This window comes from Streptomyces sp. NPDC006368 (assembly GCF_040612535.1).
Taxonomy (GTDB): Bacteria; Actinomycetota; Actinomycetes; order Streptomycetales; family Streptomycetaceae; genus Streptomyces.
The window spans coordinates 1-56,677 of sequence record NZ_JBEXQK010000010.1 but is presented as its reverse complement, the minus strand read 5'-3'; the positions used below and the strand labels follow the sequence as shown (position 1 = coordinate 56,677).

Genomic DNA, 56,677 nt, shown 5'->3' with positions numbered 1-56,677 from the left:
CACAAGCCTCAGCAGTCGCGCAGTTCCGGCGACTGGTTCAGCAGCTGGGCCCGTACGGAAGTGAAGCGGGCGAGCCGCTCGTCCACCGAGGAATCCAGCGGGAACACCGCGACGCGGTGGCAGTTCTGGAACGCCAGACGGACCCCGAAGTGCCGCTGGAGCGCACCCCGGATCGCGTCACTCGCGAGCGCACGCAGCAGCTGACCGCGTGCCTGCTCGTCCGGCGGCGGCGTCTGATTGTCGGCAAACGCACCCCCGTCCACCTTCAACTGAGCCACCAGAGAACTGATCATCTCCCATGCGTAGGGCAGGGAGGTCCGGACGCAGTCGACGAAGTCGGCTTCGTCGACCTCGCCTCGCTCGGCCTGTTCCAACAGCGCCGGTGAGACGTCGAGCGACATGGGTTCTCCTCTCGCGACCCCGGGGTACCGGAGTCTTACGGGCAGGGAAGGGGGACGCCCCCCGTACGCCACGCAGAGTGCACGGGCGACAACCTCCCGCTTCCACGGTAAGCGCGCTGTCCGGACCGCACCAGGAGATTGGGACCACAACCGGCCATGCCTGTACGGGGGTTTAGGCCCGAATCGCGCGGAAGAGCGTGTGTCTTGTAGCGTTGCCGACCATGCGTCTCGTCATCGCCCGCTGCTCCGTGGACTACGCGGGCCGGCTCACCGCCCACCTGCCCTCCGCCCCCCGTCTGATCCTGGTCAAGGCAGACGGCAGCGTCTCCATCCACGCGGACGACCGGGCGTACAAGCCGCTCAATTGGATGTCCCCACCGTGCACGATCAAGGAAGGCGCCGAAGGGGAAGCCGGCGTCTGGACGGTCGTGAACAAAGCGGGCGAGAAACTGATCATCACGATGGAGGAAATCCTCCACGACTCGTCGCACGAGCTCGGTGTCGACCCCGGTCTCATCAAGGACGGCGTGGAAGCGCACCTCCAGGAGCTGCTCGCCGACCGGATCGAGACATTGGGCGACGGTTATTCGCTGATCCGCCGCGAGTACCCGACCGCCATCGGACCGGTGGACATCCTGTGCCGGGACGCGGACGGCGTGACCGTCGCGGTGGAGATCAAGCGGCGCGGCGAGATCGACGGTGTCGAGCAGCTCACCCGCTACCTGGAGCTGCTGAACCGCGACCCGCACCTGGCGCCGGTGAAGGGCGTCTTCGCCGCGCAGGAGATCAAGCCACAGGCGCGCGTGCTGGCGACGGACCGCGGTATCGGCTGCGTGGTGCTGGACTACAACGCGCTGCGCGGCATCGAGGACGACAAGCTGCGGCTGTTCTGAGGTACGCGTACGGCCCCGGACAGGTCACCCTGTCCGGGGCCGTACGCGTGTCCGTGCGACGGCGCGAGCCGTCGTCGCGTCAGGAGTCCGGGGACGTGTCGCCCGACGAGTCCGCGCCGCCGCTGGTGGTTCCGCCGCCCGCGCCGCCCGACGGGTCGGTGCCGCCGTCACCGCTGCCGGTCGTGGTCGTACCGGAGGTGGTGCCCGTGGTGGTACCGGTCGTGGTGGAGCCCGTGGTCTCGGACCCGGTGGTGGTGGAGCCGCTGGTGGTCGGGGAGCTGCTGCCGCCGCTCGTCGGCGAACCGCTCGTCGTCGGCGAGCTGCTGCCCCCGTTCGTCGGCGAACCGCTCGTCGTCGGCGAGCTGCTGCCCCCGTTCGTCGGCGAACCGCTCGTCGTCGGCGAGGCGGTGGTGCTCCCGCCCGTCGACGGGCCGCCGGTGGTGGTACCGCCCGTCGTCGTGGAGCCGCGCGTCGCCGACGGCGAACCGCTGTCCGACGCCGTGGGCTCGGCGGACCGGCTCTCGCCGGGCCGGGCGGAGGAGCCCGGGCCGCCCGTGGTGCCACCCGAGCCGCCGGAGCCGCCCGTGGCCGCGCCACCCGGCCGGTGCGTGGAGTCCTGGCCCGGCTCGTCGCCGTTCGAACCGCTGTCACCGCCGCCCACGTCGGTCGTCCGGTCCGTCGTGACCCGGTCCGCACCGCCGCCCTCGCTCTCACCGCCGCCCGATGTGGCGCCGAGCGTCACGACGGTGCCGAGGACGGCGGCGAGCAGGGCGCCCGCACCGGCCGCCACGACGTTGCGCCGGGCGCCGGCGAGGACCGCGAACCGTGCCACGGGGCGGGGCGCCGGGCGGGGCGTGGGCCCCGCCTTGGCCGCGGCCGGCCGCGGCGCGTCCTGGCGCGCGACGGGCGTGGACGGCTCGCGGGACAGGCCCGGCAGGTACGGCAGGCCGGGCGTCGTGGGCGGTACGCCGCCGGGCGGGGACGCCGACTCCTCGTACCGCGCCGAGGGCACCTCCTCCCCCGCCGCGGTCCGCGCGCCGAACAGCGGTCCGCGCTCGCGGTCGACGACCAGTGCGAGGGCGCGCCGTCCGGCGACCGTGCCGCGCTTGTCGGCGAGGGCGCCGCGCATGCCGATCGACGCCTCCAGCTCGGCGCGGGCCCGCTCCAGGTTCCCGGCACACAGCGCGAGGACACCCAATTCGTGGTGGAAATAGGCCTCTTCGGCCACTTCGCCGGAAATGCGGGCGGCCTCCTGGCCGGTGCGCAGCGCCCGCTCCCAGGCGCCCCAGTGCAGCGCGGCGGCGAAGGCCGGCGCCGCGCTGCGCGCCAGCAGCACCGCGGCGCTCGCGTGCCCGGCCTCCCCGGTGGGCACCAGCGCGGCCATCGCCGCGAGCACGGCGTCCGACTCGGCGGCCGCCCGCTCGGAGGTCACCGACGGATGGGCGGCCCACCAGGCGTAGTGCTGGGCGGCGGTGTGGGCGCGGCCGACCGCGCCCTCGTCGTACCCGGCCTCCACGAGCTGGGCCCGCACGCCGGACGCCAGCCGGTGGCGGGAGCCGACGGGGGTGAGCAGCCCGCAGCCGAGCAGTTCGGTGAGCGCGGCGTCCGCGTGGGTGTCGCCGACCAGCGCCGGCAGGTGGGCCTGGTGCGGCACCTCACCGCCGAGCGCGACGGCGAACCGCAGGGTCTCGCGGGCCGATTCGGAGAGCCGGGCGGCGAGCACCGCGGCGGGCGCGGCGCCTTCACCGAGGGTCGGCAGCGGTACGTCACGGCCGCCCGCGAACACCTCGGCGTCGCCGGAGACCTCGTCGTCGGGGGCGTCGTCCTCCGCCGGCCCGGCGCGCAGCTCGTCGCGCTGGCGCAGCAGGGCGCCGGCCTGGACGAAGCGCAGGGGCAGGCCCTCGGACTCGAACCAGAGGTCGCCCGCCCAGTTCGCCTCGTCGTCGGTGAGCGGCCGGTCGACGGCGCGCTCCAGCAGCTCCAGCGCGGAGCCGCGGCCCAGCCCGGCGAGGAAGACCTCTTCGAGCTGCGCATCGGGGGAGGGCGCGGCGACGTCGGGGGTGGCGGCGAGCAGGAAGGCGCACTCGGGGGTGGCGTCGAGCAGTTCGTCCAGCGCGGAGCCGCCGAACTCCAGGTCGTCGACGACGACGACCGCGCCGATGTCGTGCACGGCGGCCAGCAGTCCGGCGCGGTCGGGGCGGTGGCCGGGCGCGCGGTGGACGGTGGCGAAGAGCTCGTACAGCAGCTCGGTGGGCGTGCGGTGGTGGCCGGAGAGCCGTACGACGCCGTCGGGGGCGAGGTCGGCGCAGTCGGTGGCGACGGCGTCGAGCAGCGCCGTACGGCCGGAGCCGGACGGCCCGGTGAGCCGGACGGAACGGCCGCGCGCGAGGAGCCGTACCAGCCGCTCGCGTTCCTCCTTGCGCTCCAGGAGCGTCAGGTGGCGGGCGGCGGGGCCCGAAGGGACGGGCGGGCCGGCCGCGCGGGCGAGATCGGCCCGCTCCTCGGCGGTATGGCGGCCCGGTGGCGCCGGTTGCCGTCCGGGCTGACAGGGCTCGATCTCGCTGCCGTCTATGGGGTTGATGGTGAGCAGGAAGTCGCCGGAGACGAGCTGCGCGGTGCGGGCGGGCCCGGGTGGCGCGCTCCGGTCACCGGTGCGTTCCCCGGTACGGTCGCGCGCGGCGTCGTGGTGTGCGGCACCGCCCGCGGGGGTCGCGCCGCTCTCGCCGCCTCGGTTGTCATCGTTGTCATGGCCGTGCTCTTCCGGCCGTCGGTTCATCGGGTCCATGGTTGTGCCCCCCAAAAGCGGTGCGCGCCGAAGCCCCTCCGGCCGTTCCGCACGCCGCTGTCGCTTCTGGTCCGGTGCCCGCCGGGTGGGTCCGTCAATCAGCGGGCGACCGAACCCTAGACGTTCGCCCGGTGTCCGGGAACAGTCGGGGTGCCGGGCCGCCCAAGACGTCACGGTCTCGTGAGGATTGTGCACCTGCGGCGGGCTCGGGAAGCCTGCGACACCCTGGGCGTTTTCAGACGCGGGGCAACGTTTCGGCGGCGATGCCGCCCTCGATGGCGAGGATGCGGTGCAGCCGCGTGGCCACCAACAGGCGCTGCATCTGGGGCGGTACGCCCCGCAGCACCAGCCGGCGGCCACAGCGCCCCGCTCGCCGGTGAGCGCCCATGATGACCCCGAGCCCGGTGGCGTCCCAGGAGTCGAGGCCGGTCAGGTCGAGCACCAGGTCGCCGGCTCCGTCGTCGACGGCCGAGTGCAGGACCGTACGGGCGTCCGCCGCGCTGCGGACGTCGAGGCGGCCCCCGACGACCAGCTCGGCGTGGTCGCCCCTGATGTGCATATGCGCTCCCCGAGAGTGCGGTGGTCGTCAGTCTTCTCTATGCAACAACTGACTGCCGTACCGGCTGACCAGTTGCGCCCTGTAAGCGAACCGAGACCGAATTCACCCCGCAGGGTGATGGCGAAACGGTCGATTCGGCTCAGTGCTTGTAAAAGCCCTGCCCGCTCTTGCGGCCGATGTCACCGGCGTCCACCATCCGGCGCATCAGCTCCGGCGGCGCGAACTTCTCGTCCTGGGACTCGGTGTAGATGTTGCTGGTGGCGTGGAGCAGGATGTCGACGCCCGTCAGGTCGGCGGTGGCGAGCGGCCCCATCGCGTGACCGAAGCCCAGCTTGCAGGCGATGTCGATGTCCTCGGCGGAGGCGACGCCCGACTCGTACAGCTTCGCCGCCTCGACGACGAGTGCGGAGATGAGCCGGGTGGTGACGAACCCGGCGACGTCGCGGTTGACGACGATGCAGGTCTTGCCGACGGACTCGGCGAACTCCCGCGCGGTGGCGAGGGTTTCGTCGCTCGTCTTGTAGCCGCGCACCAGCTCGCAGAGCTGCATCATCGGGACGGGCGAGAAGAAGTGGGTGCCGACGACCCGCTCCGGGCGCTCCGTCACGGCCGCGATCTTGGTGATCGGGATGGCGGAGGTGTTGGAGGCGAGGACGGCGTCGTCGCGAACCAGCTTGTCGAGCGTACGGAAGATCTCGTGCTTGACGTCCAGCTTCTCGAAGACCGCCTCGACGACGATGTCGGCGTCGGCGGCGGCGTCGAGGTCGGTGGTCGTGGTGATGCGGGCGAGGGCGGCCTCGGCGTCGGCGGCGTCCAGCTTGCCCTTGGAGACGAACTTGTCGTACGAGGCCTTGATGCCGTCCGTGCCGCGGGTCAGGGCCGCGTCGGTGACGTCACGCAGCACGACCTCCCAGCCCGCCTGGGCCGAGACCTGCGCGATGCCGGACCCCATGAGTCCGGCCCCGATGACGGCGAGCTTCCTGGCCACGATCTACCCCTTAACACCTGTTTACTTTTGGGCTCTCGCCCGGAGATTAGCGCCCGTGAGGGGTCGCCGGGCCGGGAAGAGATGCGCGTCACGTCTCACCTGGCGGACATCACACTTTTCGGTGGTGCGTCAGGTCACCGAGCCGGTTTCCGGTCATCGGTTTCCGGCCGTGGGTCGGCGCGCCGGGACGGTGCGCCGCCCTCACCGACGGCTGTGCGGACGTGCCGGTCGCCGCGGGGTGCGCGGCGGCCGGCGTGACGGCCGGCACACGTGTCTTCCGCGAAGCCGGAGCCTAGGCTGGCCGCATGGTCAATCTGACGCGCATCTACACCCGCACCGGGGACAAGGGCACCACGGCCCTCGGCGACATGAGCCGGACCGCCAAGACCGATCTGCGGATCGCGGCGTACGCCGACGCCAACGAGGCCAACGCCGTCATCGGCACGGCCATCGCACTGGGCGGCCTCGACGCGGAGGTCGTCAAGGTCCTCGTCCGCGTCCAGAACGACCTGTTCGACGTGGGCGCGGACCTATCGACGCCGGTGGTGCCGGACCCGGCGTACCCGCCGCTGCGCGTGGAGCAGTCGTACATCGACAAGCTGGAGGCGGACTGCGACCGCTTCCTCGCGGACCTGGAGAAGCTCCGCTCGTTCATCCTCCCCGGCGGCACGCCGGGCGCCGCGCTGCTGCACCAGGCGTGCACGGTGGTCCGCCGCGCCGAGCGCTCGACGTGGGCGGCGCTGGAGGTGCACGGCGAGACGATGAACGCCCTGACGGCGACGTACCTCAACCGGCTGTCCGACCTGCTGTTCATTCTGGCTCGGGCGGCGAACAAGGAGGTCGGCGACGTGCTGTGGGTGCCGGGCGGAGAGCGTTAGCGGGAGGGTCGGCGGGGGGCGGCGCCGGCCGGGGCCGGGGTCTCCTCCGGCCCCTCCTCCAGTTCCTTCCCCGGCTCCGGCTTCGGTGGCTTCTTCGGCCGGATCGCGTACGTGAGGGCGATCAGGCCGTGGACGCCGGCCGCCCGCCACGCCACGGTCATCCACTGCTCCAGCGAACCGGTGCGGCTCGGGTCGTCGACGTACAGGACGGCGAGCCAGAGCAGGGCGGTGGCGACCGCCGCACCCAGAAGCGTGCCGAGCCAGATCCGGCCCTCGTGGCGGGCGCGGGCCATGCCGTGGCGCGGGGGGCCGGGCGGGCGCGGGGCGCCGGCGAGACGGTGGGCGGCGTGGCCGTCCAGCCACTTCACCGTGCGGTGGCCGTGGCCGACGGTGTAGCCGATGTACAGCGCGGCCAGGCCGTGCTTCGCACTCGGGTCGGCGCCGTTCTTCAGGTCGATCGCGGTGACGACCAGCAGGACGACCTCCAGCAGCGGCTCGCACAGGAGCAGCGCCGCGCCCGTCCGGGGCCGCTTCAGCAGGTAGCGGGCGGCGAGGCCGGCGGCCAGCAGCACCCAGAAACCGACCTCACAGATGACGATCAGCGCGACGATCACGGCGACTCTCCCTTCGGCACCCCTCCAGCCTCCCGGCCGCCGCGCGCGGTTTCGTCGTCGCCGGTGACGAATCGCACTGCATCCTTCGATGTAGTCGACGCTCCGCCCGCACGGCGAGGTCCGGGCGGCCCGCGGCGTGTTGGATGGATCCGTGACACTCCCCCGTACACATCGCGACGACGCGCTGATCGCCGCCGCCGGCCTGGTCTGCGGGCTGGTGCTGTGGTCGTTCGGGCTGCACACGCAGGGGCCGGGCACCGGGCTGCCCGACGGACCGGTGGTGCTGGTGCCGCTCCTCACCATGACCGCGCTGGCCCTGGTGCGCCGGACCATGCCGCGGACGGCGCTGCTCGCCGGTACGGTCGCGGTCGTCGGCGACCAGTTCACCCGCGGCAATCTGCTGACCGTCGTGATGTTCGCCGACATCGTCTACGCCGCCGTGGTGTACGGCCCTCCGGCCTCGGCCCGGCGTATTCCGGTCACCACCGGTCTGATCACCATCGTGGTCACCATCGGCTTCCTGGCCTGGTTCCGCCGGCCGGAGGCCCTGCTGATCGGCGTGGTCACGTCGCTGATCTCGTTCTTCCCGGCGATCACCGGAGCGGTTGTCCGCAACCACCGCCAGGCCGCCGACGCGGCCCGGCTGCGGGCGGAGCAGACCGCGCTGCTGGCCGAGATGGACCGGCGGGAGGCGGTGATCGCGGAGCGGGCCCGGATGGCGCGCGAGCTGCACGACATGGTGGCCAACCACCTGTCCGCGATCGCCATCCACTCCACCGCCGCGCTGTCGCTGGACGACCCGAAGACCTCGCGTGACGCGCTCGGTGTCATCCGCGAGAACAGCGTCGAGGGGCTGGCCGAAATGCGCCGGTTGATCGGTCTGCTGCGGGACAGCGGCGGCCATGACGAGCCGGCCGCCGCCCCGACCCTCGACGGTCTGGACGCCCTGGTGCGCCAGGCACGAACGAGCGGTGCGGCGAGCGGCCTGACGTTCCGGCTGGCCGACGACCGCACGCCGGACGCACGGCTCCCGGCGCCCGTCGAGCTCGCGGCGTACCGCATCGTGCAGGAGTCGCTGACCAACACGCTCAAGCACGCCGACCCGGGTGAGGTGGCGGTCACGCTCCGCTCGGCCGACCACGGGCTGACGGTCGAGGTGACGAGCCCGTTCGGCGGCGCCCGGCCGGGGCCGCGGGCACCGGGTTCGGGGGCCGGGCTGGTGGGGATGCGGGAGCGGATCGCCCTGCTGGGCGGTGCCTTCGAGGCGGGTCCGGTCGAGGAGTGGGGCGAGAAGATCTGGCGGGTACGGGCGGTGCTGCCCGTACGGGAGGACGACAAGGAGCCATCGGCATGACGAACACCCCGGGCGCGCGGACGCGCGTGCTCGTCGCGGAGGACCAGGGCGCGGTGCGCGCCGGACTGGTCCTCATCCTGGGCAGCGCCCCGGACATCGAGGTCGTCGGGGAGGCCGGGGACGGCGAGGAGGCGGTGCGCCTGGCGCGCGAGCTGCGGCCCGACCTCGTCCTGATGGACATTCAGATGCCGCTGCTGGACGGGGTCTCGGCGACGCGGCAGGTGGTGGGCGAGGGTCTGGCCGACGTCCTCGTCCTGACGACGTTCGACCTGGACGAGTACGTCTTCGGGGCGCTGCGGGCCGGGGCGGCCGGGTTCCTGCTGAAGAACACGGAGGCGAAGGATCTGATCGAGGCGGTACGGACGGTCTCGCGCGGTGAGGGGCTGATCGCCCCGGCGGTGACGCGGCGCCTGATCGCGGAGTTCGCGGCGGTGGCGCGGCCCGCGTCGCGGGGCGGGAACGCGCCGGACCCGTCCGTGCTGGACGTGCTCACGCGGCGGGAGCGGGAGGTGCTGTCGTGCCTGGGTGAGGGGTTGTCGAACGCGCAGATCGCGGTGCGGCTGGACATGGCCGAGGCGACGGTGAAGACGCACGTCAGCCGCCTGCTGGGGAAGCTGGAACTGCGCAGCCGGGTGCAAGCGGCGGTGCTGGCTCAGGAGTTGGGGGTCTGACGCCGGCGCCCCCGCTCAACGGCTCCTGTGGTCTGGACCTATTGACGATTGGTCCAGACCTTCCTACTCTCGCGGCACGCACTGTTCACGGGACGACCCACCCAGCCCGTCCGCGAATCGAGGAGCACCGTTGAGCAGGTTCAGTTTCAGACCTGGGTTCCGATCCAGAGCCGCAGCCGGCGTCACCGCGCTGCTGCTCCCGTTGGCCGCCATGGTCGGCCTCGCCTCCCCCGCACAGGCCGCGACCTCCGCGACCGCCACGTACACCAAGGCCTCGGACTGGGGATCCGGCTTCGAGGGCAGGTGGACGGTGAAGAACACCGGCACCACCACCCTCTCCTCCTGGACCGTCGAGTGGGACTTCCCCTCCGGCACGTCCGTCACCTCCGCCTGGGACGCCACCGTCACCAACAGCGGCACCCACTGGACCGCCAAGAACGTCGGCTGGAACGGCACCCTCGCCCCCGGCGCCTCCGTCTCCTTCGGCTTCAACGGCACCGGCACCGGCTCCCCCACCGGATGCAAGATCAACGGCGGCTCGTGCGACGGCGGCCCCGGTGTCCCCGGTGACACCCCGCCCTCCGCGCCCGGCACCCCCACCGCGTCGGACATCACCGACACCTCGGTGAAGCTCAGCTGGACCGCGGCCACCGACGACAAGGGCGTCAAGAACTACGACGTGCTGCGCGGCGGCGCCAAGGTCGCCACGGTGACGGGCCTGACGTACACCGACACCGGCCTGACCGCGGGTACCGACTACTCGTACTCCGTCCAGGCCCGCGACACCGCCGACCAGACCGGTCCCGTCAGCGGCGCCCGCGCGGTGCGCACCACCGGCGGCTCCACCGACCCGGGCCCCGGCCCGGCCCCCGGATCCAAGATCAACCTTGGGTACTTCACCAACTGGGGCGTCTACGGACGCAACTACCACGTGAAGAACCTGGTGACGTCCGGCTCCGCGGCCAGGATCACGCACATCAACTACGCCTTCGGCAACGTCCAGGGCGGCAAGTGCACCATCGGTGACGCCTTCGCCGACTACGAGAAGGCCTACACCGCCGACCAGTCCGTCGACGGCAAGGCCGACACCTGGGACCAGCCGCTGCGCGGCAACTTCAACCAGCTGCGCAAGCTGAAGGCCCAGTACCCGCACATCAAGGTGTTGTGGTCCTTCGGCGGCTGGACCTGGTCCGGCGGCTTCGGCCAGGCCGTGCAGAACCCGACCGCCTTCGCCCAGTCCTGCTACGACCTGGTGGAGGACCCGCGCTGGGCCGACGTCTTCGACGGCATCGACCTGGACTGGGAGTACCCGAACGCCTGCGGTCTGTCGTGCGACACCAGCGGCCCGGCCGCCTTCACGAACATGATGAAGGCCATGCGCGCCAAGTTCGGTACGAAGAACCTGGTCACCGCGGCCGTCACGGCCGACGCCTCGTCCGGCGGCAAGATCGACGCGGCCGACTACGGCGGCGCGGCGCAGTACATCGACTGGTACAACGTGATGACGTACGACTTCTTCGGCGCCTGGGCGGCGAAGGGCCCGACGGCCCCGCACTCCCCGCTGACCTCGTACCCGGGCATCCCGCAGGCCGGTTACAACTCCGCCGAGGCGATCGCCAAGTTCAAGGCCAAGGGCGTCCCGTCCGCCAAGCTGCTCCTCGGCATCGGCTTCTACGGCCGCGGCTGGACCGGCGTGACGCAGAAGGAGCCCGGCGGCACCGCGACGGGCCCGGCGGCCGGTACGTACGAGCAGGGCATCGAGGACTACAAGGTCCTCAAGACGTCCTGCCCGGCCAATGGCACCATCGCCGGCACCGCCTACGCGCACTGCGGCACCAACTGGTGGAGCTACGACACCCCGGCCACCGTCACCTCCAAGATGACGTGGGCGAAGAGCCAGGGCCTGGGCGGCGCGTTCTTCTGGGAGTTCAGCGGTGACACCAGCAACGGCGAGCTGGTCGGCGCGATCAGCAACGGCCTGAAGTAACCCCGCAACGACGAGGAGCCGCACCCCGACGGGTGCGGCTCCTTACTCGTGCGCGGACTTCACGCCACATTGACTCGCTGGCCGGGCGGTGCCGCCTCCAGCCAGGCCAGGAACCCGGTGAGGGCGTCCTCGCTCATCGCCAGCTCCAGACGCGTGCCGTGGTGCAGGCAGCCGAGGACCACCGAGTCGGAGAGGAGCGCCAGCTCCTCCTCCCCCTCCGGCATCCGGCGTGCCAGCACCTCGATACCCGAGCGCTCCAGGACACGGCGCGGGCGGGGGGCGTACGAGAAGACGCGGAACCAGGCGATGCGATCACCGCTGTAGCGGGCGACGCCGTACACCCAGCCCTTGCCGGAGAGGTCGCCGCCCTCCGGGACGTTCCAGCGCAGGCTGCAGTCGAAGGTGCCACCGGACCGCTGGATCAGCCGCCGGCGCAGCCCGAAGACGAAGAGCCCGATCACCACCAGTGCGACGACCAGGGCGCTCACAAGCAGAGCGAGGAACATCTCCACCGACCTCCTCGCATCGTCCCGTATCGGAATCCGTATCGGATCACAACCTGCACCCGCATCGCCTCAGCCGCGGCCCGGTCTGGATGATTCCAGCCGAGGCCGCGGCTGAGGGCACAACTGTCGGCGCGGCGCGTCAGCGTACCGCTGTCGCGACCGCACGCAGCCGGACGTCGGCGCGCCGCTCGGCGGCGGCGTCCGACTCGGCCTTCGCGCGCTCCAGCGCACGCTCGGCGCGCTGGGGGTCGATCTCGTCCGCCAGCTCGGCGATCTCCGCGAGCAGCGACAGCTTGTTGTCGGCGAACGTGATGAAACCGCCGTGGACGGCGGCGACGACGGTCCCGCCCTCGCTCGTACGGATGGTCACCGGGCCCGACTCCAGCACACCGAGCAGCGGCTGGTGGCCGGGCATGACGCCGATGTCGCCGGACGTGGTGCGCGCGATGACCAGGGTGGCCTCGCCGGACCAGACACTCCGGTCCGCGGCGACCAGCTCGACGTGCAGCTCAGCAGCCAAGGGTGGCTCCTCGGGTCACCACCCGGCCGTTGCGCCGGGTGTTGGGTCAATTCTACGGGGCGTACAGAAGGGGGCGGGACGGACCCGCCCCCTTCATGAGCACGATGCTCAGGAGACGCCCAGCTCCTTGGCGTTCTTCTTCAGGTCCTCAAGACCACCGCACATGAAGAAGGCCTGCTCGGGGAAGTGGTCGTACTCACCGTCGCAGATCGCGTTGAACGCGGCGATCGACTCGTCGAGCGGCACGTCCGAACCGTCGACGCCGGTGAACTGCTTCGCCGCGTGGGTGTTCTGCGACAGGAAGCGCTCGACGCGACGGGCACGGTGGACAACGAGCTTGTCCTCCTCGCCCAGCTCGTCGATACCGAGGATCGCGATGATGTCCTGGAGGTCCTTGTACTTCTGCAGGATGCCCTTGACACGCATCGCGGCCTCGTAGTGGTCCTGCGCGATGTAGCGCGGGTCCAGGATGCGGGACGTGGAGTCCAGCGGGTCCACGGCCGGGTAGATGCCCTTCTCCGAGATCGGACGGGACAGAACCGTCGTCGCGTCGAGGTGGGCGAACGTGGTGGCCGGGGCCGGGTCGGTCAGGTCGTCCGCGGGGACGTAGATCGCCTGCATCGAGGTGATCGAGTGACCACGCGTCGAGGTGATGCGCTCCTGCAGCAGACCCATCTCGTCGGCCAGGTTCGGCTGGTAACCCACCGCGGACGGCATACGGCCGAGCAGGGTGGACACCTCGGAACCGGCCTGGGTGAACCGGAAGATGTTGTCGATGAAGAAGAGCACGTCCTGCTTCTGCACATCGCGGAAGTACTCCGCCATGGTCAGACCGGCCAGGGCGACGCGCAGACGGGTGCCCGGGGGCTCGTCCATCTGGCCGAAGACCAGGGCGGTCTTGTCCAGAACGCCGGACTCCTCCATCTCCGCGATGAGGTCGTTGCCCTCACGGGTGCGCTCACCGACGCCCGCGAAGACGGAGACGCCCTCGTGGAGGTTGGCGACACGCATGATCATTTCCTGGATCAGCACGGTCTTGCCGACACCGGCGCCACCGAACAGACCGATCTTTCCACCCTTGACGTACGGGGTGAGAAGGTCGACGACCTTCAGACCGGTCTCGAACATCTCGGTCTTGGACTCGAGCTGGTCGAAGGCGGGGGCCTTGCGGTGGATCGGCCAGCGCTCACCGACGTTGGCGTTCTCCTCGGGGTGGTTCAGCACCTCACCGAGGGTGTTGAACACCTTGCCCTTGGTGAAGTCACCGACGGGGACGGAGATGCCCACGCCCGTGTTGGTCACCGGGGCCTGGCGGACCAGACCGTCGGTGGGCTGCATGGAGATGGCGCGGACGATGCCGTCACCGAGGTGCTGGGCGACCTCGAGCGTCAGCGTCTTGCGCTTGCCGGCCTCGGCCGGGTCGTCGACCTGGACCGTCAGCGCGTTGTAGATCTCCGGCATCGCGTCGACGGGGAACTCCACGTCGACGACCGGGCCGATGACCCGGGCGACGCGGCCCGTGGCGGCGGCCGTCTCAACAGTGGTCGTCATTACTTGTCACTCCCCGCGGTCGCGTCGGCCAGAGCGCTGGCGCCACCGACGATCTCGCTGATTTCCTGGGTGATTTCGGCCTGGCGGGCCGCGTTGGCAAGTCGGGAGAGCGTGTTGATCAGCTCACCCGCGTTGTCGGTGGCCGACTTCATCGCCCGGCGGCGGGCCGCGTGCTCGGAGGCGGCGGCCTGCAGCAGGGCGTTGTAGACCCGGCTCTCGACGTACCGCGGCAGCAGGGCGTCGAGGACGTCCTCCGCCGAAGGCTCGAAGTCGAACAGCGGAAGGATCTCGCCCTTGCCACCGTCGCCTTCGGCCGCCTGCTCGAGGCTGAGCGGCAGCATCCGGTTGTCCACCGGCATCTGCGTCATCATCGACACGAACTCCGTGAAGACGATGTGCAGCTCGTCGACGCCACCCTCGGCGGTGTCCTGCTGGACGGCCGCGATGAGCGGAGCGGCGACCTTCTTGGCGTCCGCGTAGCTCGGGCTGTCGGTGAAGCCGGTCCACGACTCCGCGACCTTGCGCTCGCGGAAGCCGAAGTAGGCGACACCCTTGCGGCCGACGATGTACGTGTCGACCTCCTTGCCCTCGCCGCGCAGCCGCTCGATGAGCCGGTCGGCCTGCTTGATGGCGTTGGAGGAGTAGCCGCCGGCCAGACCGCGGTCGCTCGTGATGAGCAGGACCGCGGCACGGGTCGACGTCTCCGCCTCCGTGGTCAGCGGGTGCTTGGTGTTCGACCCGGTCGCCACCGCCGTGACCGCGCGGATGAGCTCGGTCGCGTACGGCGTGGAGGCCGCCACCTTGCGCTGCGCCTTGACGATGCGCGAGGCGGCGATCATCTCCATCGCCTTGGTGATCTTCTTCGTCGCGGTGACGGACCGGATGCGACGCTTGTAGACCCGGAGCTGCGCTCCCATGAGTCAGGTCCCTTCCGTCGTCACTTCGAGACGTTGACGGCGGCCGGGGCGGCCGGGGCGTCCTCGGACAGCAGCTTGCCGTCCGACGTCTCGAACTGCTTCTTGAACGCGGTAATGGCGTCCGCGACGGCCGTGAGGGTGTCGTCGGACATCTTGCCGCCCTCGCGGATCGAGGTCATCAGACCCTTGTGGTCGCGGTGCAGGTAGTCCAGCAGCTCGCGCTCGAAGCGACGGATGTCCACGACCGGGACGTCGTCCATCTTGCCCGTGGTGCCGGCCCACACCGAGACGACCTGGTTCTCGGTCGACATCGGCTGGTACTGCGGCTGCTTCAGCAGCTCGACCATGCGCTTACCGCGCTCCAGGGCGGCCTTCGACGCGGCGTCCAGGTCGGAACCGAAGGCGGCGAACGCCTCCAGCTCGCGGAACTGGGCGAGGTCCACGCGCAGACGGCCGGAGACCTGCTTCATGGCCTTGTGCTGGGCGGAGCCACCGACGCGGGAGACCGAGATACCGACGTTCAGGGCCGGACGCTGACCGGCGTTGAACAGGTCGGACTCCAGGAAGCACTGGCCGTCGGTGATGGAGATGACGTTGGTCGGGATGAACGCCGAGACGTCGTTGGCCTTGGTCTCGACGATCGGCAGACCGGTCATCGAACCGGCACCCATCTCGTCGGAGAGCTTGGCGCAGCGCTCCAGCAGACGCGAGTGCAGGTAGAAGACGTCACCCGGGTAGGCCTCGCGGCCCGGCGGGCGGCGCAGCAGCAGCGACACGGCGCGGTAGGCGTCGGCCTGCTTCGACAGGTCGTCGAAGATGATGAGGACGTGCTTGCCCTCGTACATCCACTGCTGACCGATGGCGGAGCCGGTGTACGGCGCCAGGAACTTGAAGCCGGCCGGGTCGGACGCCGGGGCGGCGACGATGGTCGTGTACTCCAGGGCGCCGGCCTCCTCCAGCGCGCCGCGCACGGACGCGATGGTGGAGCCCTTCTGGCCGATGGCGACGTAGATGCAGCGGACCTGCTTCTTGGGGTCGCCCGAGCGCCAGTTGTCGCGCTGGTTGATGATCGTGTCGACGGCCAGGGCGGTCTTGCCGGTCTGGCGGTCACCGATGATCAGCTGACGCTGACCACGGCCGATCGGGGTCATCGCGTCGACGGCCTTGTAGCCGGTCTCCATCGGCTCGTGCACCGACTTGCGCTGCATGACCGTGGGGGCCTGCAGCTCAAGGGCGCGGCGACCGCTGGTCTCGATCTCGCCGAGGCCGTCGATCGGGTTGCCGAGCGGGTCGACGACCCGGCCCAGGTAGCCCTCGCCGACGGCGACGGACAGGACCTCGCCGGTGCGGGTGACCGACTGGCCCTCCTCGATGCCGCTGAACTCACCGAGGACAATGGCACCGATCTCGCGCTCCTCAAGGTTGAGGGCGAGGCCGAGGGTGCCGTCCTCGAACTTCAGCAGCTCGTTCGCCATGGTCGAGGGCAGCCCCTCGACCTTCGCGATGCCGTCGCCGGCAAGGCTGACCGTACCGACCTCCTCGCGCGAGGCCGCGTCCGGCTTGTACGACTGGACAAAGTTCTCCAGCGCGTCCCGGATCTCCTCCGGCCGGATCGTGAGCTCCGCCATCTGGGTTCCCTGCTCTCCTTGTTGGGCCCGAAGTTTCTTTGGGGGATCTGGGGGCTCCCCCCAGAACTTCTGCATCCTCTGCACGACCCAACTGGGCCGTAGGTAACGCTTGTTGTGTTGGTGGCCTGGTCAGCCGGCCAGCCGCCGTGCCGCCTCTTCGAGGCGGCCTGCGACCGTGCCGTTGATGACCTCGTCGCCGACCCGCACCGAGATCCCGCCGAGGACCGTGGGGTCCACGTCGAGGTTCAGGTGCATCTGGCGGCCGTACAGCTTGGCCAGCGCGGCTCCGAGACGCCGCTTCTGCTGATCGCTCAGCGGCACCGCCGAGGTGACGACCGCGACCATCCGGTCCCGGCGCCCCGCGGCCAGCTTGGACAGGGACTCGAGTCCCGCCTCCAGGCTACGTCCCCGCGGCTGCGTCACAAGACGCACGACCAGCCGCTCCGTGGCCGCGTGGGCCTTGCCGCCGAGCAGGCTGCGCAGCAGCTCGCCCTTGGCGGCCGCGGTGGCGGCCTTGTCGGTCAGCGCGGCCCGCAGTTCGGTGCTGGACGCGACGATCCGGCCGAACCGGAACAGCTCGTCCTCGACGTCGTCGAGCGCGCCGGTGCGCTGCGCCGCGGTGAGGTCGGCGGTGTTCGCCAGTCCCTCGAGCGCGTCGACCAGGTCACGCGAGTACGACCATCGGGAACGGACCATGCCGGAGACCAGGTCGACGGCTTCCCCGCCCACCTGACCGCTCAGCAGTCGCGCGGCGAGCTCGGCCTTGGCCTCGCCGGACTGCGCCGGGTCGGTCAGGACCCGACGCAGCGACACCTCGCGGTCGAGCAGCGCGGTGACGGCGGCCAGCTCACCGGCGAGCTTCGCCGCGTCGACCGACGTGTTGTCGGTCAGCGCGTCGAGTCGCTCGCGTGCGGCAGCCAGTGCCTCGCGGCTCGCTCCGTTCATCGGGCGGCCTCGGCCTTCTCCTCGAGCTCGTCGAGGAAGCGGTCGATGGTGCGGCCCTGGCGGGCGACGTCCTCGAGGGACTCGCCGACCAGCTTGCCGGCCAGGTCGGTGGCGAGCTTGCCGACGTCCTGACGCAGCGCGCTCGCCGCGGCCTTGCGGTCGGCCTCGATCTGGGCGTGGCCGGCCGCGATGATCTCCTCGCGCTGGCGCTGGCCCTCCGCCTTCATCTCCTGGATGATCGCGGCGCCCTGCTCCTGCGCCTCCTGACGCAGCCGCGCGGCCTCGTGGCGGGCCTCGGCGAGCTGAGCCTTGTACTGCTCCAGCACACTCTGGGCTTCGATCTGGGCCGACTCGGCCTTCTCGATGCCGCCCTCGATGGCCTCGCGACGCTCGTCCAGAACCTTGTTGATGTTCGGGAGGAGCTTCTTGGCCAGGAAGCCGAAGACGATGACGAAGGCGATCAGGCCGATGACGAGCTCGTCGAGATGCGGGATCAGAGGAGGCTGGGGCTCCTCCGCTGCCGCAAGGAACAGAGCGTTCACATCAGTGCCTTCCGTGAAAGGGGTTGGGCTGTCGACCGGCCGATTAGGACGGGTAGACGAAGCCCATGACGATGCCGATGAGGGCGAGCGCCTCACAGAAGGCGAAACCCATGATCTGGTTGGTACGGATCAGGCCGGCCGCCTCGGGCTGACGGGCGAGGGCCTGGGTGCCGTTACCGAAGATGATGCCGACGCCGACGCCGGGACCGATGGCCGCGAGGCCGTAACCGATGGAGGCGACGTTTCCGGTCAGCGCGGCGAGGTTGTCGAGAGCGGACATGCCGGTTCTTCCTTCTCTTTCAAGGATCCGGTGGGGGTTGGCCACCGGACGTCTGGTGGTTTGGGGTGGCTGGGCCTTGGCCGATCAGTGGTGCTCGGCGAGCGCGCCCTGCACGTAGTTGCAGGCCAGGAGGACGAAGACGTACGCCTGGACGGCCTGGATGAAGAGCTCGAACGCGGTCATGACGATGACCATCACGAACGACGTGGCCGCGTAGGCGATGCCGATGCCGTTCAGGAGGTACCAGCTCGCGAGCGAGAACATCACGATCAGCAGGTGACCCGCGAACATGTTCGCGAAGAGTCGCACCGCGTGCGTGAACGGCCGGATGATCAGGTTCGAGAAGAACTCGAGGAAGACGATCAGCGGCAGGATCGCACCGAGCGACTTGTCATAGCCGGTGATGTTCTTCCAGCCGCCGACGAAGCCGTGCTTCCGGAAGGTGAGGCTGACCCACATCACGTAGACGATCAGGGCGAGACCGGCCGGGAAGGCGATCAGCGAGGTCACGGGGAACTGGGCGAGCGGAATGATCGACCAGAGGTTCATGACCCAGACGAAGAAGAACAGCGACACCATGAAGGGGACGTACTTCTCGCCGTCCTTCTTGCCGATGATCTCGTAGACGATGCCGCGGCGCACGAAGTCGTACCCGGCCTCGCCGACCATCTGGAGCTTGCCGGGGACCAGCTTCGGCTTCGCGAAGGCGGCCCAGAAGAACCCGACGATCAGGACCGAGCCCAGCAGCGCCAGCAGCATCGGCTTGGTCAGCTCGAAGCCGCCGATGGTGGCGATGGGCTCGTACATGAACGTGTGGAGGCCCGGCGCCGGGAAGCCGCATCCGGTGAAGATGTGACAGCTCGGGTCGAAGGCAAGCGTCTGGTCAGCACTCACCGCGGGCTCCTTCAGCGTGGCGCATAGGTACGGCAACCTCGTTGTGTCGGCGCGGCACGCAGCCGCGGTTCGGCACTGGACTGGTCTTACGGATAAGGGGGCGGCGGTTCGGCGTCGAGCCTCGCGCTGGGACAGGCGTCAGCTCGGATGCCCGCGCCCGCAGTGCCGCAGTTGGCACCGGACGATAGCAGCATCTCGAACGCGCATTTATCCCGGCCCTACCCCTCACGTCGAGGACCCCGTCTTCTCGGGCTTGTCGCCCTTGTAGGACGGGGAATCGACGTAAAGGATCTTGGCCTTCATGTAGGCACGCGCCTGCGCGGCGACCCAGACGACGGTGGTCGCGAGCAGTGTGAGACTGAATGCCTTGAAGTCGAACAGCGTGGTGCCCTTGAGCACCGCGAGGAAGATGAAGAGCACCAGCAGCTGCGCCGTGTAGAGCATCAGGCCCATGGCCTGGAACAGCTGCGGCAGCGATTTCGCCGTCCGCTGGAGCACCACCAGGCCGATCCCCATGAAGAGGACCACCACGAGCGTGCCGACGACGGCGCCGATCGCCCCCTTGCCACCGGCGACCACGCCGCTGACGACGGTCGCGATGGCGCCGGCGGCAACGGCTGGTACGGCGGTGTGCAGGAGGGTGCGGACGTCGTTGGACGGCATGGCGGCATCTCCGCTTGCTGGTGGGGGCAGTGGTGTCGTCATGGACGAGCGTAAGCCCGGTCCGAGGTGGGTCTCGGGGCCGAGGAACCGTCGCACTGCGGCCCTTCGGCGGTGTCGCCGGGTACTCGTGAACGGTATCACAAACTATTTGATGAGGTCTTTACCCTTGGGTGTGCCGACTCTCACACATGAGGGTGACCCCGCCCGTGTGTGCGCGACAACCCGCCGCTTTGTCTGGTAATGGACGCGTCTGGGCGGCCCGTCAACTCGGTGTTCCGGCCTTCCGTCGCTCGGGGAGGTCGGAACGGGCGCTCAGCGCCGTCGCCCCGTTGACACCCGCCGGCACCGGGACGCGCTCCTCCTCGTCCGACGACGGCGCCGCGGACGCCGCCTCGGGCCGCACCGCGCGGCGCCGGTAGCGCGGCGGGACGAAGGACTCCGCCCAGCGCGGGGCGCGCGGGGTGAAGCGCGGCAGCAGCAGGAGCACCAGCCCGATCGCGCTCAGCGCGACGACGGCCAGCACGATCCACATCGACGCCGAGTGCACCGAGTACGCCAGGGTGCCGAAGGCGATCAGCGCCGACCAGAAGTACATGATCAGCACGGCCCGGCTGTGCGAGTGGCCGATCTCCAGCAGCCGGTGGTGCAGGTGGCCGCGGTCCGCCGCGAACGGCGACTGGCCGTTCCAGGTGCGGCGCACGATCGCCAGGACCAGGTCCGCCATGGGGATCGCGATGATCGTCAGCGGCAGGAGCAGCGGGATGAAGACCGGCAGCGCCGCGTGGGTGGCCTGGCGGGTCGAGCCCTCGAAGATCTTCAGCGCGTCCGGGTCGACCTGGCCCGTGATCGAGATGGCGGAGGCCGCGAGGATCAGGCCGATCAGCATCGAGCCCGAGTCGCCCATGAAGATCCGCGCCGGGTGCATGTTGTGCGGCAGGAAGCCCAGGCACATACCCATGAGGATGGCGGCGAACAGCGTCGCGGGGGCGGCGGCCTCGATGCCGTAGCTGAACCAGATCCGGTAGGCGTAGAGGAAGAACGCGGCGGAGGCGAGACACACCATGCCGGACGCCAGACCGTCGAGACCGTCGACGAAGTTCACCGCGTTGATGGTGAGCACGACCAGGGCGACCGTCAGCAGCGTGCCCTGCCACTGGGTGAGCGCCACCGTGCCGATGCCGGGGATGGGCAGCCACAGGATCGTCAGACCCTGCATCACCATCACGCCCGCGGCGATCATCTGTCCGCCGAGCTTGATCAGCGCGTCGATCTCGAACTTGTCGTCCAGGACACCGATCAGCCAGATCAGCGCGGCGCCCGACAGCAGGGCGCGCGGCTCGTTCGACAGCTCGAAGACGCTGTTGAGGTTCTGCAGGTGGTCCGCGACCAGCAGGCCCGCGCACAGCCCGATGAACATGGCGATGCCGCCGAGTCGCGGCGTCGGCTCTCGGTGCACGTCGCGGGCCCGGATCTCCGGCATCGCTCCGGCCGCGATGGCGAACTTCCGCACCGGACCGGTCAGCAGGTAGGTCACCGCGGCCGTGACACAGAGCGTCAGCAGGTAATCACGCACGGGCTGCCCCACAGGAATCGCTGGCCATCTCAGCCCCACACCCTAGTCCCGGTAACCCTGTGGTGGAGGACACCGGGCCACCCGCCACGGTTCCACGGACCCGCTTCTACCCCCGATACGGTGGAAATCGCTCGGCGAGTTCGCGCACCTCGGCCCGGACGGCGGCGGCCTTGTCCGGCCGCGCGCGCAGCGCCGCCGTGAACAGGGCGGCGATCCCCGGCATCTCCCGCACGCCCATCCCCTGGGTCGTCGCCGCGGCCGTGCCGAGCCGGATGCCGCGGCCGTCGCCGTACGGCAGGGCGCAGGTGTCCAGGACGATACCGGCGGCCGCCAGGCGGGCCTTGGCGGCGCGTCCGTCGACGCCCAGCGGCGCGGGGTCGGCGGTGATCAGGTGGGTGTCGGTGCCGCCGGTGGTGACCGCGAAGCCCTCGGCGGCGAGCGCGTTCGCCAGCGCCCGCGCGTTCGCCACCACCCGCTGGGCGTACCCGCGGAACTCCTCCGTCGCCGCCTCGCCGAACGCCACCGCCTTCGCGGCGATCGTGTGCATCTGCGCGCCGCCCTGCGTGAACGGGAACACCGCCCGGTCGACGCGCTCCGCGAGCTCCGCGCCGCACAGGATCATCCCGCCGCGCGGGCCGCGCAGCACCTTGTGCGTCGTCGCGCAGACGACGTCCGCGTACGGGACCGGGTTGGGCGCCGCACCGCCGGCGACCAGACCGATGGGGTGGGCGGCGTCGGCGATGAGGCACGCGCCGACCTCGTCGGCGATCTCGCGGAACTCGGCGTAGTCGATATGCCGGGGGTAGGAGATCGAGCCGCACACGATGGCCTTGGGCCGGTGCTCGTGCGCGAGGACCCGCACCTGCTCGTAGTCGATGAGCCCCGACTCGGCGTCGACGCCGTAGGGGATGAAGTCGAACCAGCGGCCGGAGAAGTTGACCGGCGACCCGTGCGTCAGATGGCCGCCGTACTGCAGGCCCATGGCCAGCACGGTGTCCCCGGGCCGCAGCAGCGCCGCGTACGCCGCGAGGACGGCGGACGAGCCGGAGTGCGCCTGCACGTTCGCGTGGTCGGCGCCGAAGAGGGCGGTGGCCCGCTCGATCGCGATCCGCTCGGCGGCGTCCACGAACTCGCATCCGCCGTGGTACCGGGCGCCCGGATAGCCCTCGGCGTACTTGTTGGCGAGCGGCGACCCGAGGGCGGCGAGCACGGCGGGCGAGACGAAGTTCTCGGCGGCGATCAGCTGCAGGCCGTCGCCCTGCCGCCGCGCCTCCCCGTCGAGCACGTCGGCGATCCGGGGGTCCTGCCGGCGCAGGGCGGCGGCGTCCGGACCGTACGCGGTGGTCGTCCCCGCGTCGGCTGCGGCAGCGGTGACCGGCATCTTGGCTCCAGCATGCGCGTGGGCGGCCCCCCGTCACGCTCCAATGTAGGCCCGTACGCGCCCGACCGCCCGCCCGATGCGCTCAACGGCGCACAACCGGTGCGCGATCGGCCCCATGGGCTCTCAGCGGCGCGTGGGTACGCCCGTCAGCGCCGTCACGACCGGGTCCAGGGCCTGCTGGATCTCGTCGCCGATCGAGCGGAAGAACGTGATCGGCGCGCCGTACGGGTCGTTCACCTCGTCCGCCTCCGCGGTCGGGGCGAGGAGCCACCCGCGCAGAGCGGCGGCGGCGCGGACCAGGGCGCGGGCGCGGTCGACGACGCCGTCGCTCATCGGGTCCGGCAGCGTGGCCGGATCTATCGCCCGGACGAGCCGGGTGAACTCCTTCAGGGTGAACGTGCGCAGACCGGCGCTGTGGCCCATCGAGATGACCTGCGCGCGGTGGTCGCGGGTCGCCGTCAGGACCAGGTCGGCGCGGATCACGTGCTCGTCGAGCAGTTCGCGGCCCACGAAGCCGCTCGCGTCCGCGCCGAAGTCGGCGAGGACGAGCTCGGCGTTGGCCTCCATGGGGGCGCCCTCGTGGCCCCAGGTGCCCGCGCTCTCCACGATCACGCCGCCGATGGGGGTCCCCCCGGCGTAACCGGGGGGAGGGTCGCCCAGGCGGTCGCTGAGGGCATGGCGGGTCAGCCGCTCGGTGATCGGCGAGCGGCAGACGTTGCCGGTGCTGACGTGGAGGATGCGGAAGGTGTTGTCCGTGCCGCCTATGCCACGCCCCTCAGGGGCGGTCAATTGGCCACCTCGAGGTCGGGTACCACCTTGCGCAGCTCGTCCGCGGAGAGGGCGCCCGCTCGCAGCAGGACGGGGGCCTTGCCGGTGACGTCGACGATCGAGGACGGCACGATGCCGGGCGTCGGGCCGCCGTCGAGGTAGACGGAGACGGAGTCGCCGAGCATGCCCTGCGCGGCGTCGCAGTCCTCGGGCGAGGGGTGCCCGGTCAGGTTCGCGGACGAGACGGCCATCGGGCCGACCTCGGTGAGCAGCTCGATGGCGACCGGGTGCAGCGGCATCCGGATCGCGACGGTGCCCCGGGTGTCGCCCAGGTCCCACTGGAGGGACGGCTGGTGCTTGGCGACCAGGGTGAGGGCGCCGGGCCAGAAGGCGTCGACGAGCTCCCAGGCCTGCTCGGAGAAGTCGGTGACCAGGCCGTGCAGGGTGTTGGGCGAGCCGATGAGGACGGGGGTGGGCATGTTCCGGCCGCGCCCCTTGGCCTCCAGCAGGTCGGCGACGGCCTCCGCGCTGAAGGCGTCGGCACCGATGCCGTACACGGTGTCGGTGGGCAGCACGACGAGCTCGCCGCGGCGGACGGCCGACGCGGCCTCACGCAGGCCGGTCGCGCGGTCGGTCGCGTCGTTGCAGTCGTATCGCCGAGCCATTTAACGGGCCTCCCTTGGTGTGGTCACTCGGATTTCCCCCTGCCTGTGGCGGGGGAGCCCCCATGGCGCCGAAGCGTGCGCCGCCGTCATGGGGTCGCCTTGCGGGCAGTCGCGAAGCGCGGGCGGTTGTTCAGGTCCGGGTGGTCGGCGGCGTCCGTCCAGCCGGCCTCTTCGTTGAAGATCCACGGGACCTGGCCGCCCTGCGTGTCGGCGTGCTCGATGACGACGAGGCCGCCGGGGCGCAGCAGGCGGTGGGCGGTGCGTTCGATGCCGCGGATCGTGTCGAGGCCGTCCTCGCCGGAGAAGAGCGCCATCTCCGGGTCGTGGTCACGGGCCTCGGGCGCGACGTACTCCCACTCGGTGAGCGGGATGTACGGCGGGTTGGAGATGACCAGGTCGACCTGGCCGTCGAACTCGGGGAGCGCGGTCAGGGCGTTGCCGTGGTGGACGGTGACCCTGGACCCCTCGGCGTTCTTGCGCGCCCACACCAGGGCGTCCTCGGACAGCTCCACGGCGTGCACGCGCGAGCGCGGCACCTCCTGCGCCATGGCGAGCGCGATGGCGCCGGAGCCGGTGCACAGGTCCACGATGAGCGGCTCGACGACGTCCATGGCCCGTACGGCGTCTATGGCCCAGCCGACGACCGACTCGGTCTCGGGGCGGGGGACGAAGACACCGGGGCCCACCTGGAGCTCCAGGTAGCGGAAGAACGCCCGCCCGGTGATGTGCTGGAGCGGCTCGCGGGCCTCGCGGCGGGCGATCATCTCCCAGTAGCGGGCGTCGAAGTCGACGTCCTTGACGGTGTGCAGCTCTCCCCGCTTGACGCCGTGCACGAACGCGGCGAGCTCCTCCGCGTCGAAGCGCGGTGACGGCACGCCGGCGTCGGCCAGCCGCTGGGTGGCCTGAGCCACCTCGGCAAGCAGCAGAGTGCGGGGGCCTGGGGGGCGTCCCCCAGAATGTCGCTGCACGCTGGTCCTCCGGGCTGGGCGGTGCGGGTCAAAGGGTGGTCAGGCGGCGGCGAGCTTCGCCGCGGAGTCGGCGTCGACGCACGCCTGGATCACTGCGTCCAGGTCACCGTCGAGCACCTGGTCCAAGTTGTACGCCTTGAAGCCGACGCGGTGGTCCGAGATCCGGTTCTCCGGGTAGTTGTACGTACGGATCTTCTCGGACCGGTCGACGGTGCGCACCTGGCTGCGGCGCGCGTCCGCGGCGTTCTTCTCGGCCTCCTCCTGGGCTGCGGCGAGGAGCCTGGAGCGCAGGATACGCATGGCCTGCTCCTTGTTCTGGAGCTGGCTCTTCTCGTTCTGGCAGGAGGCGACGATGCCGGTCGGCAGGTGGGTGATGCGGACGGCGGAGTCGGTGGTGTTGACGGACTGGCCGCCGGGCCCGGAGGACCGGTAGACGTCGATGCGCAGGTCGTTGGCGTGGATCTCGACCTCGATCTCCTCGGCCTCGGGCGTCACCAGGACGCCGGCCGCGGAGGTGTGGATGCGGCCCTGCGACTCGGTGGCGGGCACGCGCTGGACGCGGTGCACCCCGCCCTCGTACTTCAGCCGCGCCCAGACGCCCTGACCGGGCTCGGTCGCCCCGTTGCCGCCCTTGGTCTTCACGGCGACCTGGACGTCCTTGTAGCCGCCGAGCTCGGACTCGGTGGCGTCGATGATCTCGGTCTTCCAGCCGACGCGCTCGGCGTACCGCAGGTACATGCGCAGCAGGTCGCCGGCGAAGAGGGCGGACTCGTCGCCGCCCGCGCCGGCCTTGATCTCCAGGATGACGTCCTTGTCGTCGCTGGGGTCGCGCGGGACGAGCAGCAGGCGGAGCTTGTCGGTGAGCTCCTCGCGCTGCTTCTCCAGCTCCTTGACCTCGGCGACGAAGTCGGGGTCGTCGGCGGCGAACTCGCGCGCGGTCTCCATGTCGTCGCCGGTCTGCTTCCAGGTGCGGTACGTGGCGACGATCGGGGTCAGCTCGGCGTAGCGCTTGTTGAGCTTGCGCGCGTTGGCCTGGTCAGCGTGGACCGACGGATCGGCGAGCTTCTTCTCGAGGTCGGCGTGTTCGCCGATCAGTTCCTCGACCGCCTCGAACATCGGGGGCTCCTGGTTTTCGTACGCGAGCGGGGCTCGGAGGGGTGGCTGCGGGAGACGGCAAACGCCGGTCCCGGCCGCCCCACGTCCGGGGCGGCCGGAGACCGGCGCAGTGGCTCGCTACTTGGCGGAGCCGGCAGCCTTCTTGCCGAAGCGGGCCTCGAAGCGGGCCACACGGCCACCGGTGTCGAGGATCTTCTGCTTGCCCGTGTAGAACGGGTGGCACTCGGAGCAGACCTCGGCACGGATGTTGCCGTCGCCGATCGTGCTACGGGTGGTGAACGACGCGCCACAGGTGCAGCTGACCTGCGTCTCGACGTACTCGGGGTGGATGTCGCGCTTCAAGGTGTCTCCTAGGTTCGGGAGGGCGCCGGGTCGCACGGGCGGGGTGCGCGTGCGTGAACCGGGGCCGACGTACCAGTCTGCCAGGACCGGCCGTATCTCCCAAAACCGGGGTGGGGGCGGATCTATTCCGCCCTACTCGACCACGCCTTCCGCCTGGCCGGTGGCGGTGTCCTCGGTGGCGGACGCCGGGATCGGTCTGTCCTGCCGGAGGGCGGTCCACACCTGCTGGGCCCGCTCCTTCAGCGGTATGACGCGGTTGAGGTCGGCGGGGTCGTAGCGCACCGGCAGGGTGATCATGCGGACGTCGTCGGCGCCGAGGTTCTTGAAGCCGCCGGCGAAACCGGCGAGCTCCTTGACGGAGTCGAGCTCGGAGTCGGGCTTGATCGCCTGGGTGGCGGTGTCGGCGACGTCCCAGAGCCTCTTGGGGCTGGAAAGGGCGCCGGCGCTCTTGACCTGGTTGATGAAGGCCTTCATGAAGGCCTGCTGGAGCTGGATGCGGCCGAGGTCGCTGCCGTCGCCGACGCCCTTGCGGGTGCGTACGAGGCCGAGGGCCTGCTCGCCGGTGAGGGTGTGGGCGCCGGCCTCCAGGTCGAGGTGGCTGCTGTCGTCCTTGATCGCCTTGGTGGTGGTGACCCTGACGCCGCCGAGCTCGTCGATGAGCTTCTTGAAGCCGGTGAAGTCGACCTCGATGTAGTGGTCCATGCGTATGCCGGACATCGCCTCGACGGTCTTGACCGCGCACGCCGGGCCACCGACCTCGTACGCCGTGTTGAACATCGCCTTGCGCTGCGCGGGGACCTTCGCGCCGGCCCTGTCGGTGCAGTCGGGGCGCTCGATGATCGTGTCCCGGGGGACGGAGACGACACTGGCCGTGCGGTGGCCCTCGTAGACGTGGACGATCATCGCCGTGTCCGAGCGGGCGGCGCCCTCGTCCCTGCCGTACGCGCCGTTGGCGCCGGAGCGGGTGTCGGAGCCGAGGACCAGGATGTCCATGGAGCCGTTGTCGACGTTCTCGGGGCGGTCGTCGTCCCGCAGCTGCGCGTTGATGTCGACGGTCTCGATGTTGCCGTTGAGCTTGAAGTACGCGAATGCCGCACCGGACCCGCCGATCACCACCAGCCCCGCCGCGGACCAGGCCGCCACGGTGAGCGCCCCGCGGCCCTTCGCGGGCTGTTTGCGGCGGCGCCCGGTCGCGCGTATTCGGCTGCTGCTGCCCTGCTCGGCCATGGTCTCCTCAGTCCTCTTCTCACCTCTCGCCCCTGCCGCGTCAGACGGGGGAGCGGCCCAAAGGGTTGCACGACGGCTTGGGAAGTCCGTGAGAAAAGCGCGTGCCCACCGCACGGGGTGCGCGGTGGGCACGGCGGCCTTCACACTGGTCACAGGCGTTTCACGGGTTTCGTCCCGCCGACCCGCCGTGTGGCGAGGATCTCGTACGTCCCGTACTTCTCGTACGGCTAGCCGAAGAGGCTGTACGACTTCCAGCCGGTGCCGACCTTGATCCGGGCGGAGGTGACGAACGGGGTCGCCGCCTTGCCGGTCCCCTTGTAGACCCACAGGTCGCCCGCGGAGTCACGGACGAGGAAGTCCGCCCGGCCGTCGCCGGTCAGGTCGCCGGTGGTGACGTACGCGGTGAAGTTCCACCCCGAACCCACCTGGACGCGGCCGGAGATGGGCGTGGTGCGGTTGCCCGTGCCCTTGTACATCCACAGGCGTCCGGAGCTGTCGCGCGACAGCAGGTCGGGCTTGCCGTCACCGCTGAAGTCGCTCTTGCCGAACACGGAGTAGCTGCTCCAGCCGACACCGATCTTGACCTTCGCCGAGAAGGTGCCGTTGCCGCGGCCGGCCCACATCCACAGGGTGCCCGCCGAGTCCTTGGCCACCAGGTCGGTGTGACCGTCCAGGGTCAGGTCGCCGGGGAGGGTGATGTCGCGGAAGCCGCCCCAGCCGGGCCCGATGGGGTGCATCTCGTACTGCTGGGTGCCGCTGTCGTAGCCCCACCAGTACAGGTGGCCGTCGGCGGTCCGCAGGACGTAGTCCTGCGCGTCGTCACGGTTGAGGTCGGACTGCCGGACGAGGTTGATGCCCGTCCAGTCGCCCATCGTCTCCCGGCTGCCGAGGGACGTGCCCCGCGACGCGTAGATGAACGCCTCGCCGGTCGACGAGCGGGCGAACAGGTCCGCCTTGTCGTCGAACGTGGGGTTGGCGTCGTCGACGCGCGGGTTGATCAGCCCGGTGAAGGCGCTGGTCTTGGCGAACACCGCGTACGCCCCGGTGGCGACGCAGTCCCGCACGCCCCACGAGACCACACCGGCGATCCGGCCGTTGACGACCAGCGGCCCGCCGGAGTCGCCGTTGCACGGCGAGACGGTGCCGGTGTCCTCGCCGCTGGCCGGGTTGCCCGCGCACACCATCTTGCCCGGCACGAACTCCGCGCCGAAGTAGGACGAGCACGCGGAGTCCGGGCGCACCGGCACGGTGGCCTTCCGGAGGGTGGGCGCGATGTCCTCGTTCTGGGAGCTGGTGCGCCCCCAGCCGTAGACCGTGCCGGGCTTGCCCGACTGGTACGAGGCGGTGTCGCCCGCCGGGGTGGGCTGGAGCGTCTTGTAGGGCAGGGTGCCGTTGAGCGTGAGGACGGCGACGTCGCCGGCCATGGAGCCGGTGCCACCCGCGTAACCGGGGTTGGTCCACTGGCGCCACACGCCGATCCTCGCGCCCTCGCCCGAGGTGAACAGCTTCTCCGTACCGCCGATGACGGTGCCGTGCTTGTTCCAGTCGAGGCCCTTCACACAGTGGGCCGCCGTCAGGACCTTGCTCGGGCTGACGAGGGTGCCACCGCAGAAGCTGCCGATGTCGTCCGACTCGTCGGCGGTGCCGCGGTCGTCGTAGTAGTAGAGCTGCACCATCCACGGCGCCTCGGTGATCGTCGCGTCGACGCCACCGATGATCTTCGGGTCGGCGATGCCGGAGTCCGGGGACGGCGAGGACCCGGCCGACGGCTCGCCCGTGCCGCTCTCCGCGTCGCCCTTCTCCGTGCTCGAACGACCGTCGGCCGCCCGGCGCTTGAGGACGGCTTCGGCACCGTCGACGCGCGCCTGGAGTTCCGCCTCGGAGGCCGTGGGCCGCTCCAGGGTGGGTGCCTGGGGCCGCGGTTCGCCGGCGGCCTGGGCGGGGGCGGCCGTCAGGACCGCACCGCCCATGGCGAATGCGGCAAGGGCCGCGGGGAGGGCGATACGCACCCTCCGCTGAGCAGATGTCACTCAGGACTCCTCTCGATGTCCGCACAGGGAGGAGAGGAGCCACTGGAAGCCACTGGAGGCACGGGCACCGGCGAGGGGCCGGCCCGTCACAACGGCGTGGAGCCGCCCGACGACTTCGGGGCATGGCTCCGCCAACTCAGTGGGCGCATTCGCAAATACGTTCCCCCCCACCTGTAACCCGCTGATCGTACAATGCCGAACCGCCCCCGTCACGACCGTGACGGGGGCGGTTCAGGGATATCTGATACGACGTCAGTCGTTGCCGTTCCCGGCCGACGGGGTCGTCTTCTGGATCTGGAGCAGGAACTCGGCGTTCGACTTCGTCTGCTTCATCTTGTCGAGCAGCAGCTCGATCGCCTGCTGCTGGTCGAGCGCGTGCAGCACCCGGCGCAGCTTCCAGACGATGCCCAGCTCCTCGTTGCCGAGGAGGATCTCCTCCTTGCGCGTACCGGACGCGTCGACGTCGACGGCCGGGAAGATGCGCTTGTCGGCGAGCTTGCGGTCCAGCTTGAGCTCCATGTTGCCGGTGCCCTTGAACTCCTCGAAGATCACCTCGTCCATGCGCGAGCCGGTGTCGACCAGCGCGGTGGCCAGGATGGTCAGCGAGCCGCCGTCCTCGATGTTGCGCGCGGCGCCGAAGAAGCGCTTCGGCGGGTAGAGCGCGGTCGAGTCGACACCACCGGACAGGATGCGGCCGGAGGCGGGCGCCGCGAGGTTGTACGCGCGGCCCAGACGGGTGATGGAGTCGAGCAGGACGACCACGTCGTGACCCAGCTCCACGAGGCGCTTGGCGCGCTCGATGGCCAGCTCGGCGACGGTGGTGTGGTCCTCGGCCGGGCGGTCGAAGGTCGAGGAGATGACCTCGCCCTTGACCGACCGCTGCATGTCGGTGACCTCTTCCGGACGCTCGTCGACGAGGACGACCATCAGGTGGCACTCGGGGTTGTTCGTGGTGATCGCGTTGGCGACCGCCTGCATGATCATGGTCTTACCGGTCTTCGGCGGGGCCACGATCAGACCGCGCTGGCCCTTGCCGATCGGCGACACGAGGTCGATGATCCGCGTGGTCAGCACACCCGGGTCGGTCTCCAGACGGAGGCGGTCCTGCGGGTAGAGCGGCGTCAGCTTGTTGAACTCGGGACGGCCGCGGCCGGAGTCCGCGGCCATGCCGTTGGCCGAGTCCAGACGGACCAGCGCGTTGAACTTCTCGCGGCGCTCGCCCTCCTTCGGCTGGCGCACGGCACCGGTGATGTGGTCACCCTTGCGCAGGCCGTTCTTGCGGACCTGGGCGAGGGAGACGTACACGTCGTTCGGACCGGGCAGGTAGCCGGAGGTCCGGATGAACGCGTAGTTGTCGAGGATGTCGAGGATGCCCGCGACGGGGATCAGGACGTCGTCCTCGGAGACCTGCGGCTCGCCGGCCTGGAACTCGTCACGGCCACGACGGCCACGGCGGTCGCGGTAGCGGCCACGGCGACCGCGACGGCCGCCCTCGTCGTCGAAGTCGTCCTGCGGGCCGGCCTGGGGCTGCTGGCCGCCCTGGCGCTGCTGGCGCTGGCCACCGGCCTGCTGCTGGTCGTCGCCGCCCTTGCCGCCGCGCTCACGGCGGTCGCGCTGACGGTCCCGGCGCTCGCCGCGCTCGCCCCGGTCACCACGCTCGCCGCGGTCACGCTGACGGTCCCGGCGGCTGCCCTCGGCGGTGTCGACGGCCTCGGCGGTCCTGGCCTCGGACTGCGCGTCGGTCCTGGCCTCGGTGCGGGTGTCGGTCCTGGCCTCGGTGCGGGTGTCGGTCCTGGCCTCGGTGCGGGTGTCGGTCCTGGCCTCGGTGCGGACGTCCGTCCGGACGTCGGTGCGGACCTCGCCCTCGGGGCTGCCGGCCGGCGCGGTGGCGCGGCGACGGCGGCGCTCGCCGGCGGGCTGGTCGTCGCCTGCGCCCTGCTCGGAAGCCGAGAGCTTGGGGGACGGCTGACCGGGAATCTCGATCTGCTGCGCCACGGGCTGGCCGGCCCTGACGGTCTTGGGGGCCGCGTCGGCGCCCTCCGCCTTCTCCTGCGCCTTGTCGGCGGCCTTGGCGGGGGCGTCGTCACCCGTACGCGCCTTGGAGGTGGCGCGGCGCTTGGGCTTGGTCTCGGCGGCGGGCGCGGCGGCGCCTCCCCCGGCCTGCGCTTCCTTGATGACCTCGATCAGCTGGCTCTTGCGCATCCGCGCGGTGCCCCTGATGCCGAGGCCGGACGCGACCTGCTGCAGCTCGGCCAGGACCATGCCCTCGAGGCCGGTGCCGGAGCGGCGGCGCCGTGAGGTGGTGCCAGTGGCAGCACCTGCGGCGGGCGCGGCGGTGTCGACACTGTTGTCGGCAGTCACGCCCATCAGATCGGTGGTGTCGCTCACGAAGGGTCCTTCCCTGGAGCGGACGTCGGCCTTCTGGCTCGGCGACCGGTTGTGCTGTCCGACAGCGATCCCTGATGTGTGGACCGTGCCGGGGCGGTGGTCCCGCCGGGTACGGCGGAGAAGAAAACGTGCTGGGTCCGGCTCGAGGCCCCCTGCTCGCCCGCTCGCGGGAGAAGCGAGGGGTGTCGCGCGCCGGTTCCGGAGCGTGCTCGAAACTGCTCAGGCAGGCTGCTCAGGCAGTTGGGGAGGCTCCCGGAAGAATGGTGGTCCCGGATGGGGACACTCAGCACCGCGCCACAAAGACGTCGGGTGCAGACTTGAGGTTAACACTACCGGCTCCAACAAACATTCCCCCTCTCCCACACCGGCAATCCGTGTACCGCGGAGATCTACGGCGTGAGCGGCAGGACGCTCGTACCGGAGACGTCGAGGGCGAGCCGGTTGGCCGCCCAGCCCTCGCCCGCGAGCAGCGCGACCTTGTCCGCCGCTCCGTCCTCGACCAGCGCGAGGACCGTGGGTCCCGCGCCGGAGATGACCGCGGGGACGCCGTCCGCGCGCAGTCGGTTCACCAGCGCGATGCTCTCCGGCATGGCGGGAGCCCGGTACTCCTGGTGGATCCGGTCCTCGGTGGCGGCGAGCAGCAGCTCGGGGCGCCTGGTCAGGGCCTCCACGAGGAGCGCGGCGCGGCCCGCGTTGGCCGCGGCGTCCACATGGGGGACGGTACGCGGCAGCAGGCCACGGGCCGTTTCGGTGAGGACCGGCTTCCCGGGGACGAAAACCACCGGAACGATGGAACGGGCCGGGTCCATCCTGATGGCCCGGGCGGCGCCGCCCTCGGACCAGGCGAGCGTGAAGCCGCCGAGGAGACACGCGGCGACGTTGTCGGGGTGGCCCTCGATCTCCGTGGCGAGCTCCAGCAGCGCGGCGTCGTCCAGCCTGGCGTCACCACCTATGGTCACCGCGCGGGCGGCGACGATGCCTGCGCAGATGGCGGCCGAGGAGGAGCCGAGACCCCGCCCGTGCGGGATGCGGTTGGCGCAGACGACCTCCAGGCCGCGCGGCTGTCCGCCGAGGAGGTCGAAGGCCGTGCGCAGGGAGCGTACGAGCAGATGGCTCTCGTCGCGCGGGAGCGTGTCGGCGCCCTCGCCGGCGATGTCGACGTGCAGCCCGGAGTCGGCGACCCGGACGACGACGTCGTCGTACAGCCCCAACGACAGGCCGAGGGCGTCGAAGCCCGGGCCGAGGTTGGCGCTGGTGGCGGGGGTGCGCACCCGGACGGCGGCGGCGCGGAACGCTGGACCGGCCATCGCTCGATGACTCTCCTTGACTCTGACGACGGGGGTGTGGGGGTTCGGTGTCCTGCGAGGAGTACGAAGACCCAGGGGCCGCATCGGTCTCCACGGCGACATCACCGCGGCATATGCGCGGGCATGTGCGGCGGGGTGGGTTCGGTACAGCCTATCGAAGGAAGGTTCTGCGGCGACATAGGGCGCACAGGAGGCGCACGATGCGTGTCGCGGGCCTGCCTGTGCTCCTGTGTACGGTGCCGTGCCGGTTGCGGCCGTCCTGCCCGTTTTCCGGGCGGGAGCGCCGCTCCGCGGGTGCCCCGGGGGGCACCCGCGGGATGTCAGCGGACGTGCGGGGTGCCGACGGCACCCGGGGTGCGGGTGCCCGGCGTACCGGCGCCTACGCGAGGCCGAGGCGCTCGGCGGCGGTGGCCGCGTCGACGGGCACGGTGACGGGCTGGGGCGCTCCGGCGACCGCCCAGTCCGGGTCCTTCAGACCGTTGCCGGTGACCGTGCAGACGATCCGCTGGCCCGGGTCGACCAGGCCCTGCTCGGCGGCCTTCAGCAGGCCGGCCACCGACGCGGCGGACGCGGGCTCGACGAAGACACCCTCCTGGGAGGCCAACAGCCGGTAGGCGCGGAGGATCTCACGGTCCGTCACCTCGTCGATGAGGCCGCCCGACTCGTCGCGCGCGGCCAGCGCGTACTGCCACGAGGCCGGGTTGCCGATCCGGATCGCGGTGGCGATGGTCGACGGGTCCTTGACGACCTCGCCGCGCACGATCGGCGCGGAGCCGGACGCCTGGAAGCCCCACATGCGCGGGGTGCGGGTGGCCAGCTTGTCGGCCGCGTACTCCGTGTAACCCTTCCAGTACGCGGTGATGTTGCCGGCGTTGCCGACGGGGAGCACGTGGATGTCGGGGGCGTCGCCCAGCATGTCCACGATCTCGAACGCGGCGGTCTTCTGACCCTCGATACGGACCGGATTGACCGAATTGACCAGCGCCACCGGGTAGTTGTCCGAGAGCGAGCGGGCGAGGGTGAGGCAGTCGTCGAAGTTCCCGTCCACCTGGAGGATCTTCGCGCCGTGCACCAGCGCCTGCCCCATCTTGCCGAGCGCGATCTTGCCCTGCGGCACGAGGACGGCGGACACCATGCCGGCGCGCACGGCGTAGGCGGCGGCCGAGGCCGAGGTGTTGCCGGTCGAGGCGCAGATGACGGCCTTCGCGCCCTCCTCCTTGGCCCGGGTGATGGCCATGGTCATGCCCCGGTCCTTGAAGGAGCCGGTCGGGTTCGCGCCCTCGACCTTGAGGTGCACCTCGCAGCCGGTGCGCTCGGAGAGGACCTGGGCCGGGACGAGCGGCGTACCGCCCTCACGGAGCGTGACGACCGGCGTCGTGTCCGTGACCGGAAGGCGGTCCCGGTACTCCTCGATGATGCCGCGCCACTGGTGAGTCCTGGTCATGGGTCCTTACTCCCCTTCAACACGCATGATGCTGGCGACACCGCGCACGGTGTCGAGCTTGCGCAGCGCCTCGACGGTCCCGGAGAGGGCGGCGTCGGGCGCGCGGTGGGTGACGACGACGAGGTCGGCCTCGCCGTCCTTGCCCTGCTGGCGCACCGTATCGATGGATACGCCGTGCTCGGCGAAGACCGTCGCGACCTGGGCGAGCACGCCCGGCTTGTCGGCCACGTCGAGGCTGATGTGGTACCGCGTCACGACGTCGCCCATGGGGCTCACGGGCAGCTGTGTGTACGCGGACTCGCCGGGCCCCGTCGCGTCGTTGAGGCGGTTGCGGCAGACGGCGACCAGGTCGCCCAGGACGGCGGACGCGGTCGGCGAACCGCCGGCGCCCGGTCCGTAGAACATCAGCCGGCCGGCCGCCTCCGCCTCGACGAAGACGGCGTTGTACGCGCCGCGCACGGAGGCCAGCGGGTGGCTGAGCGGGATCATCGCCGGGTGCACGCGCGCGGTGACGGACCCGCCGTCGGCGGCGCGCTCGCAGATGGCGAGGAGTTTGATGGTGCAGCCCATGCGCTTGGCGGAGGCGAAGTCGGCGGCGGTGACCTCGGTCATGCCCTCGCGGTAGACGTCGTCGAGGCGCACGCGCGTGTGGAAGGCGATTCCGGCGAGGATGGCGGCCTTGGCGGCGGCGTCGAACCCCTCGACGTCCGCGGTCGGGTCGGCTTCCGCGTACCCCAGCGCGGTGGCTTCGTCCAGCGCCTCGGAGTACCCCGCCCCGGAGGTGTCCATCTTGTCGAGGATGAAGTTGGTGGTGCCGTTCACGATGCCAAGCACCCGGTTGACCTTGTCGCCGGCGAGGGACTCGCGCAGCGGCCGGATCAGCGGGATGGCACCGGCGACGGCGGCCTCGTAGTACAGGTCCCGGCCGTGCTCCTCGGCGGCGGCGTACAGGCTCTGGCCGTCCTGGGCGAGCAGCGCCTTGTTGGCGGAGACCACGGACGCGCCGTGCTCGAAGGCGGTGGTGATGAGCGTACGGGCGGGCTCGACGCCCCCGATGACCTCGACGACGACGTCGATGTCGCCCCGTTTGACCAGGGCCATGGCGTCGGTGGTGATCAGCTCGGGGGCGATGCCCTCACGCACTTTGGAAGGCCGGCGGACGGCGACCCCGGCGAGCTCGACCGGGGCGCCGATACGGGCGGCGAGGTCGTCGGCGTGCGTCGTCATGATGCGCGCCACCTCTGAGCCGACCACTCCACAGCCCAGCAGCGCCACCTTCAGCGGACGCGTACGCATCATCCGACCTCGTTTCCTTACTACAGCTTGAGTGCGATCCAGTCTCACTCACCGGACGGAAGTTTCTCCCTTCCGTCCGGATTATGAGATATCTATTTCATCAACCGACATCGAGACGCAGGAGATCTTCCTCCGTCTCACGCCGGACGATCACACGCGCCTCGCCGTCGCGGACGGCGACGACGGGCGGGCGAAGTGCGTGGTTGTAGTTGCTGGCCATGGAGCGGCAGTACGCCCCGGTGGCCGGTACGGCGATCAGGTCCCCCGGTGCGAGGTCGGCCGGCAGGAACGCGTCCCGCACGACGATGTCGCCGCTCTCGCAGTGCTTGCCGACGACGCGGCTGAGCATCGGCTCGGCGTCGCTCGTCCGCGACACGAGCGCGACGCTGTAGTCGGCGTCGTACAGCGCGGTGCGGATGTTGTCCGACATGCCGCCGTCGACGCTCACGTACGTCCGCAGCCCCTCCAACTGCTTGATGGTGCCGACCTCGTACAGCGTGAAGGCGGTGGGGCCGACGATGGCGCGGCCGGGCTCGACGGAGATCCGCGGCGTCCGCAGCCCCGCCGCCTCGCACTCCCTCGTCACGATCTCGCGGAGCGCCTCGGCGATCTCGTGCGGCTCGCGCGGGTCGTCCTCCGAGGTGTACGCGATGCCGAGGCCGCCGCCGAGGTCGATCTCGGGGAGCTCGACACCGTGCTCGTCGCGGACCTGCTTGAGCAGCCCGATCACCCGGTGGGCGGCCACCTCGAAGCCGGAGGTGTCGAAGATCTGCGACCCGATGTGCGAGTGGATGCCGATGAGCTCCAGCCCGTCGAGCTTGAGGGCACGGCGTACGGCTTCGGCGGCCTGCCCGCCGGCGAGCGCGAGGCCGAACTTCTGGTCCTCGTGGGCGGTGGCGATGAACTCGTGGGTGTGCGCCTCGACGCCGACGGTCACCCGGATCTGCACCCGCTGGCGCTTCCCGAGGGACTGGGCGATGTGCGCCACGCGCACGATCTCCTGGAAGGAGTCGAGCACGATGCGTCCGACGCCGGCGCGCACCGCCCTCTCGATCTCGTCCACCGACTTGTTGTTCCCGTGGAAGGCGATGCGCTCGGCGGGCATCCCCGCGTCGAGGGCGGTGATCAGCTCCCCGCCGGAGCACACATCGAGGTTCAGCCCCTCTTCCGTGAGCCACCGGACCACGGCGCGGGAGAGGAACGCCTTCCCGGCGTAGAAGACGTCCGCCTCCTTGCCGAAGGCGTCGGCCCAGGCGCGGCAGCGGGCGCGGAAGTCGGCCTCGTCGAGGAAGTAGGCGGGGGTGCCGAACTCCTCGGCGAGCGTGGTGACGGGGATTCCGCCCACGGTCACGACGCCGTCGGCGTTGCGGCTGACGGTCCGGGCCCAGACCTTCTCCTCCAGCCGGTTGAGGTCGGCGGGCGGCGCGGAGTAGTGGCCCTCGGGGAGGACATCGGCGTGACGGGGCCCGGCGGGGTGTGCGGAACGGCTCATTTCTCTCTCACAAGGTCACAAGTAGTCAGGAGCGCTGATGCCGAGCAGGGCCAGGCCGCCGGCCAGCACCGTCCCGGCGGCTTCGGCGAGGGCGAGCCGGGAGCGGTGGGCGGCCGAGGGTTTCTCGTCGCCGAGGGGCAGCACCGTGTGCTGGAACCCCAGGAACGCGTCGGCGGTCGCCTCCAGATGCCGGGCGACCCGGTCGGGGGCGCGGTGGCGTGCGGCGGCTTCGAGGACGGCGGGGTGGTCGCCGAGGGCGGTGAGGAGGCGGGGGGCGTCGACGTCCTGCTCGTACGCGGGCGTGATCCCGAGCTGTGCGGCGTTACGGAGGAGGGCGCGGGTGCGGGCGTGCGCGTACCGCACGGTGAAGAGGCCGTTGGCCTCGGTCTGGGTGAGGAGGCCGTCCCCGTCGAGGACGCGGTCGCGGCCGGCGGGCCGGAGCAGGGCCCAGCGGGCGGCGTCCCGGCCGAGGGGGTGGACGTCGTAGGTGACGGGGCGGGGCGTGACCGCGGCGCTGTCGGCAGGCGGGGCGCCGTGGGCGTCGACGGTCACCCCGAGGGCGGCCCAGGCGGGGTCGGGCCGGTCGCAGCTGACGCCCCGGGGGTCGGTACCGGGCAGTCGGCCGGGGGCGGGGAGCGGGCCGGGGGCGGGGGGCGGGCCGGGGTCGGCTCCGGCCTCGGGTTCGACGGTGACGCCGAGGGCGGCCCAGGCGGGGTCGGGCCGGTCGCAGCTGACGCGCACGTGGGCGCCCTGTGCGTGCAGCAGTCTGCGGAGGGCGTCGGCCATGACGGCGGCCCGTACCTCGCGGCGGTGGTGGTAGTGGAGGACCTGGCCGGCCAGCGCGCTGCCGTGCCCGTAGCGCCGTCCCTGTTCGAGGACCCTGCCGACGAGCTCGCGGGAGGTGCCGGCGCGGAGGGTGAAGTTGAGGAACCCGGGCCCGGTGATCTCGACGGCCTCGATGCCGGGGGCCCCGGTGAGCCGGTCGCGGAGGATCTCGGCGACCCGGCGGGCGGGCAGCGCGGCGGGCCCGGCGAGCTGGAGCGCGGCGTTGCTCGCGTAGTCCCCGCGCCCGCCGCCCCGGGGGCGCTCGACCTTGACCCGCTCGGGGACGTACGACTCGGCCCGCAACGCGCCTTCACCGACCGCGCGGCGCACGGCGTGCAGCACGGTGAGGGAGAGATCTGCGGGGGTCACGGGACAAGCGTAGGGGAGGAAGGGGGTGAGTACGCGAACCGGTTTCGCGATGCGGTCGGCGAGGGCGGGCGGTCGGGCCGCCGAGGGGCCCCTTGTCGGCGACCGCGCCGGGCCGCACCCACGGCTTCGGATCAGCCCCAGGCGCTCTCGGCCTGACCGGCCCCGTGGCGCCCGTCAAGGCCGTCGAGGCCGTGGACGCCGTGGACGCCGTCGGTCGGGGGTGCGGGGTGGGCCGGGGGTGTCTGGGGTCGGTGGGGTGCGTGCGGTGTCTGGGGTGCGTGGAGTCTCCGGGGTGCGTGGGGTGCCGACTCGCGCTGCATCAGCTGCCGGACGATCCGGACCAGCTCATCGGGCTCGAACGGCTTCGCCAGGAACGCGTCGACGCCGACGGCGAGACCGCTCTCCACGTCGCCCTCTGTGCAGGCGCTGATGATCGCCACCGGCAGATGCCCGGTCCGCGGATCCTCCCGCAGCCGCGCGGCGGTGCGCAGCCCGTCAAGCCGCGGCATGACGACGTCGAGCGTCACGACGTCGGGGCACACGCGATGCACGACATCCAGACACTCGGCACCATCGGCCGCAGTCACGACCTCGAAGCCCTCCAGCTCGAGGTTGACCCTGATCAGCTGCCGGATGACCCTGTTGTCGTCCACGACGAGCACCCGGCCGGACACGCCTGACACAACTCGAGAGTAGGTCGCGATCCAGCCCTGCGTCCCGGTTTTCCCCACTTCCACCCCGCACGGGCGACGCGACGGGCCGACGACGCGACCGGGGCGCTGGAAATACCTGTTCACAGGCACCACTCGGGAGCTGGTAGGGTTCTACCCGTCGCCGCCGAACGCGGCGGACGCCCCCGTAGCTCAGGGGATAGAGCAACGGCCTCCGGAGCCGTGTGCGCAGGTTCGAATCCTGCCGGGGGCACCCAGCATGAGGTGCCCAAAGACCCCGTCACCAGCGGAAACGCTGAGGATGGGGTCTTCGTGTATGTGCAGGCGTATGCCGCCCGGAGCGGCCGTATGACGATGACGGGGTCTGTGGACGAGGCGTGGAAGGGATCTTGAAGCATCACCGCAGGTGAGGTCCACGAAGGGACGAGAGCCAGCATTAGCGCCAGACGGCCACTCCCGGACGATGGCCACGCCGTGGATACTGCCCGCAGTACCCGTGGGAATGGTCGGCGCCTCGCTGAGGGGCACGGGCTCAAGCCCTGCTCCAGGCCTGGCGATGGCGAGCGACGCTGTACACCTGCTCGACCTGCTTGGCAGTCAGCACCCCTGAGAGCGGCGCCAGAGCAGCTACTTGGCGCTCCTGGTACACGCGGACGCTGAGTTGCGTGGCGACCGCCTTGAGATCGGTGACGCCAACGATGACAAGTACTGGCTCGACTGGAACGGGAAAGCCGCAGTAGTGCTCAAGCACCCGGACCACGCGCTTGGCCTCCGCTCGGCTCTTGCGCGCGTAGGGCGCCGGTTTTCCATGATCGACTTTCACAGCATCGCCACTGCCCCATATGGCTTTGTTGTGGTGATGCTTCGTATTGATGCTGAACACCCCGCCAGGCCTGATCAGCAAGTGATCGACGTCCACGTTGTTGGCCAGGGGAATGGAATGCAGGACCCGCCATCCGTGACGCGCCAAGCGGTTCAGCTCGGCTCCCACCCTCTCCTCCCCCGCCAGTCCCTTCCGCCAGGAGTCCCACTCCGTCGGGCGCCGCAGAAGCTGAGAGACGACTCGCTCGATCAGACCTGGGCCGGATTTATTGAGCAGGTCACGCAGGGATTCACCGGGACGGTTGACGGACAGGTCGTCGGCCGGCGTCAAAGGCGGCAGCATCGGGCGCGCTTCGACCTCGGGTCCCCTCTGCGGCGGGACCGACTTGGGGTTGTTCCGTAAGTGTGCGTCAGCACGGTGCTCACGTCGTCGCGGTACTCAGCGACCAAGACCGTGATGTCCCCCGTCCTGACGTCCGCCCAGCCGACCGCGGTGCCATCAGGCAGGTTGGCGTACAGACGATCATGGCCGTACCGCTTCCAGCGCGTGACGTGCAGCTCCACAAGGCCCCCTGTGCTCACGTGTTGACGTTGCAGATATGCCAACAGCAAGCGAGACGAGGCCACAAGACCGCAGGGTACCCAGCTCGACTCAGCTCGCCCTTACTGAACGGGGTATCGGCGCAGGTAGGGCGCGAAACGAGGGAGGCCCCAGGCGGCATGCCTGAGGCCTCCGTGTGGGTGCAGGTTGTCTCACTCGTACTCGCGGAGCAGGTCCTCGATACGCCGGTTGCCAACGTCCTGCCGTCCGTCGAGGCACTTCGCGTAGCGGGTCAGCAGAACCTCAAACGGGCTTTCCGAACGGATCGAGGAAGTCTTGCATGAGGATTACGAACCCGACGACGAGTATGAGCCGAGCGGTAGTCGCTTCCATGACGACGACAGAGGCTCGGACGAGTACATTGCTGACCATTTTGATCGTCTCGGTGCGTGAATCTGACCAGGGATCAGTGATTCGCACTCAAGGACGGAGGGGCCTCATAGGTCGCGGGCGGGTGCACTACGAGCGCGAGGCTGATTGGTGCGTGGAGCCGGCTCCGGCCATGCTCCATGATGTCCCTTCGCAGCTAGCGGTGGCTCGTGTAGAGCCGCGAGTCCACATGCCATACCGCCCGAGCCAGGCATGACGTCTAGAGGTCCCTTCGCCCCGCACCAGACTCAGGAGTCCGGCAAGCCAGGATAGGCTCCTCTCGTGACATCGCAGACCCCACAGACGGCTGGCACCAGCGAGATCCCTGCCGACTCCATCACCCATGGTGAGGTGTACACGCAGCGCTGGGTCGTCGACATGATCCTTGATCTTGTCGGCTACACGCCGGACCGAGACCTTGCTGGTCTCAACATCACGGACCCTGCCTGTGGAAGTGGGGCCTTCCTTGTCGCAATTACAGAAAGATTGAGCCAGTCTTGCCGCAAGTTCGACCGTGAGCTTTCTCCTGCCAGCATCAAGGCTTTCGACATCCTTGAGCGTAACGTGGAAACCAGCCGCCGGAATATCGAAGCGACGCTTCTTGATGAAGGTTGGGACCGAAAAACAGCGCAGGATCTTGCGCGTCAATGGGTTCGGCAGGGTGACTACCTACTACAAGATCAGCACACTCCTGCGGATTTCGTTGTCGGTAATCCTCCCTATATTCGCATCGAGGACGTGCCCACGCCGCGCATGGAGTTGTACAGGCGTAAAAACAGAACAATGACCGGTAGGTCGGATATTTACGTTGGGTTCTACGAGCAAGGCCTAAAAGCGTTGAAGCCTGACGGCAAGTTGGGATTCATTTGCGCTGATCGATGGATGAGGAATCAGTACGGGCGTGAGCTGCGGAAGTTGATCTCCGAGAATTATGCCGTCGATACTCTAATCGTAATGCACGACGTCGATGCGTTCGAGGACAAAGTGGCCGCCTATCCGGCCATTACGGTGCTCCGCAATGCGGCGCAGCAAACGGCTTCTGTTGTAGACACGTCTAAAGCATTGCAGCAACGTCATTCCGACGAGCTAGTGGCTTGGATTAAATCTTCAGAGAGTACCAGCAAAGAGCATGTAGCTTTCCGGGCGGCACGCCTACCTCATTGGTTCGAAGGCACAGAGTCCTGGCCGATGGGTAGCCCTGAACGTCTTGCCCTACTAGAAGAGCTAAGTGACCGATACCCGACACTCGAAGAAAGTGGTGTCAGAGTTGGAATCGGGGTAGCCACCGGCGCGGACTCGATTTTTGTGACTAAGGGCAAGGACATTGTGGAGAATGACCGCCTCCTTCCCCTGTCTATGGTTAGAGATGCAAAAACGGGCAGCTTCATTTGGGCAGGGCATTATCTGATCAACCCGTGGACGGAGAATGGGAATCTCGTTGACCTAGATGACTACCCCCGACTTCGGTCGTACCTCGAAGAGAACCGTACCTCTCTCGAATGTCGGCATGTTGCAAAGAAGTACCCGCAGCGCTGGTATCGCACCATTGACAAGGTCGACGCCAGCTTGACTAGCCGACCAAAGCTGCTCTTCCCGGATATGAAGCTAAATATCCATCCGACACTAGAGGGTGGTGGATACTACCCACACCATAATCTGTACTATATGGTCTCAGATCGTTGGGACCTTGAAGTTCTAGGGGGAATTCTTCTCTCGCGTCTGGCTCAGGCCTTTGTTGAAGCGTACGCGGTTAGGATGCGGGGAGGGACGCTCAGGTTTCAAGCACAGTACCTGAGGCGGATTCGCGTGCCTCATCCAGACCTGCTGACCTCCGACATCAGAGAGGCATTGGCTGAAGCATTCAGGTGTCGCGACGTTGAGGGAGCCACCCAGGCAGCACTGAGCGCTTACGGGATAAGTGACCTTCCGGACTACTAGGAGGCTACTCTTCGGGGTCTTGATCGGATACGGGGATCTCCCTGGACTCTCTCCTCTCACGGACTGCGACATGCATTTCAATAGGAGTCCTCGACAAAACTGCAGCTACCATTTCCTCGAAAAACCTGTTAATGGACACGTCTTCTGGAACAAGTTCGGGACGCACCTTAATGCCTTCCGCAATGCCTGGGGTCCAATCGGCAATGATGAGGGCCGTCGCATCGTAGACGTCCAACTCCGCTTTCAGCTTTCTCATCATGTCGATCGCCCGCTCATACGAACCAGGCGCCTGTGAGTGAATCGATGAGTTCAGCAGAAAAACAAAGCCAATCGCGGCCAGGGGATGTCGCCCGCGCAGGTTTTTCGCGTCACCATAGGACTCTTCAAAGCGATTGAACATGTTATTGCCGAACGAAGACTCCATGGTCTTTGTAGAGACCATGATTTCAGGCCCTCGGGCCCACTGCGCCACAACAACATCAACCTGCTTCACATATGCTCTGCCGAGCACTTTTGCACTGGTCGGCGCCGTCCGCTTGTCCTTGAGTAGACGCTTGCGCAGATCGGCGCGCATCGTTTTCGGGAGCCTATTAATGAATGTCGACACTTCGTGTGGCAGGACTCTTGGCGCCTCTTGACGGGGCCACACCTCATCCGCGTGAAATCCCGCGCGCCTCAATTCGTGCGCTATCCAGGAATCCAAAGCCTTGGCGAGCCACCCGCTCTGCGAGGTCGCCCCTTGACCGATCGGAATGCCAATCAAGTCTTCCAACAGGCCCATGTCGGCGTAGTATGCGCCCTCCTTCCATGGAGAGGTGTCACCTGCGCCGGCCAGGAGAGGTTCGAACTCGACAAAGCTGTCTTCAGACATTGACTACCAATTCAGACGTTTTGCCCAAAAGTGCACGGCAGGTATGCGGCGCATCTACAGCACGCTAGAGGATCTTGAGCCGTCTCGTCGCCGGAACCATGGACTATATGTGGACCGAGGAAGCGCCGATCCCCTCCTGGACCCCACCGACCTGCAAAAATGGCATGCAAACAGTCGGCCTCCGGAGCCGCGTGCGCAGGTTCGAATGCTGCCGGGGGCACAGAGCCCGACCAGCGTGATCAAGCCGCTGACCAACCAAAGCGCCAGAGACAAAGAGCCGAACCCAGTCCTACTGGCTCTGGCTCTTTGTCATTGCCTGTCACGGCACCCCGACTGTGGCATGAGAGGTAGCATAAGGAGCATGAGTGAGCCCACCCAGAAGTACTCGATCACGATGCCGCGGGACATCGCCGAAGCCGCTCGCGCCCGCAGCGGTCCCTCCGGGCTGTCCGCCTACGTGGCCGCCGCCGTCGCCCGCCAGATCGAGCGCGACAACCTGAACGAGCTCATTCACGTCGCCGAAGCGGAGCACGGGCCCATCTCCGATGAGGAAATCCAGTCCCTCCGAGACCAGCTTCACCAAGCCCGCCAGCAGGAGAGCAACAGGGCGGGTGCCGCGTGAGCCGGTCCGTCGGCGCCCCTGGTGGCACGCTCGTCCTCGACAGCGAGGGATTGGCCAAGGCCGTCCTGCGCGACCGCACGGTCACCGCCTGGCTCGCCCTCGCGCGCGCCGACGACCTGCGCGTCATCACGTCTGCCGCCACTCTCGTCGAGGTGGTCCACCCCCGGATCAATCGCCCCGCACTGGAGTGGACCCTGTCTCGCCTCGTCGTCGAACCGGTCACCGATCCCATCGCCCGTCGCGCCGCCGCACTCCTCTCCGAGGCTGGCCTGCACGGACACAGGTACGCCATCGACGCGATGCTCGGCGCGACCGCCCTCGCCGCCCCCGAGCCCGTCACCGTGCTCACCTCCGACCCAGAAGACCTCGTCGCACTGTGCGGAGCTCGCGTCACCGTTATCAAGGTCTGAAGGCCTCTCGCGCCGGCCATGAAATCGGCGCGGGACAACACCGTCCCAGGACACGAAGCACCGATCGCGGGTCACGGGCAGGCCGTTCACTCGTGAGTCGTGGCCGCGACAGCTCAACACGGCCGACACAGACGTGAGTCGAGCGGGTGGGGTTGCTCCTTAAACAGTTGTCCGGGACTCGGATGTCTGGTTGTGTCGGGCATCAGGCGTGACATGACTGAACGTTGAGGGGGAACTCTACGTGCGATTTCGTATAGCGGCGTCTTCCGCTGCCCTGGCCGGGTTGCTGGCCATCGGTGCGGCCGTGCCGGCGCAGGCTGATGACCACAGCGCGCCGCGGGACCAGGCCACCTACGGGCAGGAGTACGCCGCCGCCGCGGGGGTCGGGGCGTTCGTGACCGCGGGGGACCGGGTGCACTTCTCGCACACCGTGCGGGGGTCCATCAACGCGCACGGCTGGTGGAAGCGGCTGAGTGGGCCGGCGACCACCGCCAAGGTGACGGTGTGGCTGCAGGTGAAGAACGGGTCCGGCTGGACGACGCTGACCAAGGGGGTCAAGACCGTTCGCTCCGGTGGTGGAAGCGGGAAGCGGACACCGGCCGCCTGGAAGTGCACCAATCTGATCGAGCGGCACTCCTTCCGGAGCGTCATCGACGTCGACCTGGTCGGGTACCCGGATCAGGACAACAAGAAGATCACGGACACGGTGACGCTGTACTGTGGCACGTGATCAATGACTGACTGATAGCGGCGCTGGGAGGGAATCTTCCAGCGCCGCCTTCTTTTCGGGAGTCTCCCTGTGTTTCCCCCCACCGTGATCATCGGCATGCATGGAATCCTCGAGCGGCATCCGTGGTTCGACCGCGTGGTGGAGCAGGACGCCGAGGGAAGTGTCGAGGAGGACGTCCTCGGTCTGGCGATCGACCGGGCCGGTTCCTACGGGTGGCGCACCCTGAGCACCTGGCTGAACGAGGGCGGGCAGGTCACGGCTCACCATGAACCCACGGCGTGGGCCCATGAGGAGGCCGGCGGTGACTGGACACAGGACGGACGAGTGCGCCGGCTGGCCTGGCTGCAGGCCGGCGTCCTCACCGATCCCCCGCGGCCCGGTCTTCCCGTACGGCCGGTCGTCCTGGTGTTGTCCGAGACGCTGGCCCGCGTCGGCACGGTGACGTTCACCGGACTGCACGCCCTGCTGCCGTTGCAGGCGGCCGAGCGCGACACCGCCTTCCACCAGACCGAGTTGGCGCCGTGGTTCGGCCTGGCCGATCCGGATGCCCGGTACGACGTGGTGGTGACCCTCTCCTGTCGCCCCGGGGAGGGCGGAGTGGACGAGGGCGACGCCGGGGCCGTGCGCGCAGCCGTACGGGAGATGGCGCAGGGGGCGCTGGATGTCTCCGCCGCTGACGCCGTCGCCGACGCCGACGGCGGTGTGCCGGGACTGGACCTCGACCTCGGGCGGGTCATGCATACCGAAGGGATGCGCGAGGTGCTGCGGTTCGGTTGCCGTACGCGCGAGTGGTCGCCCGACGTCGCGGTGTGGCTGGTGGAGATGGTCGCCGACGCCGTGCGGGGAGTGGGGCGTGCGGCGCCGGTCGTGGTGACGGTGTCGTTGGCATCCCCGGCGGCGTAGTCCCCCTGAGACGCCGCCTGGGCCGGTACCGCTCGCGGTACCGGCCCTTTCGCGTACCCCCGGCGCCGCGGGGGTCCGAAGCGCACCCGAGGGAGACCCGAAGCGGTTCCTAAGGCATATGCCGCAGAGTGGGGACGGGTGCGGGTTCGGAGGGGGAATTGTGTGGGACGAACGCGAGCGGTTGAGACTGGTGATCCTTGTGGGGGCCACCAGGCAGGGTCGGTTCGGGCTGGCGGCGGCCGAGTGGCTGGCCTCGCGGGCCCGGCTGCGGAAGGACTTCGAGGTCGACGTCATCGACCTCGCCACCGCCTGGCTCCCCGATCTGATGACCGCCGACCCCGCCGTGTCCCGGCCGTCAGCCGTGCGGGACCTGTCGCCGTGGCTGGACGCCGCCGACGCGTTCGCCGTGATCACGCCCGAGTACCGGCACGGTTACCCGGCCTCCCTGAAGAACGCGATCGACTGGTACGACCGGGAGTGGCACGCCAAGCCCGTCGGCTTCCTCTCCTACGGCGGGCCCTCCGGAGGGCTGTGCGCCGTGGCGCAACTGCGGCAGGTCTTCGCCGAGTCCCATGCCGTCACGGTCAGCGAGACCGTCAGTTTCCACGACTACGACAAGCGCTGGGGGCCCGACGGCGCGCTCCTCGACACCGAGGACTGCCGCAGGGACGCCGTCGCCATGCTCGACAGGCTCGGGTGGTGGGCCCGGGCGCTGTGCCGGGCCCGTGCCCGCGAGCCGTACAGATGCGCGGACCGTCCGCGCGCGGAGGAGTGAAGGTTCATGGACAACACCTGGTTCCGGCGGTTCGCCGAGCCCGCCCCCGACGCTCCCGCGCTGGTGTGCTTCCCGCACGCCGGTGGCGCCGCCAGCGCGTACGCCCCACTGGCCCGGTTGCTGGCCGGGCGGCTCGACGTCCTGGCGGTGCAGTACCCGGGCCGGCAGGACCGGCGCGGTGAGGCACCCGCGGGCGGCATCCTCGACCTCGCCGCCGCCGTCGCGGAGCGGCTGCCGGACGGTACGGGCCGGCCGTACGCCTTCTTCGGGCACAGCATGGGCGCCCTCGTCGCCTACGAGACCGCGCGCATACTCGGGGGCCGGTCCGTCCCGGCCCCGGTCCGGCTCTTCCTGTCCGGGCGCGGGGCGCCCGGCACCGGCCCGAACCGCCACGACCGCCTCGGCGACGACCGGGCCATCCTGGCCGCGGTCCGGGTCCTCGGGGGCACCGACGCCTCCGTGCTCGACGACCCCGAGCTCGTCGACATGGTGCTGCCCGCGCTGCGCGCCGACTACGGGGCCCTCGCCTCGTACACCTGGCAGCCCGGGCCCGCGCTCGACATCCCGATCACCGTGCTGGTGGGCGACTCCGACCCGGTCGTCCCCGTCTCCTCGGTGGCCGGATGGGCGCAGCAGACCCGACTGGACAACGATGTCCGGGTCTTCACGGGGGGTCACTTCTATCTGAGCGATCAGCTCGCGGAAGTGGCCGGGACGATCGTTGGCCACTTGGAAACACGTCATGGGGGTAGGAGTGGAATTCAGGATTCTGGGCCCGCTGGAAGCATCGGCGGGCGAACGGACACTGGCTCTCGGGGGGTTCAAGCAGCGCGCGGTGCTCGGTCTCCTGCTCCTGCGGGCGAACCGGGTGGTGGCCACCAGCGAACTGCTGGCCGCACTCTGGCCTGACGAGGACCGCCCGGCGACGGCCCGGAAGATCGTCCAGAACGCCGTCTGGGGGCTGCGCGCCGTCCTCGCCGGGGAGCCGCCGGCCGACGCGCCGCAGGACACGCGGGAAGCGCGGGAAGCGCCGGGACGGGCCCCCGAACTCGTCACCCAGGCCCCCGGCTACGTCCTGCGCGTGGACCCCACGCAGGTCGACCTGCACCGCTTCAACCGCCGCGTCGCCGAGGGCCGCACCCGCCTCTCCGCCGGTGAGCCCCAGGAAGCCGCCCGGCTGCTCGGGCTGGCCCTCGGGGAGTGGCGCGGGCCCGCCCTCGCCGACCTCGCCGAGGCGGGCACCGACTGGCCCGAGCTGACCGCGCTGCGCCAGTTACGGCTGGACGTCATGGAGGACCGCTTCGAAGCCGAGCTGCGCAGCGGACAGCACCACGCGGTCCTCGGCGAACTCGTCTCCCTCACCGACGCCGAGCCCCTCCGCGAACGGCTGTGCGGCCAGTTGATGCTCGCCCTCTACCGGTGCGGACGCCAGGCGGAGGCGCTGAACGTCTTCAGCCGGGTGCGGCGCGCACTGGTCGAGGAGCACGGCCTCGAACCCTCCCGCGAACTCCACGTGCTCCAGCAGCACATCCTCACCCACGACCCCTCCCTCACCCCCGGCGCCGAGCCCGCACGCGCGGCCGTCACCGCCCTGCCCGCGCCGACGGCCGCGTCCATCGCGTCGGCCGCGGCGCCCGTCGCCGAGCGCCGCGCGGTCGCCGTCCTGCTGGTCCGCTCCGGACCCGGGCAGCCGGCCCGTACGCCCGCCCTGTCGCTGCACGACTCCCTGGCCGCCGTCGCCGACTGCGTCGAGGAGTACGGCGGTACCGTCGCCGGCTCCCTCGGCCACGTCTCGGTCGCGGTGTTCGGGCTCCGTGCCGACCCGGCCACCGCCTCCGTCGACGCGGTACGGGCCGCCCTCGCCCTGCGCACCCGGCTTGACGCCCCCTCGGGCAGCGCCGCCCAGGCCGTGGTGGTCTCGGGCGACGCGCTGGTGCGCCACGACCCGCGCGACCCCACCGCCCCCGTCTCCGTGGCAGGCCGCCTCGTCGACGAGGCCAGCGCCCTGCTCCCCGGCGTCGCCCCCGGTGAGATCCACCTCGGCGGTGGCGCGGTGCGCGACACCGAGGGGCTCGTACGCCAGCTGCCGGCCGACCGGCCCGGCGTACGCCGCGTGGTGGGCCTCCAGCCCACCGGCGGTGGCGGCGCCGCCCCCCTCCACGAGCCGCCGGGCGGTCACAGCGCCGAACTGGCCATTCTGGGACGGCTGCTGGAACGCGCCCGGCGCCATGACGCACCGCACCTGGTCACCATCCTGGGCGACCCGGGCGTCGGCAAGAGCCGGTTCCTCGACGACTTCCAGCACACCGTCTCCGGTGAGCCGGTCCGCGTCGTACGCGTCGGGTCCGAGGACGGTGCCCGGTGGACCGCGCGGGACGTCCTCATGGCGTGCTGCGGTCTGTCGGCCTCCGCCGCCGTCGGCGACCGGCTCACCGAGATCGTCCGGCGCCTGGCCGGGCACGGCGAGACCGCCGAGCGGCTGCTGCGGTGCCTGCGTCCGGTGCTGGGCGGCGGCGACGCCGGACTCATGCGCTCCCGCGAGATCCTGGACAGCTGGTGCGAACTGCTGGCGCTCCTGGCCCGCGAACAACCTCTGGTGTTGTGCCTGGACGACGCCCACCGCGCCGAGGACAGCGTCCTCGACTGTGTCGAGCGGCTCGCCTCCACCACACAGGAAGTGCCGCTGTTCGTGGTCGCCTGCGCACGGCCCGAGCTGCTCGAACTGCGGCCGTTCTGGGGCAGCGGGCTGCGCCACAGCACGACGCTCACGCTCGACCGCACGCCCGATCCGGCGCCCGACCCGGTCGCCGGACCCCCCTGGGCCCGGCACGCCACCGGCCGCCGCCAGCTGTTCGGAGGCGCCTGAACACCCAGTGACCGTGGAATGGAGCGGGCGAGTGCGGCACTTGCTTCCCTGGTTCGTATGGATGACGCCGTACTCGCCCCACATCACCGGGGTCCGGATCTGACCGAGCTGGTCGGCAGGGAGTTCGTGGAGGCCCTGTCGGCCGGTCTGCGCCGCTCCGCGGCGGCCGGCCTCCGGGCATCCGGCCGGCAGCCCTCGCCACCGGCGCCTCATGACGCACCGGTGCCTCATGGTTCCCCGGACGGTCCGGGACCGGCGGCAGGGGACCCCGGTTCGGCCGGACCTCGGCAGCCCCAGGAGCCTCACGGAGGCGCGGGGGGCCGGGGCGTCCCGGAGGTCGCGGCCCGTACGACCGCGATGACGGACCCCGCCTGCCGGCAGATCGTCGCCTCGACCCGTCTGCTGGAGAAGGCGGTCGCGGCCCTGCCCCCCGGGCACCCGGCCGGGGACCAGGCGATCCGCGCCCTGACCCGGGCCATCGACAGGATCGTCGCCCGCTCCGGGGCCGGGCCGGACGACTGACGCCCGGCCGGGCGGGCGGGAACGCGGCGCCGGGAGCTATCCCGCGTTCCCGTCCGGCGAGCACAGGGACCGCAGCAGGTGGTCGAAGGCGTCGCCGGCCACGGGGGCGAGGCGCAGGGTCATCGTGTGCTGCAGTCCGCCGGCCCAGGCCGGGCGGCGGACGAGCAGGCTGTGGTCGGCGCCGACGACGGTGAGCACGGCGCCCCCGTCGCAGTCGGCGGACAGCTCCTCGACCATCTCCAGGAGGGCCTCCTCGGCCCGGTGGAGGTCGTCCCACATCAGGACCAGGGGCTGCGCGCGGGCCACCTCCACCATGAACCGGCGCCAGGCGGCGAGGAGGCGGTGGGCTTCCTCGCCGGCTGTGTCGCCCCCGGCCCCCTCCCCGCCGCTCCCCGCCCGGCGGGGCCGGTCCACCGCGCGCTCCACGAGCGGACCCAGGAGCGGGAGCAGCACCGCCGGGTCGTACGCGTCGCGGACGTCATAGGGGTCATGGAGGTCGTACGGGTCATGGAGGTCGTACGGGTCGAGCCGGTGTGGCCTCGGGGGTGTCAGGGACGTCAGCGCGCCGGAGAGTTTGTGGTGGGCGGCTGCCGGGGTGTCCTGGGGTGTGACGCCGCAGTACGCGGCCAGCATCCCGGCCGGGGCCGACAGGGCGTCGCCCGGGTCCGTGACGGTGGCGCGCAGGACGCGGATCGCGTCGCCGGCCGTGGCCGTGACGCGGCGCTGGAACTCCATCAGCAGGCGGGTCGTACCGCGGCCGGAGTGACCGAGGACGGTGACGAGGTGCGGGGTGGAGCGCAGTCGGGCGCGGCCAAGGAAGCCGGCCATCAGGTCCAGTTCGCACGCGCGCGAGGCCCGGGCGTCGCCGTCGCGCGCGTCCCGGCCGGAGGTGCGGACCTGCCAGGTGGCGGTCGCGGCGGAGACGCGGTGGTAGGTCAGCGCGGCCTCGGTGCGCCGGCGGGTCTCGTCGCAGACGTGCACCTCGCCCGGGGGTGTCCGCGCCAGCATGGCCTCGCACGCGTCCACCAGGCCGCCGCCGACCCGGGGGCGGCCGGAGCCGCCGGCGGGCGCGGATCGGTGGCACACGACGGCCGTGCCGGTGGCCACCGCCGCGTGGACGAACAGTCCCCGGACGGCCGGGGTGGGCGGGGCGAGCAGGCCCGTGGGGATGCTGAGGCAGTCGCGTACGGCGGCCCCGGCCCGTACCGCGCGTCCCGCGCTGTCGGTGCCGTCCGCACCGGTGGTGTCATCCGCGCTTCCGGTGTCCCCGGTCGGTTCCGCGCCGTCCTGTTCGAACAGAGCGAGCAGGACCGAGCCGATCGACGCCGCCGGCTGTCCGCCGTACTTGTCGATCTCCTCCCGCGCCAGCTGGCACACCGTGTCGAGCACCCGGTCGATGTCCCCCGCGGGCAGGTCGTCGAATTCGGGGCCGAGGCCGAAGCGGAGCATCAGCACGCTGCCGGGGCGGTGGTCGTCCGCGTCGGGGTCACCGGTGGCGTCCGTGGCATCGCCGGCGTCCGTGCGCAGCGCGTCCCGCGTGGCGCCCACCGTCCCGGTGCCGGTCGCCGGCGGGGGCGCGTCCAGTTCCAGGCCGGGGTCCTGGGACAGGATGGACCGCTGCAACTGCTGGAGCCGGCGCCCCGGTTCCAGTCCGAGGCCCTCCACCAGGGCGGCGCGGACGCGGGCGTACACGCCGAGGGCGTCGGCCTGCCGCCCGCAGCGGTAGAGGGCGAGTATCAGCTGGTGCGACGCCCGTTCGCGCAGGGGTTCCGCCTCGACGAACGCCTCCAGTTCGCGCAGGACGGGCTGGTGGCCGCCGCAGAGGAGCTCCGCCTCGAAGCGGTCCTCCATGATGTCGAGGCGTTTCTTCTCCAGGGCGGCCAGCTCGGGCCAGGTGGTGCCGGCCTCGGCGAGGTCGGCGAGCGCCGGGCCGCGCCACAGGTCCAGCGCCCCGCGCAGCACCCGGCGGGCACTGGCGGGGTCGCCTGCGGAGAGGGCCGCCCGGCCCTGGGCCGTCATCCGCTCGAAGCGGAAGAGGTCGACCCGCTCGGGCGGCACCCGCACGACGTACCCGGGTGGGCGGGTGAGCAGTTCCGCCGCGCCGGGCGAGTCCGCGGAGGCGGCGAGTGTCCGCCGTACCCGCCAGACGGCGTTCTGCAGGATCTTCCGGGCCGTCCCGGGCATCCGGTCCGGCGGCCACAGGGCGTTGAGCAGGTGCCGTGTGGGCACGACCTGGTTGGCGTGCAGCAACAGGAAGGCGAGGGCGGCGCGCTGGCGCGTTCCGCCGAGGGTCACCGGTCCCCTGTCGTCCTCGATCTCCAGTGGTCCCAGTAGCCGGAACTCCATCGGTCTCCCCCGTCGAGTCGCTGAGCCGGATCGTGGGGGGTCAGTGGGCGGGCGCGGCCGTGAGGCGTTCTCCGTCCCCGTCGCGCAGCAGCCGGCAGATGTCCCGCAGGCCCTCGCCGAGCTGGGCGATCTCGCCGTCGGTGAGCAGGAGGGAGGGCTCGAAGCGCAGGGTGTTGACCGCGCTCGCCGTCGGGAAGGTCCGTACCCGGTGTTCCCGCAGCAGGTGGCCGGCGAGGAAGTAGCCGAACAGTCCGCTCACCGCCAGCCCGCGCAGGACCTCGGAGGGGGCTTCGGACTGGTCGTGGAACTCCAGGCCGAGCATCAGGCCCTGGCCGCGGACGTCCTTGACCTGCTCGGGGAAGTCCGCGCGGACGGCTTCGAGCATCGCGCGCAGCGCCTCGCCCCGCTCGGCGGCCCGGCGGTAGGCGCTGCCGCCGTCCCGCTCCAGCAGTTCGAGGACCTTCAGGCCGATGGTGCAGGAGAAGCTGTCCTTGGCGAAGGTCGAGCTGTGGACGATCTCGAATTCCTGGCGGTAGCGGGCCTGGCGCACCAGCATCACGGACGCCTTGGCGATGCCGCCGCCGAGGGTCTTGGCGAGCGTGTAGTAGTCGCCGCGCAGGCCCATCCGGGACGAGGCGAGCAGCGTGCCGGTCCGGCCCATGCCGCTCTGGATCTCGTCGACGATGACGGGGCAGTCGATCTCCTCGCAGAAGCGCTGGATCTCGCGGGCGAACTCCGGGGAGAGGACGTGGATTCCGCCCTCGCCCTGGATCGGTTCGACGAGGAAGGCGCAGAAGACGGGGAACTCGTGTTCCACGACGTCCACGCGGCCGTCGGCGACGGTGAGGCCGAGCAGGACGCCGCGCTCCTCGGCGTGGATCTCCTTCAGCGTCTCGGGGCGGTCGCGCGGTACGAAACGGGCCTGTGCGGCGAGCCCCTTGAACGGGGTGCGGTAGTGCTCGTTGTGGGTGAGCTGGACGCTGGTGCCCAGCTTGCCGTGGAAGCCGCCCTCCAGGGCGAGGAACAGCGGCGGCCGGTCGAGCCGCGCCGCGTTCTGACGGGCGAGGGTGTCCGTCAGCTCGTCCAGCGCGGCGGTGACGTCCCCGGGGTCGGTGGCGGTGAGGCCGAAGTGGGCGCGGGCGCGCTCGGAGAGCACGGCCGCGCCGGAGGCGACGGCGGCGCGGGCCTGCTCGGTGTGGTGGTCCAGCTGCTCGCGGAGCGCCGCGATCCGCATGCCCCGGTCCATTTCGGCGTGCTTGACGGCGGCTTCGATCGCCTCGGCGCCGGTGTTGGCGAAGATGGCGAAGTAGGGCTCGTCCACACCGAGTTCGCGGTGCACGATCCGGTTGAGCTCCGCCGCGAGGCGGTTGGCGTAGGGGTGCCGGGAGAACTGGGCGTGCACGGGCGTGCCCGCGGCCAGCAGGTCCCGCGCGCAGGCGGTGATCTCGGGGTGGTTGTGGCCGAGCAGCACCGAGCCGTAGCCGCCGGCGAAGTCGACGACCGGGATCTCGCCGCCGTCGTCACCCCGCTGGTACAGGGTGTTGCCCTCGGCGCGTACGTACTCGACGGCCAGCCCCGCGGTACCCAGCACCTGGCGCAGGTACGGTTCGGCGAGTTCCGGCCCTTCGGCCGCGGAGTTCTTGGTGTCGTCCATGCGCACACAGTGGGCCAGGTGGGTCAGCGGCCGGTCATCGCAGGATCTTGCGGGGGCGGTGGTCCGGCGAGTGAGTGCCGTTACCGGAGGATGACGGACTCCCGTAAAGGCGGCGGTACGTTGAGGAATGCGAGCCCTGGTTCGTAACCGGCAGGGCCTGAACGTGCCCCGCGAAACGATCGGAGAATACGGAATGAATTCCGCGCCCGCTGATATCGATGCCGTGTCCGCGCCGCCCGCGCATGATTCGGTGACCCCTTCGGTGCTGAGGGGAGTGATGTCACGTTTCGCGACCGGCGTCACCGTGATCACCGTGGGCGGGGAGCATCTGCACGCCATGACGGCCAACGCGTTCAGCTCGGTGTCCCTGGATCCGCCGTCGGTGCTGTGCAGCGTGGGCCACGGTGCGGTGATGCACAAGGCGCTGACCTCGGCCGGGCGGTTCGCGGTGAACATACTCGGCGCCGAGCAGGAGCCGCTGGCCCGGCATTTCGCCGACAACAAGCGCACCCTGGGCGCCGCCCAGTTCGACGACGTCGCGTGGGCGCCGGGCGAGCGGACCGGCGCCCCGCTGCTGGGCGGTTCACTCGCCTGGCTGGAATGCGAACTGACCGCCGCGCATTCCTTCGGCGATCATACGATCTTCATCGGAACGGTGCTGGCGGCCGGTCAGACCGGTGACGGCCAGGGACTTCTTTTCGTCGACGGCCGATTCGGAAAGCCGGAGCTTTCCGGCCGGTGACCGGATCATTACCCGGCGATGACCGCCGGATGCCATGACCATGGACCGATCATTCGTCACCCTTGCTTTGATGACAGGACTGATCCACAGAGCAAGAGCAGGGGAGTTTTCATGGCGGGCAAAGACCGTTCACCGGTGACAGTCATCGGCCTCGGACTGATGGGGCAGGCGCTGGCCTCCGCGTTCGTGGGGGCGGGGCATCCGACCACCGTCTGGAACCGTACGGCCGACAAGGCGGCAGGCCTCGTGTCGCAGGGCGCGACGGTCGCCGCCTCGCCGGAGGATGCGGTGGCGGCCGCCGATCTGGTCGTCGTGTGCGTGTCGGACAACGACGTGCTGCACACGGTGCTGGACCCGGTGACGGACACGCTGAAGGGCCGCGTGGTCGCCAACCTGACCTCCGGGTCCTCGGACCAGGCGCGGGAGAACGCCGCCTGGGCCGACGAGCGTGGCTTCAGCTACCTCGACGCGGCGATCATGACCGTACCCGCGGGTGTCGGCGCCGCCGATTCGGTGGTCTTCTACGCCGGCCCCAAGGACGCCTACGACAAGCACAGCGCCACGCTGGCGCTGCTGGGCGGCGGGTCCACCCACCTCGGTGAGGACCACGCGCTGGCCGCGCTCTACGACGTCGCGCTGCTGGGCGTCATGTGGGGCACGCTCAACAGCTTCCTCCAGGGTGCGGCGCTGCTGTCCAAGGCCGACGTCAAGGCGGCCGAGTTCCTTCCCTGGGCCACCAAGTGGGTGGACGCGGTCAAGCTGTTCGCGACCGACTACGCGGGCCAGATCGACGCCGGGGACGGGGCCTACCCGGCCAACGACGCGACGATGGAGGTCCACTTCGGTGCCCTTCAGCACCTGGTGCACGAGAGCGAGGCGCAGGGCGTCAACGCCGAGCTCCCGCACTTCGTGAAGTCGCTGATGGAGCGCACCATCGCCAAGGGCTTCGCGCAGAACAGCTACGCCAGCATGATCGAGCTGTTCCGCACCCCGGAGAAGTAGTCTCCGCGCGCCGGCACCCCTTGCGGAACGCACCGGTGGCCCGGACCGATTCCTGATCGGTCCGGG

51 protein-coding genes and 1 tRNA gene are annotated in these 56,677 nt (G+C 70.4%); 17 read left to right on the top strand and 35 right to left on the bottom strand.

Annotation, left to right across the window (positions count from 1 at the left end; all coding sequences use genetic code 11):
- Positions 1–8: 8 nt before the first annotated feature.
- Positions 9–401 carry an SCO5389 family protein gene (locus ABZZ38_RS10935; RefSeq protein ID WP_356738027.1) on the bottom strand — a complete coding sequence of 131 codons (393 nt, stop codon included), beginning with the start codon at positions 399–401 and terminating at the stop codon, positions 9–11.
- A gap of 221 nt (positions 402–622) precedes the next feature.
- Here ABZZ38_RS10935 and nucS point away from each other — a divergent pair, with 221 nt between their 5' ends.
- Positions 623–1,294: an endonuclease NucS gene (gene nucS / locus ABZZ38_RS10930; RefSeq protein WP_356738025.1), complete on the top strand. Its 672-nt coding sequence runs from the start codon at positions 623–625 to the stop codon at positions 1,292–1,294.
- A 79-nt stretch (positions 1,295–1,373) separates the two neighbouring features.
- Here the strand turns inward: nucS and ABZZ38_RS10925 are convergent, their stop codons facing one another.
- The 3 genes from ABZZ38_RS10925 to ABZZ38_RS10915 all read right to left on the bottom strand — a co-directional run bounded on the left by ABZZ38_RS10925 (position 1,374) and on the right by ABZZ38_RS10915 (position 5,626).
- Entirely contained in the window at positions 1,374–4,079 is a 2,706-nt protein-coding gene (locus ABZZ38_RS10925) for an ATP-binding protein (RefSeq protein ID WP_356738023.1), read from the bottom strand.
- Positions 4,080–4,314: 235 nt separating this feature from the next.
- A complete protein-coding gene (locus ABZZ38_RS10920; RefSeq protein WP_031073773.1) occupies positions 4,315–4,638 on the bottom strand; it encodes an STAS domain-containing protein in 324 nt (107 codons plus the stop codon).
- Between the two features lie 139 nt (positions 4,639–4,777).
- Positions 4,778–5,626 (bottom strand): 3-hydroxyacyl-CoA dehydrogenase family protein, encoded by an 849-nt coding sequence (locus ABZZ38_RS10915; RefSeq protein WP_356738021.1) that lies wholly within the window; start codon positions 5,624–5,626, stop codon positions 4,778–4,780.
- A gap of 305 nt (positions 5,627–5,931) precedes the next feature.
- On the opposite strand from ABZZ38_RS10915, the gene ABZZ38_RS10910 reads away from it, so the two are divergent.
- Complete coding sequence (locus ABZZ38_RS10910) at positions 5,932–6,504, top strand: cob(I)yrinic acid a,c-diamide adenosyltransferase (RefSeq protein WP_356738019.1); 573 nt, start codon at positions 5,932–5,934, stop codon at positions 6,502–6,504.
- Here ABZZ38_RS10910 and ABZZ38_RS10905 read toward each other — a convergent pair.
- A complete protein-coding gene (locus ABZZ38_RS10905; RefSeq protein ID WP_356738017.1) occupies positions 6,501–7,118 on the bottom strand; it encodes a hypothetical protein in 618 nt (205 codons plus the stop codon). The two genes, ABZZ38_RS10910 and ABZZ38_RS10905, sit on opposite strands and share 4 nt — an antisense overlap.
- A 151-nt stretch (positions 7,119–7,269) precedes the next feature.
- Here ABZZ38_RS10905 and ABZZ38_RS10900 point away from each other — a divergent pair, with 151 nt between their 5' ends.
- The 3 genes from ABZZ38_RS10900 (at position 7,270) to ABZZ38_RS10890 (ending at position 11,130) form a co-directional block, all read left to right on the top strand.
- On the top strand, positions 7,270–8,472 hold the full coding sequence (locus tag ABZZ38_RS10900; RefSeq protein WP_356738015.1) for a histidine kinase: 1,203 nt from the start codon (positions 7,270–7,272) through the stop codon (positions 8,470–8,472).
- Positions 8,469–9,143 carry a response regulator transcription factor gene (locus tag ABZZ38_RS10895; RefSeq protein ID WP_356738013.1) on the top strand — a complete coding sequence of 225 codons (675 nt, stop codon included), beginning with the start codon at positions 8,469–8,471 and terminating at the stop codon, positions 9,141–9,143. The genes ABZZ38_RS10900 and ABZZ38_RS10895 overlap by 4 nt, the downstream gene beginning before the upstream one ends.
- A 130-nt stretch (positions 9,144–9,273) precedes the next feature.
- Positions 9,274–11,130, top strand: a complete 1,857-nt coding sequence (locus ABZZ38_RS10890; RefSeq protein ID WP_356738011.1) for a glycoside hydrolase family 18 chitinase — start codon at positions 9,274–9,276, stop codon at positions 11,128–11,130.
- A gap of 59 nt (positions 11,131–11,189) precedes the next feature.
- Here the strand turns inward: ABZZ38_RS10890 and ABZZ38_RS10885 are convergent, their stop codons facing one another.
- The 26 genes from ABZZ38_RS10885 to ABZZ38_RS10760 all read right to left on the bottom strand — a co-directional run bounded on the left by ABZZ38_RS10885 (position 11,190) and on the right by ABZZ38_RS10760 (position 39,498).
- Complete coding sequence (locus tag ABZZ38_RS10885; RefSeq protein ID WP_356738009.1) at positions 11,190–11,636, bottom strand: DUF2550 domain-containing protein; 447 nt, start codon at positions 11,634–11,636, stop codon at positions 11,190–11,192.
- A 139-nt stretch (positions 11,637–11,775) separates the two neighbouring features.
- Positions 11,776–12,156 carry a F0F1 ATP synthase subunit epsilon gene (locus tag ABZZ38_RS10880; RefSeq protein WP_356738007.1) on the bottom strand — a complete coding sequence of 127 codons (381 nt, stop codon included), beginning with the start codon at positions 12,154–12,156 and terminating at the stop codon, positions 11,776–11,778.
- Between the two features lie 108 nt (positions 12,157–12,264).
- The gene (gene atpD, locus ABZZ38_RS10875; RefSeq protein WP_356738005.1) at positions 12,265–13,707 is read right to left on the bottom strand and encodes a F0F1 ATP synthase subunit beta; all 1,443 of its coding nucleotides are present in this window, start codon (positions 13,705–13,707) and stop codon (positions 12,265–12,267) included.
- Positions 13,707–14,624, bottom strand: coding sequence for a F0F1 ATP synthase subunit gamma (locus ABZZ38_RS10870; protein WP_356738003.1), 918 nt, complete (start codon positions 14,622–14,624; stop codon positions 13,707–13,709). Before ABZZ38_RS10870 ends, atpD begins: the two co-directional genes overlap by 1 nt.
- A 20-nt stretch (positions 14,625–14,644) precedes the next feature.
- Positions 14,645–16,252, bottom strand: a complete 1,608-nt coding sequence (atpA, locus tag ABZZ38_RS10865) for a F0F1 ATP synthase subunit alpha (RefSeq protein WP_356738002.1) — start codon at positions 16,250–16,252, stop codon at positions 14,645–14,647.
- Between the two features lie 129 nt (positions 16,253–16,381).
- Positions 16,382–17,197 (bottom strand): F0F1 ATP synthase subunit delta, encoded by an 816-nt coding sequence (locus ABZZ38_RS10860; protein WP_356738000.1) that lies wholly within the window; start codon positions 17,195–17,197, stop codon positions 16,382–16,384.
- Entirely contained in the window at positions 17,194–17,739 is a 546-nt protein-coding gene (locus ABZZ38_RS10855; RefSeq protein WP_356737998.1) for a F0F1 ATP synthase subunit B, read from the bottom strand. Before ABZZ38_RS10855 ends, ABZZ38_RS10860 begins: the two co-directional genes overlap by 4 nt.
- Before the next feature lie 43 nt (positions 17,740–17,782).
- Positions 17,783–18,019: an ATP synthase F0 subunit C gene (gene atpE / locus ABZZ38_RS10850; protein ID WP_356737996.1), complete on the bottom strand. Its 237-nt coding sequence runs from the start codon at positions 18,017–18,019 to the stop codon at positions 17,783–17,785.
- Between the two features lie 84 nt (positions 18,020–18,103).
- Entirely contained in the window at positions 18,104–18,913 is an 810-nt protein-coding gene (gene atpB, locus ABZZ38_RS10845) for a F0F1 ATP synthase subunit A (protein WP_356737994.1), read from the bottom strand.
- Between the two features lie 225 nt (positions 18,914–19,138).
- Positions 19,139–19,576 carry a hypothetical protein gene (locus ABZZ38_RS10840; RefSeq protein WP_356737992.1) on the bottom strand — a complete coding sequence of 146 codons (438 nt, stop codon included), beginning with the start codon at positions 19,574–19,576 and terminating at the stop codon, positions 19,139–19,141.
- A gap of 262 nt (positions 19,577–19,838) precedes the next feature.
- A complete protein-coding gene (locus ABZZ38_RS10835; RefSeq protein WP_356737990.1) occupies positions 19,839–21,149 on the bottom strand; it encodes an MraY family glycosyltransferase in 1,311 nt (436 codons plus the stop codon).
- A 106-nt stretch (positions 21,150–21,255) separates the two neighbouring features.
- Positions 21,256–22,530 (bottom strand): serine hydroxymethyltransferase, encoded by a 1,275-nt coding sequence (gene glyA, locus ABZZ38_RS10830; RefSeq protein WP_356737988.1) that lies wholly within the window; start codon positions 22,528–22,530, stop codon positions 21,256–21,258.
- 123 nt (positions 22,531–22,653) lie between these two features.
- Positions 22,654–23,319: a protein-tyrosine-phosphatase gene (locus ABZZ38_RS10825; RefSeq protein WP_356737986.1), complete on the bottom strand. Its 666-nt coding sequence runs from the start codon at positions 23,317–23,319 to the stop codon at positions 22,654–22,656.
- Complete coding sequence (locus tag ABZZ38_RS10820) at positions 23,316–23,963, bottom strand: L-threonylcarbamoyladenylate synthase (RefSeq protein ID WP_356737984.1); 648 nt, start codon at positions 23,961–23,963, stop codon at positions 23,316–23,318. Before ABZZ38_RS10820 ends, ABZZ38_RS10825 begins: the two co-directional genes overlap by 4 nt.
- An 86-nt stretch (positions 23,964–24,049) precedes the next feature.
- Positions 24,050–24,889: a peptide chain release factor N(5)-glutamine methyltransferase gene (gene prmC, locus ABZZ38_RS10815; RefSeq protein WP_356738186.1), complete on the bottom strand. Its 840-nt coding sequence runs from the start codon at positions 24,887–24,889 to the stop codon at positions 24,050–24,052.
- Positions 24,890–24,970: 81 nt separating this feature from the next.
- Positions 24,971–26,047, bottom strand: a complete 1,077-nt coding sequence (gene prfA, locus ABZZ38_RS10810) for a peptide chain release factor 1 (RefSeq protein WP_356737982.1) — start codon at positions 26,045–26,047, stop codon at positions 24,971–24,973.
- A gap of 117 nt (positions 26,048–26,164) precedes the next feature.
- Positions 26,165–26,389 carry a 50S ribosomal protein L31 gene (rpmE, locus tag ABZZ38_RS10805; RefSeq protein ID WP_356737980.1) on the bottom strand — a complete coding sequence of 75 codons (225 nt, stop codon included), beginning with the start codon at positions 26,387–26,389 and terminating at the stop codon, positions 26,165–26,167.
- Between the two features lie 132 nt (positions 26,390–26,521).
- Positions 26,522–27,616 (bottom strand): LCP family protein, encoded by a 1,095-nt coding sequence (locus tag ABZZ38_RS10800; RefSeq protein WP_356737978.1) that lies wholly within the window; start codon positions 27,614–27,616, stop codon positions 26,522–26,524.
- Positions 27,617–27,843: 227 nt separating this feature from the next.
- On the bottom strand, positions 27,844–29,646 hold the full coding sequence (locus ABZZ38_RS10795; protein ID WP_356737976.1) for a trypsin-like serine protease: 1,803 nt from the start codon (positions 29,644–29,646) through the stop codon (positions 27,844–27,846).
- A gap of 252 nt (positions 29,647–29,898) precedes the next feature.
- Positions 29,899–32,034: a transcription termination factor Rho gene (gene rho, locus ABZZ38_RS10790; protein ID WP_356737974.1), complete on the bottom strand. Its 2,136-nt coding sequence runs from the start codon at positions 32,032–32,034 to the stop codon at positions 29,899–29,901.
- Positions 32,035–32,423: 389 nt separating this feature from the next.
- A complete protein-coding gene (gene thrB, locus ABZZ38_RS10785) occupies positions 32,424–33,341 on the bottom strand; it encodes a homoserine kinase (protein ID WP_356737972.1) in 918 nt (305 codons plus the stop codon).
- 379 nt (positions 33,342–33,720) lie between these two features.
- The gene (gene thrC / locus ABZZ38_RS10780; RefSeq protein ID WP_356737970.1) at positions 33,721–34,785 is read right to left on the bottom strand and encodes a threonine synthase; all 1,065 of its coding nucleotides are present in this window, start codon (positions 34,783–34,785) and stop codon (positions 33,721–33,723) included.
- A 6-nt stretch (positions 34,786–34,791) separates the two neighbouring features.
- A complete protein-coding gene (locus ABZZ38_RS10775) occupies positions 34,792–36,081 on the bottom strand; it encodes a homoserine dehydrogenase (RefSeq protein ID WP_356738184.1) in 1,290 nt (429 codons plus the stop codon).
- A gap of 100 nt (positions 36,082–36,181) precedes the next feature.
- On the bottom strand, positions 36,182–37,573 hold the full coding sequence (gene lysA / locus ABZZ38_RS10770; protein WP_356737969.1) for a diaminopimelate decarboxylase: 1,392 nt from the start codon (positions 37,571–37,573) through the stop codon (positions 36,182–36,184).
- 15 nt (positions 37,574–37,588) lie between these two features.
- The gene (gene nrtL, locus ABZZ38_RS10765) at positions 37,589–38,767 is read right to left on the bottom strand and encodes an ArgS-related anticodon-binding protein NrtL (RefSeq protein ID WP_356737967.1); all 1,179 of its coding nucleotides are present in this window, start codon (positions 38,765–38,767) and stop codon (positions 37,589–37,591) included.
- Positions 38,768–38,898: 131 nt separating this feature from the next.
- Positions 38,899–39,498 carry a response regulator gene (locus tag ABZZ38_RS10760; RefSeq protein ID WP_356737965.1) on the bottom strand — a complete coding sequence of 200 codons (600 nt, stop codon included), beginning with the start codon at positions 39,496–39,498 and terminating at the stop codon, positions 38,899–38,901.
- A gap of 121 nt (positions 39,499–39,619) precedes the next feature.
- Between ABZZ38_RS10760 and ABZZ38_RS10755 the strand changes: the two genes are divergently transcribed.
- Positions 39,620–39,691: transfer RNA gene (locus ABZZ38_RS10755), tRNA-Arg, on the top strand.
- 279 nt (positions 39,692–39,970) lie between these two features.
- On the opposite strand, the gene ABZZ38_RS10750 is transcribed toward ABZZ38_RS10755, so the two are convergent.
- Positions 39,971–40,591: a nuclease-related domain-containing protein gene (locus ABZZ38_RS10750; RefSeq protein ID WP_356737963.1), complete on the bottom strand. Its 621-nt coding sequence runs from the start codon at positions 40,589–40,591 to the stop codon at positions 39,971–39,973.
- A gap of 921 nt (positions 40,592–41,512) precedes the next feature.
- Here ABZZ38_RS10750 and ABZZ38_RS10745 point away from each other — a divergent pair.
- A complete protein-coding gene (locus ABZZ38_RS10745) occupies positions 41,513–43,168 on the top strand; it encodes an N-6 DNA methylase (protein WP_356737961.1) in 1,656 nt (551 codons plus the stop codon).
- Positions 43,169–43,172: 4 nt separating this feature from the next.
- On the opposite strand, the gene ABZZ38_RS10740 is transcribed toward ABZZ38_RS10745, so the two are convergent.
- Positions 43,173–44,039 carry a hypothetical protein gene (locus ABZZ38_RS10740; RefSeq protein ID WP_356737959.1) on the bottom strand — a complete coding sequence of 289 codons (867 nt, stop codon included), beginning with the start codon at positions 44,037–44,039 and terminating at the stop codon, positions 43,173–43,175.
- Positions 44,040–44,400: 361 nt separating this feature from the next.
- On the opposite strand from ABZZ38_RS10740, the gene ABZZ38_RS10735 reads away from it, so the two are divergent.
- The 8 genes from ABZZ38_RS10735 to ABZZ38_RS10700 all read left to right on the top strand — a co-directional run bounded on the left by ABZZ38_RS10735 (position 44,401) and on the right by ABZZ38_RS10700 (position 50,867).
- Positions 44,401–44,661, top strand: coding sequence for a CopG family transcriptional regulator (locus tag ABZZ38_RS10735; RefSeq protein ID WP_356737957.1), 261 nt, complete (start codon positions 44,401–44,403; stop codon positions 44,659–44,661).
- Positions 44,658–45,071 carry a PIN domain-containing protein gene (locus ABZZ38_RS10730; RefSeq protein WP_356737955.1) on the top strand — a complete coding sequence of 138 codons (414 nt, stop codon included), beginning with the start codon at positions 44,658–44,660 and terminating at the stop codon, positions 45,069–45,071. Before ABZZ38_RS10735 ends, ABZZ38_RS10730 begins: the two co-directional genes overlap by 4 nt.
- Before the next feature lie 241 nt (positions 45,072–45,312).
- Positions 45,313–45,801 (top strand): hypothetical protein, encoded by a 489-nt coding sequence (locus ABZZ38_RS10725; RefSeq protein WP_356737953.1) that lies wholly within the window; start codon positions 45,313–45,315, stop codon positions 45,799–45,801.
- A 96-nt stretch (positions 45,802–45,897) separates the two neighbouring features.
- Positions 45,898–46,704, top strand: coding sequence for a hypothetical protein (locus ABZZ38_RS10720; RefSeq protein WP_356737951.1), 807 nt, complete (start codon positions 45,898–45,900; stop codon positions 46,702–46,704).
- A 118-nt stretch (positions 46,705–46,822) separates the two neighbouring features.
- Entirely contained in the window at positions 46,823–47,479 is a 657-nt protein-coding gene (locus tag ABZZ38_RS10715) for an NAD(P)H-dependent oxidoreductase (RefSeq protein WP_356737949.1), read from the top strand.
- 6 nt (positions 47,480–47,485) lie between these two features.
- Positions 47,486–48,388: an alpha/beta fold hydrolase gene (locus tag ABZZ38_RS10710; RefSeq protein WP_356737947.1), complete on the top strand. Its 903-nt coding sequence runs from the start codon at positions 47,486–47,488 to the stop codon at positions 48,386–48,388.
- Positions 48,315–50,345 (top strand): BTAD domain-containing putative transcriptional regulator, encoded by a 2,031-nt coding sequence (locus ABZZ38_RS10705; RefSeq protein ID WP_356737945.1) that lies wholly within the window; start codon positions 48,315–48,317, stop codon positions 50,343–50,345. Before ABZZ38_RS10710 ends, ABZZ38_RS10705 begins: the two co-directional genes overlap by 74 nt.
- A gap of 357 nt (positions 50,346–50,702) precedes the next feature.
- Positions 50,703–50,867 (top strand): hypothetical protein, encoded by a 165-nt coding sequence (locus ABZZ38_RS10700; RefSeq protein WP_356737943.1) that lies wholly within the window; start codon positions 50,703–50,705, stop codon positions 50,865–50,867.
- 36 nt (positions 50,868–50,903) lie between these two features.
- Here ABZZ38_RS10700 and ABZZ38_RS10695 read toward each other — a convergent pair whose 3' ends face one another.
- A complete protein-coding gene (locus tag ABZZ38_RS10695) occupies positions 50,904–53,213 on the bottom strand; it encodes an AfsR/SARP family transcriptional regulator (RefSeq protein ID WP_356737941.1) in 2,310 nt (769 codons plus the stop codon).
- A 40-nt stretch (positions 53,214–53,253) separates the two neighbouring features.
- Positions 53,254–54,867: an aminotransferase class III-fold pyridoxal phosphate-dependent enzyme gene (locus ABZZ38_RS10690; protein WP_356737939.1), complete on the bottom strand. Its 1,614-nt coding sequence runs from the start codon at positions 54,865–54,867 to the stop codon at positions 53,254–53,256.
- Positions 54,868–55,060: 193 nt separating this feature from the next.
- Between ABZZ38_RS10690 and ABZZ38_RS10685 the strand changes: the two genes are divergently transcribed.
- A complete protein-coding gene (locus tag ABZZ38_RS10685; RefSeq protein WP_356737938.1) occupies positions 55,061–55,609 on the top strand; it encodes a flavin reductase family protein in 549 nt (182 codons plus the stop codon).
- Positions 55,610–55,720: 111 nt separating this feature from the next.
- Entirely contained in the window at positions 55,721–56,611 is an 891-nt protein-coding gene (locus ABZZ38_RS10680; protein WP_356737936.1) for an NAD(P)-binding domain-containing protein, read from the top strand.
- Positions 56,612–56,677: the final 66 nt, after the last annotated feature.

What these genes read in the sequence shown, in the direction of transcription:
- ABZZ38_RS10720 (WP_356737951.1), top strand. Translation starts at nt 45,898, where the DNA reads ATGCATGGAATCCTCGAGCGGCATCCGTGGTTCGACCGCGTGGTGGAG.
- atpD (WP_356738005.1), bottom strand. Translation starts at nt 13,707, where the DNA reads ATGACGACCACTGTTGAGACGGCCGCCGCCACGGGCCGCGTCGCCCGG.
- ABZZ38_RS10735 (WP_356737957.1), top strand. Translation starts at nt 44,401, where the DNA reads ATGAGTGAGCCCACCCAGAAGTACTCGATCACGATGCCGCGGGACATC.
- ABZZ38_RS10895 (WP_356738013.1), top strand. Translation starts at nt 8,469, where the DNA reads ATGACGAACACCCCGGGCGCGCGGACGCGCGTGCTCGTCGCGGAGGAC.
- ABZZ38_RS10840 (WP_356737992.1), bottom strand. Translation starts at nt 19,576, where the DNA reads ATGCCGTCCAACGACGTCCGCACCCTCCTGCACACCGCCGTACCAGCC.
- ABZZ38_RS10715 (WP_356737949.1), top strand. Translation starts at nt 46,823, where the DNA reads ATGCCGCAGAGTGGGGACGGGTGCGGGTTCGGAGGGGGAATTGTGTGG.
- atpE (WP_356737996.1), bottom strand. Translation starts at nt 18,019, where the DNA reads ATGTCCGCTCTCGACAACCTCGCCGCGCTGACCGGAAACGTCGCCTCC.
- ABZZ38_RS10935 (WP_356738027.1), bottom strand. Translation starts at nt 401, where the DNA reads ATGTCGCTCGACGTCTCACCGGCGCTGTTGGAACAGGCCGAGCGAGGC.
- ABZZ38_RS10685 (WP_356737938.1), top strand. Translation starts at nt 55,061, where the DNA reads ATGAATTCCGCGCCCGCTGATATCGATGCCGTGTCCGCGCCGCCCGCG.
- glyA (WP_356737988.1), bottom strand. Translation starts at nt 22,530, where the DNA reads ATGCCGGTCACCGCTGCCGCAGCCGACGCGGGGACGACCACCGCGTAC.
- ABZZ38_RS10910 (WP_356738019.1), top strand. Translation starts at nt 5,932, where the DNA reads ATGGTCAATCTGACGCGCATCTACACCCGCACCGGGGACAAGGGCACC.
- ABZZ38_RS10775 (WP_356738184.1), bottom strand. Translation starts at nt 36,081, where the DNA reads ATGCGTACGCGTCCGCTGAAGGTGGCGCTGCTGGGCTGTGGAGTGGTC.
- ABZZ38_RS10680 (WP_356737936.1), top strand. Translation starts at nt 55,721, where the DNA reads ATGGCGGGCAAAGACCGTTCACCGGTGACAGTCATCGGCCTCGGACTG.
- ABZZ38_RS10920 (WP_031073773.1), bottom strand. Translation starts at nt 4,638, where the DNA reads ATGCACATCAGGGGCGACCACGCCGAGCTGGTCGTCGGGGGCCGCCTC.
- ABZZ38_RS10740 (WP_356737959.1), bottom strand. Translation starts at nt 44,039, where the DNA reads ATGTCTGAAGACAGCTTTGTCGAGTTCGAACCTCTCCTGGCCGGCGCA.
- atpA (WP_356738002.1), bottom strand. Translation starts at nt 16,252, where the DNA reads ATGGCGGAGCTCACGATCCGGCCGGAGGAGATCCGGGACGCGCTGGAG.
- prfA (WP_356737982.1), bottom strand. Translation starts at nt 26,047, where the DNA reads ATGTTCGAGGCGGTCGAGGAACTGATCGGCGAACACGCCGACCTCGAG.
- lysA (WP_356737969.1), bottom strand. Translation starts at nt 37,573, where the DNA reads ATGAGCCGTTCCGCACACCCCGCCGGGCCCCGTCACGCCGATGTCCTC.
- ABZZ38_RS10860 (WP_356738000.1), bottom strand. Translation starts at nt 17,197, where the DNA reads ATGAACGGAGCGAGCCGCGAGGCACTGGCTGCCGCACGCGAGCGACTC.
- ABZZ38_RS10710 (WP_356737947.1), top strand. Translation starts at nt 47,486, where the DNA reads ATGGACAACACCTGGTTCCGGCGGTTCGCCGAGCCCGCCCCCGACGCT.
- ABZZ38_RS10820 (WP_356737984.1), bottom strand. Translation starts at nt 23,963, where the DNA reads ATGGCTCGGCGATACGACTGCAACGACGCGACCGACCGCGCGACCGGC.
- thrC (WP_356737970.1), bottom strand. Translation starts at nt 34,785, where the DNA reads ATGACCAGGACTCACCAGTGGCGCGGCATCATCGAGGAGTACCGGGAC.
- ABZZ38_RS10800 (WP_356737978.1), bottom strand. Translation starts at nt 27,616, where the DNA reads ATGGCCGAGCAGGGCAGCAGCAGCCGAATACGCGCGACCGGGCGCCGC.
- ABZZ38_RS10690 (WP_356737939.1), bottom strand. Translation starts at nt 54,867, where the DNA reads ATGGACGACACCAAGAACTCCGCGGCCGAAGGGCCGGAACTCGCCGAA.
- ABZZ38_RS10870 (WP_356738003.1), bottom strand. Translation starts at nt 14,624, where the DNA reads ATGGGAGCGCAGCTCCGGGTCTACAAGCGTCGCATCCGGTCCGTCACC.
- ABZZ38_RS10925 (WP_356738023.1), bottom strand. Translation starts at nt 4,079, where the DNA reads ATGGACCCGATGAACCGACGGCCGGAAGAGCACGGCCATGACAACGAT.
- ABZZ38_RS10885 (WP_356738009.1), bottom strand. Translation starts at nt 11,636, where the DNA reads ATGTTCCTCGCTCTGCTTGTGAGCGCCCTGGTCGTCGCACTGGTGGTG.
- ABZZ38_RS10700 (WP_356737943.1), top strand. Translation starts at nt 50,703, where the DNA reads ATGACGGACCCCGCCTGCCGGCAGATCGTCGCCTCGACCCGTCTGCTG.
- nucS (WP_356738025.1), top strand. Translation starts at nt 623, where the DNA reads ATGCGTCTCGTCATCGCCCGCTGCTCCGTGGACTACGCGGGCCGGCTC.
- thrB (WP_356737972.1), bottom strand. Translation starts at nt 33,341, where the DNA reads ATGGCCGGTCCAGCGTTCCGCGCCGCCGCCGTCCGGGTGCGCACCCCC.
- ABZZ38_RS10695 (WP_356737941.1), bottom strand. Translation starts at nt 53,213, where the DNA reads ATGGAGTTCCGGCTACTGGGACCACTGGAGATCGAGGACGACAGGGGA.